Origin of the sequence: Microbacterium plantarum, from assembly GCF_035231185.1 — a bacterium.
GTDB classification, from domain to species: Bacteria; Actinomycetota; Actinomycetes; order Actinomycetales; family Microbacteriaceae; genus Microbacterium; species Microbacterium plantarum.
The window spans coordinates 967734-1024504 of the sequence record NZ_CP141117.1 but is presented as its reverse complement, the minus strand read 5'-3'; the positions used below and the strand labels follow the sequence as shown (position 1 = coordinate 1024504).

Below are 56771 nucleotides of genomic sequence, written 5' to 3'. Positions count from 1 at the left end.
CTCGCGGGCGTCGACCCTCCGCACGTTGTCATAGCGCTTGAACCACGAGACCTGCCGGCGCGCATAGCGCCGCGTGAGGGCCTGCGTCTCGGCGATGGCCTCGTCCTCGCTCAGGTCGCCGCGCAGCTGCGCGAGTGCCTGCGCGTAGCCGATCGCCCGACCCGCCGTCACACCGCGTTCGAGGCCCTGCCGACGCAGCGCCTCGACCTCGTCGAGCAGCCCGGCAGCCCACATCCGTTCCACGCGCACGTCGAGCAACGGGACGAGCTCGTCCCGCGGTACCGTCGTGCCGATGATCCGCGTCCGCGGCATCCAGAGCACCGGCGCCTCGGGCAGGGCTCCGCCGTGCGTCCGTCCACCCGATGCCAGCACCTCGAGCGCGCGCACGATGCGGCGGCCGTTCCGCGAGTCGATGCGTTCGGCCGCCTCCGGGTCGGCCGCGCGCAGGCGCGCGAACAGATGTCCGGCACCGTGTCGCTCGAGTTCGTCCTCGAGAGCCGCGCGCAACCGCTCGTCGCGCGGCGGGAAGCGGAAGTCGAACAGGACGCTCGACGCATACAGCCCGGAACCGCCGACGAGGATCGCGTCGGCTCCTCGGCCGTGGATCGCCGCGATCGTGTGGCGCGCGACTTCCTGGTACCACGCGACCGCGGCCTCCTCGGTGACGGCGAGCGCATCGAACAGGTGGTGCGGGATGCCGCGGCGCTCGGTCTCGGGGAGCTTCGCCGTCCCGATGTCCATGCCGCGGTACAGCTGCATCGCGTCGACGTTGACGACCTCGGCCGGGCGGCCGCGTGCGGCGAGCGCTGCGGCGAGGTCGAGGGAGAGACCCGTTTTGCCGGTGCCCGTCGCCCCGACGACGGCCCACAGGATCGGCGCTTCGGCAGGCTCGCTGCCGCCGGTGCCCGGGCCCGAACCCGTCGTCACACGCCGACGCGCAGGGACGGCAGCCCCAGCGAGACGGAGCGCGGACCGCCATCCGACGAGGCCGGAGCCGGCACGCCGCACGACTCGGCCAGCGAACGGTCCCACGCGTCGCCGGCTCGGGTACGGCGCACGCGCAGCGGCGAGCCGTCCGTGCTGTCGGCCAGCAGGTGGAAGGGGGCTGCGTGCGTCACCGTCACCGTCACGACATCCCCCGGTCGCGGGGTATCGGAGCCCGCCGGCACCTCGAAGTGCACGAGGCGGTTGTCTTCTGCGCGCCCCGTGAGCCGGTGCGTCTCGGCACCCTTCTTGCCTTCGGCCGACGAGACCAGCACCTGGACCTCGCGGCCGAGCTGCTTCTGGTTCTCCTCCAGCGCGATACGGTCCTGCAGCGCGACGAGGCGCTCGTAGCGCTCCTGCACGACGGCCTTGGGCACCTGGTCGGGCATCGTCGCGGCGGGTGTGCCCTCGCGGATCGAGTACTGGAAGGTGAATGCGCTCGCGAACCGGGACTGCTCGACCACCCGCAGGGTGTCTTCGAAATCGGCGTCGGTCTCGCCGGGGAACCCGACGATGATGTCGGTCGAGATCGCCGCGTGCGGGATGCGCTCGCGGACGCGGTCGAGGATGCCGAGGAACTTCGAGCTGCGGTACGACCGGCGCATCGCCTTCAGGATGCTGTCGGAGCCCGATTGCAGCGGCATGTGCAGCTGCGGCATGACCGCCGGCGTCTCGGCCATGGCGTCGATGACGTCGTCGGTGAACGCCGCCGGATGCGGACTCGTGAAACGGATGCGCTCGAGGCCGGGGATCTCCCCCGCTGCGCGCAGGAGCTTGCCGAACGCCTGTCGGTCGCCGAACTCGACACCGTAGCTGTTCACGTTCTGGCCGAGGAGGGTGACCTCGATCGCCCCGTCGTCGACCAGCAGACGGATCTCGTTCAGGATGTCGCCGGGACGGCGGTCCTTCTCCTTGCCGCGAAGGTGCGGCACGATGCAGAACGTGCACGTGTTGTTGCATCCGACCGAGATCGACACCCAGCCGCTGTAGACCGAGTCGCGCTTCGTCGGGAGAGTCGAGGGGAAGGTCTCGAGCGATTCGAGGATCTCGAGCTCGGCCTCGCCGTTGTGCCGCGCTCGCTCGAGCAGGCCCGGGAGGGCCCCCATGTTGTGCGTCCCGAAGACGACGTCGACCCACGGCGCCTTCTGCTGGACGGCCGCCTGGTCCATCTGCGCGAGGCATCCGCCGACGGCGATCTGCATACCGTCGTGCTTGTCTTTGCGCGACTTCAGGTGCCCGAGGGTGCCGTAGAGCTTGCCGGCCGCGTTGTCGCGCACCGCGCAGGTGTTGATGACGATGACGTCGGCCTCGGTGCCGGGATCAGCCGGGAGGTATCCGGCGCTCTCGAGCGAACCCGACAGGCGCTCGGAGTCGTGGACGTTCATCTGGCAGCCGAAGGTGCGCACCTCGTACGTGCGCGGGCGGCCGTCGGCGGTGCGCGCCGCGAGCGACGGCGCGATGAGGGTGGGTGCGCTCGAGGGAGTCGACATGATTCCCTCATTCTACGAGCGTGCTCGTGGGGTCGACCCGCGAAGGCCGACCCCACGATCGGTGATGGGAACCGTCAGGGCGCGGTGACCGGACCCGCCGACGCCGTGGCGAACGTCGCGACCGCGATACCGCCGAGGCCGTCCGCCAGTCCGAGCCGCAGGGCAGCGACCTTGTACTCGGCGGTCGACTCACCCGACGCCGCCGTGAACGTCGCGTCCGGCGGCGCGTTCGGCTGATCGGGCTGGACATTGACCATCAGCGATACCACCGACGGCAGAGCGTCGACCACGGAGCCGAGCGCCGTGATGACTGCGGTCACCGCCGTCGCGAGCGTGCCGCCGAGGGTCGTGAGCGCCCCGGTGATCGTGGTCGTCAGCGTGTTCGCCAGGGTCGAGACCAGGCTGGAGCCCAGTTGCCTAACCGTGCTCAACAGCTGCGAAACGTTGGGCAGGCCCAGCGCTGTGAGCAGTGCGTCGACGGCGGCGCCCGTGCCGACGGCATTCGCGCCGATCGTCAGCACCGCGGTCCCGTCCAGCAGGGCTCCGAGCGGGCCGACGAACCCGATGTCAGCCGTGAGCACATTCAGGCCGGGAAGGATGCCGATGCCCGGCGCAGCCACGACGGCTTCGAGCGCGACCGTGACCGTCGCCTCACGGAGCTCCGCGGTGAGCGCAGCGACGATCTGCGACGACCAGTTGTCGAGCAGGACGCCGGCGCGATCCACGATCGGGTTCAGCACGGCGTCGTTGAGGACGATCTCGGTGTTCGGCGCCGCATTGTTGAGGGAGGGCAGAAGGGCGTCGAGGTCGACGTCGATCGTGCCCGCCTGCAGGTCGATCGTGACGACCCCGTCGGTGAGAGGCGTGTTCAGCAGCGTGGCGACCGACCCCAGGAGGTCGAGTCCGGTGATCGAAACGTTCCCACCGACCCTCGTGGTGAGGATGCCGGGCAGCCCGGCGTCGACCCCGGCGCCGATGGACGAGCCGATGAGCCCGCCCGGCCCGGTCAGCTGACCGACCACGCCGCCGAGCGTGTTCACGGCGGTGGTGGTCGTGCTCACGAGGCTCTGGACGACCGGGGCGTCGAGCTGCAGTCCGAGCCCGGCGATGCCGTAATCCCGCACGACGGCGCTCGCGGGCGCCGTCTCTCCCCACAGCTGATCGCGCAGCAACGCGCACCCGTCGACCTGCGAGCTGGCCGCGACCGCGCCGACCTCGAGGTTGGCGTCGGCGATCCCGGTGACGGCCGGGAGGATGCCGCTCAGCCCGACGCGCGCACGTGCGGGCAGGGATGCCGGGGGCGTCGTGTCCGACACGAGCACGGCCCCGGAGTCGTTGACGAGCCCGGACGCACCTGCCACCGAACCGTCGGCGGTCACCCTCGCATACTGGTTCACGGCGCCCAGCGCCGCTCCCGGCAGACCGACGGTGAAGCCGGTCAGGTCGACGTTGATCGCGCTGAGAGCCGTCACGTCGAACGGGTTGGCGTAGACGTACGATTCCGGCGGTGCCGAGCCGAGGTCGATCGCGTTGGACGGTGACACCGTGACGTCGCCCGCGCCGTCGAGGGCGAGGACCATCTGCTCGAGGTCGGCGAGGGGATCCAGGTCGAGCCCGAGGAGCGAACCGCTCAAGAAGCGGCCGGAGGCGACGGAGGCGAATCCTGTGCCGTCGGCGCAGTCGAGCGTGGAAGTGCCGACCTCTCCGTGTACCCACTCCGCCGTGTTCCAGGCGGCCGTCGTCGCCGTCACCGTCATCGGCACACCGACGACGGCCACCGCCGCGATAGCCACTACGGATCGGGTTCGAGTCTTCATGCGCGGGCCTCCCGGCGGTGCAGGCGCAGGGCGAGGCCCGCGGCGAGGAATCCTCCGGCGAGCGCCAGAACGGCGGCCAGAGCGGACAGGTCGCCACCGGTCGCCGGAAGCCCGGGCAGACCAGAGCCGGGGGTCGGTGCAGCCGGGGGCTGCTGTTGCGGCGGGACGGCGTCGTCGATGGCGACAGCCGTCAGCACGAGACCGACGTCACCGGTCAGCCCCATCAGGGTCGTGTCGGCGCGGGCTTCGTCGCTGTCCTCGACCCCGATCGTGACCAGAAGGCTCACCGGCTCCCCCGCAGCGAGGTCGGGCAGGTCGAAGGTCGGGCTGGAGAACCGGTAGTCGTCCGTAGGAGACGCCACTGTCACGGGCGCAGCACCCGATGCGCAGACCGGCGCATCGGGCAGCCCCGTCCACTCCTCGGCGCAGGACTGCACGCCGATCTCGAGGCCCCGCGGGTGCGCGACGAGGTCGCCGTCCTTCCGCAGCTCGAGCGCGAGAGTCGCGGTCGACGCATCCTCCAGTCGTGCCTGCACCTGCCACGCTCGCGTCTCGCCAGGGCTCACATCGCGGAACTCCGCGGGATAGGGGTCGGCGGCGAGCACGAGGCGTCCGGGGGCGCCCGTTTCGGGCACCTCCACGAGGGCCGCATTCGCGGCTCCCGCCAGCAGGACCGTCCCCGTCATCAGGAGCGCGACGGAGCCCGCGGCAGCCGAGACGACGGCGACGCGATGACCGTGCGACGATGCACGTTTCATGGGTGGTTCTCCTTGTTCACATCTGGTGAGCGTCGGGGACGGCGCGCGTCGGCGTGGGCCAGAGTGCCCAGGCGATCGCCAGGGCGATGGCGACGCTGGCCACGATCATCACGGCCGGTGTCTGCGCCCACAGCACGATCGAGCCGAGCACCGGCACACTGACGAGCACACGAGGGGCCTCATCGATGACATAGGTCTGACTGTCGGCGAAGTCGTTGTCATCGCCCTGCAGCGTCAGCTCGCGTTCGCCCGGTGCCGTCGCGCCCTCGTCGATGGCGACGATCCGGTGCGTCACCGGCTGTCCGGTGTCGGGGCGCGGCACCGTGACGACGTCGCCGATGCGCAGGTCGGCGGCATCCGTCAGCTGTGAGATCGCGGCCGTTCCGACGGGCATGGTCGGCGACATCGAGCCGGTGACGAAGACGACGATCGAGAGGCCCCACAGCCAGGCGGCGAGAAGCCACGCGATCGTGACGATGCCGATCACGCCGATCAGCGTGATCACGACATCGCGGATCCGGCCGAGCCGGGGAGAACCGACGGGCTGGGCTCCCCCCGACTCGGCCATGTCGCCGCCGTCCCGTGCCGCCGCAGCGTCGTCGGTGGTGACGTGCGTCGGCATCGGGATCAGGACTCCGCCTGGAACTCCCACGCGGGAGCGACGGTCAGCCCCATGTAGTCATCGATCGTCGTGCCCGGTGCGAGCGTCAGGGGATCGGGAAGCGAGATCTCGAAGCAGTACACCTGGGTGCTGCCGGCGTCTGCGACGAGCGACTGGCTGGCGCTGCCGCCGGTCGTCGCGAGCGGGCCATCGGCGATGAGGGTCGCCGTCGCCCCCGCGGCGAAGGCGGTGGCATCGCACGTGAAGGCGACGGTGTCGGTGGCGACGCGCACGTTCAGCGCGTCGAAGAGCAGACCCGACGCGTCGTTCGTCGTGATCCCCGCACCCGGCACCGCGGCCTGAAGCTCGACATCGCCGGCGATCGAGTCCGGTGCTGTGCGCAGCGCGACGGCCGCGTACACCGTGTCGCCCGGAGTCAGATCGAGGGCATCCGGCCCGAAGACGATTTCCCCGCCGGGGTTGGCGGGCTCGTTCACCCAGTCTCCCGCCGTGGTGAAGGGAGCGACGGTGTTCTGCTCGACCGAGAACGTCGACGTGCCGACGCCGGGTCCGCCGGCGCCGTTGCCGCCGAAGACCCATTCGGTGTCGGTCCAGGCAGCCAGTGTGGCGGTGACGCCCAGCCCCAGCGCTGCCCCGCCGGCGGCGATGGCGAAGACCTTGCGGCGGGTCGTCCCCGGTGTGGTCGCAGTGTTCATGTTCGGAATTCCCCCTCGTGTCGCCCGGCCTCGTGTCGGCCGGATCCGGTGTGGTTCGAGGCGACGCTAGGGGTGGCGGAAGCGACGCGACAGCGATCGATCAGCGCTCCAGTGGTGAAATGCGTAGCGTCGGCCCCGTTGACCGACGACGATGAGCCATGAGGTCCGCGAATCAGTAGACACTCAGCGAAACCTCAGTAGTCCGGACCGTGCCTACCGATAGCCCCGTTCGAGTCGCCTGGGTAGGTTGTGACCGGAAGCCAGATCTCGCTGGGGAGAGGAGCTGGGCATGGCACGGTGGGAGAACCCGGAGCAATCGCGACGCGCACATGACCAGGGGTACGACGTCGTCGGAGACGAGACTTTGCCGGATGCCGTCGCCGATGCGCTCATCGATGGCCGGTCGGTCGTCATGGGCGGGCCACTCGGGTCCGGCAAGAGCTTCCTCCGGTCGCGCGTCGTCGACGCGCTCCGGCACCGGGGCGAAGATCCGATCGTCGTCCGAGCCTCAGCAGTGCTCCGTCGGACCTACGCCAATGTCCTCGAGGCAGTGTCCGACCCCCGCGCCCTCGCGCTTCTGGGCGGCGGGTCGCCCACAACACCCCCGATCGTCGTGGTCGACGACGCGCAGGAGCTCGACGCGGTGTCTCTCGCCGCGCTGTTCCGAGCGGTTCATTCGGGGCGAGCGACCGTGCTCATGGCGGTGACCGAGCCTCGCCTGCCCACGAGCAGCACGGACGAGGTCGTCGACGTCATCCATGACCTGTGGCTGTCGGGGTCGGCCGATCGGATCGAGCTCCCCCGGCTCTCCCCCCGCGACGCTGACCGACTGCTCTCCGTCTTCGCGCCGGACGACCCGTTCGACAGCGTGACGCGTGCCACGATCCTCTGGTCCGCCGACGGCTCACGGCTGCTGCTCCGGGCGCTCGTCGACGCCAGTCTCGCCGCGCTGGCGGAGGGCCGCGACCCGCTCGTCGCTATCGCCGACGGCGCGTCTCACGGCTCACTCGCAGCCGTCCTCCACGCCCACGTCCGAGATCTCGACGACGACCAGCTGCGGGCGCTCATCCTCATCGACCGAGCCCCGGGCATCTCGCGCGCCGACGCAACGCGGCTCGTGCCCGCCGCCGTCGTGAACGAGCTGCGCGCGTGCGGATTGGTGTACGACGACGGCAGCGCCTGCCATCGGCTCAGCGCAAACCGAGTGCTGGCGCGCGCCGCGGAGCGCGTGTGCGGCAGGGAGCGCTCGGAGGCGGTGATCTCCGACGCGCTGGATCGGCTGCACCGAGACGACGGGCGCTGGTGGAGCACCCCGCTCGCTCGGCTGCTCGCGGACCGCTGGGTGCGTACCGTCGCGCGTCCCTCCGACCTCGACGACGTCTCGCTGGGGTTCGTCGAGCGGGTGATCCTCAGCGCGGCGCAGGACGCGAACGACACCGGCGACGCAGCCGACGCCGGCGCTTACACCGCCTGGATCACGAGCGACGTCGATGCACCCGCGATCAGGCGCGAGCACCATCTGGCGGCGGCCGGCCTCGGTGGCGGGCACGCGGTGCTGCCGGTGCTCGACCTCGCCGAGAACGAACGGCGGCGTGCGCAGACGCTCGTCACGGCGCGCCCCACCGATGGTGCGCGGGCGGCGGACGTCCGCCACATCGTCGCAGACGACGCCCTCGTGCGATCACGCGAGGCTGTCGCCGACCTGCGGCTGCGCGATGCCGTGGTCCTGACCGAGCACGTCCGTCGCGATCCGACCACGTCTCTCTTCCGCGACCGCGTCGATGTCGAGCTCCTCGCCGGCATGGCGCGCGCCTATCTCGGCGAGACCGCGGCGATGCGAGAGGCCCTGGACCGCGCGACGCGCCTGTTCACCTCAGGGGCCAGCTTCGAGGACACCCTCGATCGGCTCGCGGCGCGGTCGTACGATCTCGCGTGCCACACCGTCGCGGGAACGGATGACCGGGAGACGGTCGAGCGTCTGGCTTTCGAACGCGACATGGCCGTGCGAGCGGGCGGCCCCGCGCTCGCGGCGGCATCACTCGCGGCGGTCCTGGTGGAGGTCAGAAACGGCCGAGCTCTCGCCGCGCGACGTGAGCTGCGGGCGGCCGCTGAGCGGGCCCCTCACCTCGGCAGCGAATCGCTCGCGATGATCGAGCTCGAGACGGCGTACGCCCTGGCGCTGTTCGATCATCCGCGGGAGGCCCGGCAGTTGCTCGGCTCCGTCGACGTGACGTCCGCCGCGAGCCGGATGCTGCGGCATTCCTTCGCGGCGACCTCGTCGGTCGTCGCCGCAGCGGAGGGGCGGATCAGCGAGGCGCATGCTCAAGCCGCAGATGCCTGGGCGCTCAGCAGCGTCACGGATGCCGTCATGCTCCAGATCCGCGACGTGCATCGTCTCGCGGTCCTCGGTCACCCCCACGTGGAGCAGACGCTGGAGGTGGTGCGCGGAATCATCGGGCGTGTCGAGGCCCCCTGTGGGCACGCACTCATGCGCGATGCGGAGTCAGCCGCTGCGGACGGTGAGCGCGCCGTCGAGCTGTCTGCCGGAGTGCTGCGGCGACTCCGCGCGGCTCTTTCTCTTCGCGAGGGGCGCGACGTCACCCCGGAGGCTTCGCAACCCGCATCGTCCGCGCTGCTGACAGCACGCGAGCGCGAAATCGCTCACCTGGTCGCGGACGGCCTGTCGAACCGCAGGATCGCCGAGGTCCTCTTCGTGTCCGTGCGGACGGTGGAGTCGCACATGTACCAGGCGCGGGCGAAAGTCGGTGCCTCGACACGACGAGAACTCGGCGCAGCCGTCGCGGGCGAAGCGAGGCCCGAGAAGAGGCCGACGTCACCGCCCTCGCAAATGAACGCGCGGCGGTGATCGTTCGGATCCGTCAGCCGTCTTGGTCCGAGAGCGCCTGACGTGCTGCATCCAGCGCGACGGACCCGCGGAAGCCCCGGCGCGCGAGTTGCCCGTGCAACCGCCGAAGTGCGACGTCGTGATCGAGCCCCGACATCCCGCGCGCGCGCTGCCGAGCGAACTCGAGCGCGCGCTCGCCCTCGTCGTCGGGTAGTGAGGCCATGGCGATATCGATGACCTCACGGTCGAGGCCGCGACGAGACAGCGTCTGCGCGATCGCGGTGGCGCCCTGCGCCTTGCGCCCGAGCGCCCCGTCGAGCAGTTGCTCCGCCAGCCGACTGTCATCGAGATAGCCGTTGTCGAGGAAAGCGGCGATGACGGCATCGGCGTCAGCCTCGGCGAGTTCCGCCTCGCGCAGGACGTCGCGAGCCTCGCGCACGGACAGCGACCTGCCGCGCAGGCGTTTGAGCAGCGTGCGCTCGGCACGCGCGCGCACGGCGGCATCGTCCGCGGGGGCTTCGTCAGCGGACCTCACCGCTGCCGGCTCGACGGGAGCCGGTCGAACCGCGGGCGACGGACGGGAAGCAGCTGTTCGCGGTTCGGTGGTCCAGGTGGTGTGCCACTTCTGGCCGTCATCCGGGACGCGCGCGCTTCGCGGGCGAGGCGCCGACGGGGCGGCATCCGCTTGCCCGAAGAGCGGGATGACGGGGGCGAGGCGCTCGGCCTCGCCCCCGTCGTGATCCGTAGCGCTCACGCCGGGCGGCGCGCCGCGAGGTCGTCGCCCTGGACCGGAGCAGGGGCAGCGGGCTGACCGATATCGAGCTTCTGCTTGATCTTGTTCTCGATGTCGGCGGCGATGTCGGCGTTCTTGATCAGGAAGTTGCGGGCGTTCTCCTTGCCCTGACCGAGCTGCTCACCGTCGTACGTGTACCAGGCGCCCGACTTCTTGACGATGCCGTGCTCGACACCGAAGTCGATCAGGCTGCCCTCGCGAGAGATCCCGACGCCGTAGAGGATGTCGAACTCGGCCTGCTTGAACGGCGGCGCCATCTTGTTCTTGACGACCTTGACGCGCGTGCGGTTGCCGACCGCTTCGGTACCGTCCTTCAGCGTCTCGATACGGCGGATGTCGAGGCGAACCGACGCGTAGAACTTCAACGCCTTACCGCCGGCGGTCGTCTCGGGCGAGCCGAAGAAGACACCGATCTTCTCGCGCAGCTGGTTGATGAAGATGGCCGTCGTCTTGGTCTGGTTCAGGCCACCGGTCAGCTTGCGGAGCGCCTGCGACATGAGGCGTGCCTGCAGACCGACGTGAGAGTCGCCCATCTCGCCCTTGATCTCGGCCTCGGGAACGAGCGCAGCGACGGAGTCGATGACGACGAGGTCGATCGCCCCGGAGCGGATCAGCATGTCGGCGATCTCGAGCGCCTGTTCACCTGTGTCGGGCTGCGAGACCAGCAACGCGTCGATGTCGACGCCCAGCTTCTGAGCGTAAGACGGGTCGAGCGCGTGCTCGGCGTCGATGAACGCGGCAATACCGCCCGCACGCTGCGCGTTGGCGATGGCGTGCAGGGTCAGCGTCGTCTTACCCGATGACTCGGGTCCGTAGATCTCGATGATGCGGCCACGCGGGAGACCTCCGATGCCGAGAGCGACGTCGAGGGCGATCGACCCCGTCGGCACGACCTCGACGGGCGCGCGCTCGTCGGAGCCGAGGCGCATGACCGATCCCTTTCCGAACTGACGGTCGATCTGGGCGAGGGCCGATTCGAGGGCCTTCTCGCGGTCAGCGGGTGATGGCATGGCGTGCTCCTTATGCTCGCGTTTCCGACGCCTGTAGGCTGTCGCGCTCCCGGCTCGGTGCCGGGATGCTGCGACAAGGCATGGTGTGTCTCTCGACGCTGTCCACGGTACGGAGGGCCTCCGACATTCGTCGGCTACCGGGCCGTATCCGGGGATCCTCGACGGGATGAACCACCTGTGCAGGACACTACGCCCGTTTCGAACGAATATTCGACGACACGCCGCAACATCCGGTTCAGCATCGAACACGCACGGCGTCGGCGACCGCACGTGGGACCGTCAGCGTTCCCGCGGATCCAGCCGCCCGACCCCGTAACGTCGGGGCTCGGGTACGTCGGCCTCGACGCACAACGCGAGCCATACGGCGCGAGGCGGCTCGCCGTCGGCCAATGCCTGGCGCGCGGTGCGGTCGCCCAGCGGCCCCAGCGCGAGATCGTCGATCAGAGCAGGACCGCGGCCGGCGAACTCCGCCTCGACGGCGCGATCGAATTCACTGCGACGCATCGGACCGCGCGAAGCTCAGTGCAGCGAGAGCTCGGGTGCGATGAGGTCGTTGTCGAGACCCGCGATGTCGTCGGGCACGACATCCGAGAGCACCGGCAGCCCCTCCAGCACGGAGATGCGGTCGCCGACTTCGCGCATGATGCTCGAGATCGGCACGTCGAGGGCTTCGGCCACCGCGGCGAGGATCTCGCTCGATGCTTCCTTCTGACCGCGCTCGACCTCGCTCAGATAGCCGAGCGCGACGCTGGCGCGGCTGGCCACCTGCCGGAGCGTGCGACCCTTCTGCAGGCGGAGGTCACGCAGAACATCGCCGATCTCCTGTCGAACCAAGATCATCTCGGACCCCCTCCTTCGTCGTGGTGCTGGCTTGTCCCGGGTGGACAACGGTATCTCATCAGCACGCCACCCTAGCCCGCACCTGCTGTGGGTCGGATGAGAGTTGACATGCGCTGCTCACGATGACAAGAACCGCGATCGCCGCTCGTCTATTCCGTCACAGCGCGTCGAGCGCCAACCGGATCGCCCGGGCGGTGGCCTCCGCGCGGATCTGCGCACGGTCGCCCCCGAGGTGCAGGCTCTCGACCCGCACACCGAGCGCCGTCGCCACCGCGATGTGCACCGTTCCGACGGGCTGTCCATCAGGTGAGCCCGGTCCCGCAATACCGGTCGTGGCGATGCCGACATCCGCCACTGCATCGCCCGGCCCGAGCGCGGCGCGCGCACCCTCGGCCATCTGACGCGCGACCCGCGGGTGCACCGCCCCATGCGCCTCGAGCAGTGCGCCATCGACGTGGAGCAACCGCTGCTTCAGCTCGGTCGCATAGGCGACGACTCCGCCGCGCACCACCGACGACGCTCCCGAGACCGCGACGAGCTCGGCGACCACGAGTCCGCCTGTCAGCGACTCGGCCACGGCGAGCGTCCACCCCAGCTCGCCGAGTCGCTCGATGAGGCGCTCAGCGTCGGTGCGCCGACCCGGCGAGACGAGTGTCGCCTCGACATCATCCGGGAGGTCGTGGACATGCTCGCGCGCCGTCACGATCCCACTCCGCTCCGTCGCGCGCCGCGGACGGCGGTGATGACGTAATCGATGCCGCTCGCGACGGTCAGCAGCACGGCGATCCACATCGCGATGCCGTTGACCACGTGGATCCAGTCGCCGACGATCGTCCACAGCGGCAGGAGGGCCAGTGACAGTGCGATCGCCTGTGCGACGGTCTTGAGCTTGCCCATCCACGCCGCGGCGACGACGTGATCGCCCGCGACGATGAGCCGATGCACGGTGATGCCCAGCTCGCGCACGAGCACAACGATGGTGACCGCCCAGGGAAGCTCGCCGAGCATCGAGAGCCCGACGAAGGCCAGGCCGGTCAGAACCTTGTCGGCGATCGGATCGAGCAGCTTTCCGAGATCCGTGACGATGCGGTACTTGCGGGCGAGGTACCCATCGATGCCGTCCGTCGCGATCGCGACGATGAAGAGCACGCCGGCCCACCAGCGCAAAGCGCCGTCCGCTCCCCCGTCGACCAGCAGCAGCCAGAGGAAGACGGGGGCGCACAGGATGCGCGCGATCGTGATCGCGTTGGGCAGTTGCCGAGGGATCGCCACGGAGCCGAGCCTATCCGTCAGTCGCGTCCGGTGAGGCCCCAGGCGTCTTCGGAGGCGTCGTCACCGTCGACGACCTTCAGCCCCTCGAACTGCGCTTCGACGGGGTCGACGGCGCCGCCGGCGGGAGCGGCAGCCGCGGGAGCCGGCGGGTCCTCTCCCCGCAGCCGTGCCAGGACGGCCGGCAGCTGGTCGGGGGTGACGAGGACGTCACGCGCCTTCGAACCCTCCGAGGGCCCGACGATCTCGCGAGATTCGAGGAGGTCCATGAGGCGTCCGGCCTTGGCGAACCCGACGCGCAGCTTGCGCTGCAGCATCGACGTCGACCCGAACTGGGTCGACACGATCTGCTCGGCGGCGGCGAGCAGCAGCTCGAGGTCGTCACCGATGTCGGCGTCGATCTCCTTCTTCTCGGCGACCGCGGCCACGTCGGAGCGGTACTCCGGCTGGGCCTGGCCCTTCACGTGTGCGACGACCTTCTCGATCTCCGACTCCGCCACCCACGCGCCCTGCACACGGATGGCCTTCGACGTGCCCATCGGCAGGAAGAGGGCGTCGCCCTGACCGATGAGCCGGTCGGCGCCGGGCTGGTCGAGGATGACGCGGGAGTCCGTGACGCTCGTGACGGCGAACGCGAGCCGTGACGGCACGTTGGCCTTGATGAGGCCCGTCACGACGTCGACCGACGGTCGCTGGGTCGCGAGCACGAGGTGGATGCCGCTGGCGCGTGCGAGCTGGGTGATGCGGACGATCGAGTCCTCGACGTCGCGCGGAGCGACCATCATGAGGTCGGCGAGCTCGTCGACGACGACCAGGAGGTAGGGGTACGGCTTGAGCACGCGCTCACTGCCCGCCGGGAGCTGGATCTCACCGGCCACGACGGCCTTGTTGAAGTCGTCGATGTGACGGAAGCCGAACGACGCGAGATCGTCGTACCGCATGTCCATCTCTTTCACGACCCACTGCAGCGCCTCGGCCGCCTTCTTCGGGTTCGTGATGATGGGGGTGATCAGGTGCGGCACGCCGGCGTAGCTCGTGAGCTCGACGCGCTTGGGGTCGATGAGGACCATCCGGACGTCGGTGGGCTTCGCCCGCATCAGCAGGCTCGTGATCATCGAGTTCACGAAGCTCGACTTACCCGATCCGGTCGAACCGGCGACGAGCAGGTGAGGCATCTTCGCGAGGTTCGCGACGACGAATCCGCCGCCGACATCCTTGCCGACGCCGATCGTCATCGGGTGGGTCGACGAGGTCGCGGCGTTCGAGCGCAGCACGTCTCCGAGCGTGACGATCTCGCGGTCGGTGTTGGGGATCTCGACGCCGATCGCGCTCTTCCCGGGGATGGGCGCGAGGATGCGAACCTCGTTCGAGGCGACGGCGTAGGCGATGTTGTTCGTCAGGGCCGTGATCTTCTCGACCTTGGTGCCGGGCCCGACCTCGATCTCGTACTGCGTGACTGTCGGCCCACGCGAGAACCCGGTGACCTTGGCGTCGATCGAGAACTGCTCGAAGACACCGGTGATGGCCCGCACGATCGCGTCGTTCGCCTCGGACCGCGTCTTGGCGGGGGTGCCGGCGCCGAGCGCCGCGACGGCGGGCAGGCGGTACGGCGTCGCCGGGGGCTGACCGTGGAAGTCGCCGCCGAGGCCGGTGAGCCCGGGCAGCTCTTCGATCTCACCGGTGTCGTGGTCATCGCGCACGGCGGTGTCGGCCGGTCGGCCGGAACGCGCGGCCGTGGCCGCCCGCTCGATGACGGAGGGGTCGATGATCTCGGTCGGCGCGTCGGGAAGCGGGGGCGGCGTGGCGACGGCCTGCTCGAATCCGCCGGCGACGGAACCGGCGACGGAGGGGCCGAGAAGCTCGGTGAGGTCCTGCGACGCACTGCCGTCGTCGGGATCCTCCTCGCGGCCGCTCTTGTTGCGACGCCACCACGGCAGCGCGTCTTCGTCCTCGTCGTCCACTTCCGCGGGCGCCGCCTTCTTGCCCTTCTTCGGCGAGAAGGCGACGGTCGGAGCGTCGCCATCGGGGTCGGCGGCCGGACGCTCGGCGCCGAACATCCAGGCGTACAGGTCGCCGAGGCGGCTGCCGATACGGTTCGGCGGCGTCTTGGTGAGGATGAGGATGCTGAGGACCGTGACGAGACCCAGGACGGCCGCAGCCCCGTAGACGGTGAGGATGGTCAGCGGCTCCCCCACGGCCCATCCGAACAACCCGCCCGACGCGCTCAGCTCGAGCGCACCGGCCTTGGGCTCGGGGCGCGTGCCGAAGACATGGCAGAACCCCGCCACAGAGAGGATGAACAGGCCGAAACCGATGCCGATACGCCCGTTGTCGTTGACCGACGCGGGATGCCGGAACAGCCAGCCCGCGAGGAAGAGCAGCAGCACCGGCATGATGAACGCCTCACGACCGATGAGGAAGCCCACCGTGTAGGCGCTCACGAGCGTGCCGGCCTCGGTTCCGATCATGAACCATTCGACCGCCGCGCCCGCGATCGCGAGCAGCACGAGGAGGAAGGGCAGCCCGTCGCGACGCTGGTCCTTCTCGAGCGTCTCGGGTCCGAATGCACGGAACATTCCGCCCGTGGCGTGGGCGAGCCCCATCCAGGCGCGCGCGATCACCGGAGGCCGGTCGGCCTCGTCGACGTATCGCTTGGGTGTCGGTTCGCTCTTGCGGGCGCGCGAGGTCGAGGTCTTCGCCGGTGCGCGGCGTCCGGAGGGCGCGTTCGTGCTCCTGGCCATTCCTCCACGGTACGCGGGGGTTCCCCCATTACCGCGGAACGACGCGGGTCAGGCCTCGATGACGACCGGGACGATCATCGGGCGACGTCGGAGCGACTGGTTCACCCAGCGGCCGATCGTGCGGCGGACGACCTGTGAGAGCGCGTGGTTGTCTCGCGTCCCCGATTGCACGGCCTCCGCGAGCGCAGCCGCGATCTTCGGCTTGACGCCCTCGAACACCGCGTCGTCCTCGGCGACACCACGCGCGTGGATGTCCGGGCCGCTCACGACTCGTCCCGTCTTGCCGTCCACGACGACGATGACCGAGATGAAGCCTTCCTCGCCCAAAATCCGACGGTCCTTGAGATCGGCGTCGGTGATCTCGCCCACGGTCGAGCCGTCGACGTACACGAAGCCGATGTCGAGCTGGCCGACGACCTCCGCGACGCCGTCCTTGAGGTCGACGACGGTACCGTTCTCGGCCAGGATCGTGCGATCCTCCGGAACGCCGGTGTCCTGCGCGAGTTTCGCGTTCGCCATCAGGTGACGGTACTCCCCGTGCACCGGGAGCACGTTGCGCGGCTTGAGGATGTTGTAGCAGTACAGCAGCTCGCCCGCGGCGGCGTGTCCCGACACGTGCACCTTGGCGTTGCCCTTGTGCACGACGTTCGCGCCGAGCTTGGTCAGCCCGTCGATGACGCGGTAGATCGCGTTCTCGTTGCCCGGGATCTGGCTCGACGCCAGGATGACGGTGTCTCCCGGCCCGGGCTCGATCGCGTGCTCGAGGTTGGCCATGCGCGAGAGCACGGCCATCGGCTCGCCCTGGGAGCCCGTCGACATGTAGACGATGCGATCGTCGGGCAGGTCCTTGGCCTTCTTGTAGTCGATGAGCACGCCGTCGGGGACGTTGAGGTACCCCAGGTTCTCGGCGATGGTCATGTTGCGGACCATGCTGCGGCCGAGGAAGGCGACGCGGCGACCGTTCGCGGCCGCGGCATCCACGACCTGCTGCACGCGGTGCACATGGCTCGAGAAGCTCGCGACGATGACACGGCGCGGCGACTTGCTGATGACCTGGTCGAGAACGGGACCGATGCCGCGCTCGGTCGGCGTGAAGCCGGGGACGTCCGCGTTGGTGGAGTCGACGAGGAACAGGTCGACGCCCTCCTCGCCCAGTCGCGCGAAGGCACGCAGGTCGGTGATGCGGCCGTCGAGCGGGAGCTGATCCATCTTGAAGTCACCCGTCGCGAGGACGAGCCCCGCGGGGGTACGGACGGCGACCGCGAGCGCGTCGGGGATCGAGTGGTTGACCGCGATGAACTCGAGGTCGAACGGACCGACCTGCTCCTCCTGCCCCTCGGTGACCGTCAGGGTGTAGGGGCGGATGCGGTGCTCCTTGAGCTTCGCCTCGATGAGGGCGAGCGTGAGTCCCGAGCCGATGAGGGGGATGTCACCCTTGAGCTTGAGCAGGTAGGGAACCGCCCCGATGTGGTCCTCGTGGCCGTGGGTCAGGACGACACCGACGATGTCGTCGAGGCGATGCTTGATCGGCTCGAAGTCGGGCAGGATCAGGTCGACGCCCGGCTGGTGCTCCTCGGGGAAGAGCACGCCGCAGTCGACGACGAGGAGCTTGCCCTCGTACTCGAAGACGGTCATGTTCCGGCCGACCTCGCCGAGGCCTCCGAGCGGGTACACCCGCAGCGTTCCGGGTTCGAGAGCGGGCGGGCTGAAGACGTTCGTGGGCATTGGCACGCTTCCTCGGGACGCCGACCTATGCGGCATCCTCATTTGTTTTCGTCTAGCGGGTCGTCCCGTGCACCTTGGGCAGGGCACCGCCGGCGGCGGCGTTACGGTCGGGACGGAAGTTGGAGAAATCGGCGCCCGGGACGCCCGAGACGAGGGCGAGCTCGTCCTCGATGATGGCGGCCTCCCACTCTTCGGGGCCGACGAGGGGCAGCCGCACGCGTGGGCTCGAGATGCGGCCCAGGCCGTGCAGGATGTACTTCGCACTCACGGTGCCCGGGACGTGCGTCATGACGGCGCGCACGAGGGGCTCGAGGCTCTTGTGCGCCGCGGTCGCCGCGGCGAGGTCGCCCCGGTTCACCGCGTCGACGATCGTGCGGTACGGGGTCGCGGTGATGTTCGCCGTGACGCCGATGAGGCCGCTCGCGCCGATGGAGAGGTGCGGCAGCACGTTGGCGTCGTCACCGGAGAAGTACATGAGGTCGGTCTGGTTCAGCACGCGGCTGACCTCGCTGAAGTCGCCCTTCGCGTCCTTGACCGCCAGGATGTTGGGGTGCTTGGCGAGGCGCAGGATCGTCTCGTACTTGATCGGAACACCCGTGCGTCCGGGGATGTCGTAGAGGATGACCGGCAGGTCGGTCGCATCGGCGACGAGGCGGAAGTGCGTCAGGATGCCGGCCTGCGTGGGCTTGTTGTAGTACGGCGTGACGATCATGATGCCGTCGGCGCCGGCCTTCTCGCTGGCCTTGTACAGCTCGATTGCGTGCGCGGTCTCGTTCGAGCCACCGCCCGTGATGATCTTCGCGCGACCGGCGGAGACCGACTTGCCGACCTCGACGAGGCGGAGCTTCTCGGGGTCGGTGAGCGTGCTCGTCTCGCCCGTCGTACCGGTGACGACGATGCCGTCGGCGCCGGCGGTGATGACGTCGTCGATGTGCTTCTCGACGGCGGGCCAGTCGACCTCACCGTCGGCGGTCATGGGAGTGACCAGCGCGACGAGGACCTGTCCGAAGGGATTGCCCGAGTGCGTCATGGTCTCAGGGTATCGGTTCCGCCTTTGCATCGCGTATGACCGACGGGCTGACTCCTGGTCGCCGATACGTTCGCAGGACCGGAGGTGCTGGTGGCGGCATGGCAGCGCCGCGAGGCGACATCCGCCCCGCCGGTCCGACGGATGTATCGCGACTGCGTCAGCGGCGTCGGCGGATCGCGTCGAGACGCGCGAGGACGGCTCGCTCGACGCGGGGCCAGTCGAAGACGACGAGGGCATAGTCGAAGCGCAGAGTCTCGTAGCCGATCGCCGCCGCTTCGGCGTCGCGCACGAGATCCTTGTGCCGCAGCGACGTGCCCTCGTGGTTGAGACGGCCGTCCACCTCTATGATGAGGCACCCCGCGACGAGGAAGTCGACCCGCCCCACGCCCGGGATGAGCACCTGACTCTCGACGGAGATGCCCAGCCGCGAGAGGCGCAGCCGCAGGAGGGACTCGAGCCCGCTGTCGGCATCGGGACGAGCGAGATCGACGAGGTATCGGAAGCGGGCCGGGAGCGCCAGGCGCACCTCCGCCCGGTCTGCGCGCGTGAGCAGGCCGAGCCGCCACGCCGACTCGAACGCCACGAAGAACACCTCCGCACCGAGGCATGAGGCCGCCTGCACGAGCGCGTGGACGAGCGAGACGGCACCGAATGCCGCTGGGTCCCCGTCGTGATGCGTGACGCAGCGGCATCCCGGGTGCGCGTGCACCCGCCCTGCACGCCCGACCCGCACGTGCAGGCGTCCCTGCGGCTCGAGCACCCACACGCCGCGCCGTCGCAACGCCGAAGCGCAGCACACCTCGCCGCCGTGGGCAGCGGCTTCGAGGACAGCCGGCTCGGCATCCGGAACCGCGTAGACACCGTGCCGGACCCTGATGAGCGCGCCCCTCTCGACCGCCCGCGCCAGCTGCAAACGAGTGACGCCTCGCGAGGTCAACCAGCGCGACCGCACGCACCCGCCCATCGCACGGATTCTCGTGGCCAGTTCGTATCCGGTCATTCACCGACGTTCGCCGCGAACGCGATCTCGTCGCTCCGGACATCGGCCGTCTGTGGAGGGAGCGGACCCGCTGCGGACTGGGGAGGAGCGCCGAGCGACCTCGAGTCGGATACAACCGTCGGACTCGCGGTGCAGGATGCGCCTCAGGGGCCGGCCGACGCGACACCAGCCCCGCCGGTCCGACAGATGTATCGCGGGGCGAGGGGCCCCCTAGGGTAGCGGCATGGCGTGGACGACGCGAAGCACCCGCACGACGTACGAGAACCGGTGGATCTCCGTTCGCGAGGACGAGGTGACCGGGCCGGCGGGAGACGGAATCTACGGCGTCGTCGAGATGCGGCATCCGGCCGTCTTCGTCGTGGCCGTCGACGAGCAGGACCGAGTCTGCTTCGTGGAGGTCGACCGCTACACGACGGGGCGTTCGCTCGAGGTGCCGGCGGGCGGGATCGACGGCGAGGAACCGCTCGTGGCTGCGAAGCGCGAACTGCTCGAGGAGACGGGCCTCGTAGCCGCCTCGTGGGAGGCCATCGGCCGGATGAATGCGCTCAACGGCATCGCGGTCGCCCCGGAACACGTCTTTCTCGCGCGCGGCCTCGCCGAGGCGGAGGACGCGGCGTCATCCCAGCGGGAAGAAGGCATCGAGCGCGTCGTGTGGATCCCGTTCGCCGAGGCCGTGCGTCAGGTCGCCGAGGGACGGATCGACGACGGCGAGACGGTCGCGGCGCTCGCGTACGCGGGCATCAGCCTGGGCCGATTCGTCTGAGTCGGTCCCGCGACGTCGCCCTCCGACCCGTCAGGGAGCGACGCGGCCGTTGGCGTTGAATGCCGCATGCGTGAGCGGCATGAGCTCGCGCCAGAAGGTCTCCATCTTCTCGGCGCACATCTCGATCTCGCGCTGCGGGAACGACGGGAAATGCGTTCCCTCGACCTTGGTCCGCAGCGACAGGAAGTTCATCAGCGAACGGGCGTTGACCGTCACGTACATCGACGAGTAGATGTTCAGCGGCAGCACGATGCGTGCGACCTCGCGGGCGACGCCGGCATCCAGCATCCGCCGGTAGGCCTCGTACGCCTGGATCGACGCCTGGCGCGTGCTCTCGTCGACGACGGCGAACTGCTCGTCGGTGCCGGGCAGGAACTCGTACGCGCCCGGCTTGCCGACCTGGTTGAGATTGCGCTCCCGGGCGGGGACGTAGAACACCGGGCGCAGCTCGCGGTAGCGGCCGGACTCCTCGTTGTACGAGGCCATGCGGTGCCGCATGAACTCGCGGAACACGAAGATGGGCGCCTGCACGTAGAAGGTCATCGAGTTGTGTTCGAAGGGCGAGCCGTGGCGGTCGCGCATGAGGTAGTTGATGAGGCCGCGATCGCGACCGGAGGCCTCGGTGCCGGCGGCCGCGGCATCCAGGGTCTGCTCCCCCTGCGTCGACACGCGAGCCGCGAACAGGACGTCCGAGTCGGCGGCACTCGAGCGGATGAGCTCGACCGTCACATCGCTGCGGAACTCGATCTCGGGGCTGGTCGGGGTCTGCTCGGCGTCGCTCACACTCTCAGATTACCCCCGGCGCCCGAGTGCTTCCGGCTCCCCCCGAAGGTCTACTCTGGGCTGTTGTGGAACTCATGGCGGTGGCGGTCGTCCTGGCCTGTCTGTTAGCGGTAACAGGCGGGATCGGAGTCTTCCTGCGGTGGCGCGCCTCACGGCCCTATCCCATCCCGCGTTTTGATGTCGTCGACCCGCGTCGACTCGGCGCCGACCCCGATGCCCTCGGTCGAACGGCGACGCTCCTGCAATTCAGCAGGGAGACCTGCCACCGGTGCCCCGCGGTGCATCGCACGCTCTCGGAGATGGCCCGGGAGACCGACGACGTCGTCCACCTCGACATCGACGTGACCGACCGCCCCGACATCGCGCGTCGATTCCAGATCGCGCAGACGCCCACCACGCTCGTCCTCGACGGACGGGGGGTCGTGCGGACCAGATTCGGCGGCGCACCGCGACGGGATGTCGTGCACCTCGAGATCCTGCGACTGCGGGCCGACTCCGCCTCGGTCTGAGCCCGCCGACGGACCCTGTCAAGACGTTCCGACGGGCGGCCGACCGACTTAGGCTCGACGCGAGCGCACACCGCGCCGTCTCGATACGGCACCCGAGGTGCCATCTGCGAACAGGAGAGTCATGAGCGTCACGAGCGAAGCAACCACCAGCTGGAAGGGCAGCCTCACGGAGGGGTCGGGACAGATCGCCCTCGAGAGCTCGAACCAGGGCCCGTTCGAGGTCAACTGGAAGGCGCGCAGCGAAGGCTCCAGCGCGGTGACCACCCCCGAGGAGCTGATCGCCGCCGCCCACTCCTCCTGCTTCTCGATGGCTCTCTCCCACGCTCTGGCCGAGAACGGCACGCCGCCCGAGTCCGTTGAGACGACGGCATCGGTCACCTTCATCCCGGGCACCGGCATCACCGGCTCGCACCTGAACGTCAACGCCGTGGTCCCGGGCCTGTCGGCCGAGGACTTCGACCGGCTGGCCCAGGAGGCCAAGAGCGGATGCCCCGTCTCAGCCGCCCTCGCGGGCATCGAGATCACCCTCGAGGCGACGCTTGGCTGATCAGGGCTCGGCGGGCCGTGTCGTCGTCGCGGGTGCGTCCGGTCTGATCGGACGCGCCCTCGTCGACGCGCTGCGCGGTGACGGGATCGAGGTCACGCGTCTCGTCCGCCGCTCCCCTGTCGCCGCCGACGAGGTTCAATGGTTCCCCGGAGAGCGCCCGCTCGACCCCGCGGTGCTCGACGGGGCCCGCGCCGTGGTGGGGCTCAACGGCGCGAGCATCGGTCGCTTCCCGTGGACCCGTTCGTACAAGCACGAGCTCGTGTGGTCGCGGCTGCTCCCGACCGAGACGCTCGCAACAGCCGTCCGCGCGCTCGGATCGGATGCGCCGGTGTTCTTGTCGTCATCGGCCGTCGGCTACTACCCGACCCGGCCCGGCGTCCGCATGACCGAGACCGCGCCGCGCGGCGACTCGTTCCTCGCCGATCTGTGCGGGGAGTGGGAGGCGGCTGCACTGACCGCTCGTGAGCACGCGCGCGTGGTCCTCCTGCGGACGGCGCCGGTCGTGCATCCCGAAGGCGTGCTGAAGCCGCTCATGCTGCTGACCCGAGCGGGTCTGTCGGGACCGATCGGTCGAGGCACGCAGGTATGGCCCTGGATCTCGCTCGTCGACGAGGTCTCAGCCATCCGTCACCTCATCGACGCCGACGTCGCCGGTCCGGTCAACCTCACCGGGCCGACGCGCGCGACGGCCAACGACCTGGGCTTCGCTCTGGCCATGAGGATGAACCGCCCATACCTGGTCCGCGCTCCCGAGTGGGGGCTCCGCCTCGTCCTCAGACGCGATGCGACCGAGGCGCTGCTGACCAACGACACCGACGTGGCTCCGGCGGTCCTGCAGAAGTCGGGCTTCGTCTTCACGCACGAGCGCGTGGAGGACGCCATCCGCGCCGTCGTCCCGCCGCGCTGAATCAGGCGTTCCGCTCGGCTCGCTCGAGGGCGATCGCCGTGCGGACCGCCTGTCGTGCGCGCCGGCGGTCGCCGGCGCCGTCGTAGGCGAGGCCCAGCCGGAACCACGCTCGCCAGTCCTCGGGCGCCTGCTCGACCGCTTCTCGGTAGCGCGGGAAGAGGGCGTCGGCCTCGGCGCGGTCCGGTCGGCCGCTCGGAGCGAGATCGATGGTCTCCACGGGAAGCGCCGCCTCCTGCTCGAGCCGCTTGCCGAGCCGCGACGCGCTCGCGCCGAACGCCAGCTCGCGCCATAGCGCCCATGCGGCGATGACCGGAAGGACGATCAGCGCGACGCCCATCGCGATGCCCACGGGCTCGCCGGACATCACGAGAAGCACGGCGCGTTGGGCGACGAAGAAGATGTAGATGGCGAGCAGTGCCGCCATGATCAACGCCAGGATGCGGGCGCTCATGCTCCGGTGGCTCGCGCGACCTGACCCGGGACGTCGCCCTCGTCGGTCGGCGCGTTCTCGTTCGTCGCGGCGGGCGGCCGGATCCCGATGTCGATGAAGCTGTCGAGCCCGACGGTGATGCCGCGCGCGTCTCGGGCGGCGTCGAGCGCGATTCGGATGCCGGGCTCATAGGCTCGCGCGGGCTCGATCGTGTCGTGCACGATCGATAAGGCCTCGCCCGGGCCCGAGAGGATCGTCTCCTGGCGGGCGATGACGCCGGGCCGGCGCAGCGAATGGATCGGGACGCTGGCGACCTTCTGTCCGCGGGCGCGCTGGTCCGCGTGGGGCGACTCGACCGGACCGACGCCGGTGCGGGCAGCGGCGATGAGCTCGGCCGTGCGGACTGCGGTGCCGCTCGGAGAGTCGACCTTGGTGTCGCGGTGCGCCTCGATGATCTCGATCGAGGGGAAGAGCGAGGCGGCTGCAGCGGCGAGGGCGCTGCCGACGACCGAGCCGAGCGAGAAGTTGGGGATGAAGACGACTCCGACGCCCGCAGCATCCGCAGCGGGGCGGATCTGCGCGATCCGCTCCTGCGACCAGCCCGACGTGCCGACGAGCACATTGAGGCCGCGCTGGATGGCTGCACGCACGACATCCGTCGACACGGCCGGGGTCGAGGCGTCGACGACGAGGTCGGCGCCGTCGAGCTCGTCGAGGCTGCTGCGGCTCGTCAGGACCGCCGAGATCTCGAAGCCCTCCGACGCCTCGATGACGTCTCGGATGATGCCGCCGAGCTTTCCGGTGCCGCCCACGAGGGCCACGCGCGTGGTCATGACCACCAGCCTACGCGGGCGCGAACTGCATGAACGTGTCCCAAGCGAGCTTCACGACGAGGATCGACAGCACGACGAGGAACACGATCCGCACGAAGCCGCTGCCGTTCTTCGTCGCCATGCGCGCGCCGATGAACCCGCCCGTCATGTTCGCCGCCGCCATGACGACGGCGAGCAGCAGGAGGATCTCGCCGTGCACCCCGTAGACGAGGAGCGCTGCGAGATTCGTGGTGAGATTGGCGATCTTGGCGTTGACGCTCGCCTGGAGGAAGCCGTATCCGAGCACGGCGACGAGCAGGATGACGAAGAACGAACCGGTGCCGGGACCGAGGATGCCGTCGTAGAAGCCGACGACGATTCCGATGAGCGCCGAGCGCCACACGATGGCCGCACGCGACTCGTGGCGCGGCTCGTGGTTCAAGCCCATCTTGGGTTTCAGCAGCGTGTAGATCGCGACCGCCACGACCGCGACCAGCACGATCGGCGTCAGCAGTTCCCGCGGGACGTAGCGCGACAGCGCGGCGCCCACGGCCGACCCCCCGAATGCGCCGGCCACAAGCGGCACGAGGAGGACCAGTTGCACGCGGATGCGGCGCAGATAGACCCAGCTGGCCGAGAGCGTGCCCGCGAAGGACGACAGCTTGTTCGTCCCGAGGATGAAGGGCGTCGCGACATCCTTGGGCACGCCGATGACGAGGGCGGGGAGCTGGATCAGCCCTCCCCCGCCGACGACCGCGTCGACCCAGCCGGCCACCCCGGCCGCGACGATGAGGAAGATCAGCGCGGAGACGGAGACGGGAAGCCAGTCGGCGAGCAGAGGACCATCGAGCACCGATCGATTCTCCGGTTCGGTGTGCGCCGCGTCCAATCGGCAGGAGCCGGGCTCGCGCCGCGGATCAGCCGTGCATGTCGCTGAAGAACGCCGTCTTCGCTCGGGTGTAGTCGTCGTAATCGGCCTTGCCCGCGTTCGCAGCCGACAGTCGGCGCTTGAGGTCCTGATAGTGAGCGCTGAGCACGGGGTCGGCACAGAGGGCGTCGCGGAATCGCACCGTCTCGCGCGCCCATGGCGAATCGGAGCGGCGCACGTGCAGGATCACGTCGGCGCCGCGCGCGACGAACAGCCGCTTCTCCCAGACCTCATCGGGAACGTCCTCGGCACCACGCGGGATGTCGCGGCTGACACCGGGAGAATCAGGCCGAGACCCCCACTCGCGACGGAAGCCCACAGGTCCCAGTCGCGCGCTGAGCTCGTCCTCGGCCGGCAGGGGAAGGATGCTGACCTGGAGATCGATGATCGGCTTGGCGTCGAGTCCCGGTACCGCGGTCGACCCGATGTGGTCGAAGCGGGCGGCGTCGACTCCCGGCAGCCCGACGAGAGCGTTGTGGACGCGATCGAGGATCGCCCGCGCCTCGACGGCCCACGCGGGATCATGCGGCTGAAGCTGCGCGGGGTTACGGGGCTCTTCGGCGGGCGCCTCGGCCATCGGCTCAGACGGGAAGGATGTCGGGAAGGCCGGTGCGCAGCTCGACAGGGAGGTGCGAGAGGTCGTTGTGCGAGACCATCGTCCAGGGGCGGCCGGGGCGCTGCGCGAGCACGGTCAGCCCGCAGTGAGCCTGGTTGATCGTCAACCACCGCCAGTCGGGCGCCTGCAGCACCTCGCGCACGAACCAGGCGATGACGAAGTTGTGGGTGATCAGCAGTTCGTGGGCGTCGGGCTTGCGAGCGAGGAACTCCCCCACCGCATCCGCCATCTGCGCTGCGCCCGCCTCGGTCTCGGCCTCGGTGTACGACCCGAAGAAGGGCTCGTAGGCGGCGGGCGTATCGGGCGTCATACCGGTCGGGACGCAGTCGAACAGCAGAGACGACGCCTGCGGAGCCAGGGCCGGCAGGCGCTTGGCGACGGCGCGCGCCGTCTCTTGGGCGCGCTCGAGCGGCGAGTGCCAGACGGCGTCGAGGGGAACGCCGGAGATGCGATCGGCCAGCAGCTCGGCTTGACGGCGTCCACGCGGCGAGAGCGGGCCGTCTTCGAGACCGTGCTCGGCGTCCTGATGCTCTCCGTGGCGCACGAGGTAGAGATACTGCGTCACAGAAGCTCGATTCGAAACGATGAACAGGGCGCCATCCACCCTACGTCACCCCTCCGACAGGCGCTCCGCGGGATCACAGATCGGCTCACTCCACGGCGCGCGCGATCTCCGCGAGGTGCGAGCGACCGAGCCGGGCGCCGACACCCTGCACGAGCTGGTCGACGTGCGCGGGCCGGCTCGCATTGACGATCGGCGCCGTGACGACGCGCTGCGCGAGGAGCCAGGAGACCGCGATCGCTGCCGTCGAGACCGACAGCTCCTCCGAGATGCGGTCGAGCGCCTTCAGCGTCCGGGCGCCGCGACGGTTCATCCATGCGGCGAGCTGCGAGCCGCGCACCGATGACGACAGACCGGAACGATCGCGATGGCTCCCGGTGAGGTAGCCGTGCTCGAGAGCCTGCGAGGGCGTCACCGCGAGGCCCTGGGCGCCGGCGATGAGACGCAGGTCACCGTCGAACTCCGACCGGTGCAGCAGGTTGTAGGGAACATCCAGTGCGGCGAAACGCGGGTACCCCGCGGAGGACAGGATGCGGGCCTCGACGAGCTGCATCGCGGTGTATCCGGCCGCTCCCAGCGCTCCGACCTTCCCGCTCTCGACGAGCCATTCCGCCGTCGCGAGAGTGTCTTCGAGCGCCGTGACGCCGTCGGTCGCGGCATCCAGGTACAGCAGGTCGATGCGATCGATGCCCAGCCGGCCGAGCGACGCCTCCACCGACCGTACGAGATTCACCGAGCCGAGCCCAGGATTGTCGGGGTTGCCCCCCACCCGCACCGTGACGACGATGTCGTCGCGGTTTCCCCGACTGGAGAGCCAGCGGCCGATGATGTGCTCGCTGCGACCCGAGGCGTAGCCGTCGGAGGTGTGCAGGGCGTTGCCGCCGCGCTGCACATAAGCGTCGAGGACGGCGTGGCTCGCTGCGAGATCGATGGTCCACCCGAACTCGGAGCCGCCGAGGATGAGGGGGAAGATCCGCTTGCCGGTCTCGGCCAGGTCGACGCGGATGTCGGCGCCCACGGGCTTGCCGTGTACCGGGATCGGGCTGGAGGGATGCACGGCCGCGGCGGGCGCACCAGCGGCTGCGACCTGAGCCACCCGGTCCCCCGACATCACACACCTCCGTCGACACCGAGGAATCGCGGGGCGCGGCTCCTCGGCGCGCACTTCGAGAGTAGGACACCCCGCACCGGTGGGCGCGTATTGTCGCGAACGGGCCGTGAATTCCAGATAACTGTTTCATCACGGCCGCTCTGGGAACGACGGATGCCCGCCCCCGAGACGGGGACGGGCATCCGGGTGATCAGGAGATTCAGCCTTCGGCGGGAGCCTCGGGGCCCTCGCTCGCAGCGGCGGAGCCGTCCTGGTCAGCGGTCTCTTCGAGAACCGGCTCGAGGGAGAGCTTGCCGCGGTCGTCGATCTTCGTGATGCGCACGAGGATCTTCTGGCCGACGCCCAGGACGTCCTCGACGTTCTCCACGCGCTTGCCGCCGGCGAGCTTGCGGACCTCGCTGACGTGCAGCAGTCCGTCCTTGCCGGGCAGGAGCGAGATGAACGCGCCGAACGTCGCGATCTTCACGACGGTGCCCAGGAACTGCTCGCCGACCTCGGGGTTGGTGGGGTTGGCGATCGCGTTCACGCGGGCACGAGCGGCCTCTGCCGAGGGGCCGTCGGTCGCGCCGATGTAGACGGTGCCGTCCTCCTCGATCGAGATGTCGGCGCCGGTCTCGTCCTGGATCGAGTTGATCGTCTTGCCCTTGGGGCCGATCAGCTCACCAATCTTGTCGACCGGGATCTGGACGCTGATGACGCGGGGCGCGGTCGGCGCCATCTCGTCGGGGCTGTCGATCGCGGCGTTGAGGACGCCGAGGATCGTCAGGCGAGCCTCCTTGGCCTGGGTCAGCGCGGCCGAGAGCACCGACGACGGGATGCCGTCGAGCTTCGTGTCGAGCTGGATCGCCGTGACGAACTCGCTCGTGCCGGCGACCTTGAAGTCCATGTCGCCGAGGGCGTCCTCGGCGCCGAGGATGTCGGTCAGCGCCGCGTAGCGGGTCTCGCCGTCGACCTGGTCGGAGACGAGGCCCATCGCGATACCGGCGACCGGGGCGCGCAGCGGCACACCGGCGTTCAGCAGCGACAGGGTCGAGGCGCACACCGAGCCCATCGAGGTCGAGCCGTTCGACCCGAGGGCCTCGGAGACCTGACGGATCGCGTACGGGAACTCCTCGCGGCTGGGCAGCACCGGCACGAGCGCGCGCTCGGCGAGGAAGCCGTGCCCGATCTCGCGACGCTTCGGGCTGCCGACGCGGCCGGTCTCACCGGTCGAGTAGGGCGGGAAGTTGTAGTGGTGCAGGTAGCGCTTGCTCGTCGTGGGCGACAGCGAGTCGATCTGCTGCTCCATCTTCAGCATGTTCAGCGTGGTGACGCCCAGGATCTGGGTCTCACCGCGCTGGAAGATCGCCGAGCCGTGGACGCGCGGGATGACCTGCACCTCGGCGTCGAGCGGACGGATGTCGGCCAGGCCGCGACCGTCGATGCGGACGCCCTCGCTGAGGATCCGGCCGCGGACGATCTTCTTGGTGACCGACTTGTAGGCGGCGGAGAACTCCGCGAGCGCGGACGCCGGGAGCTGCTCGGCCTCGACGGCAGCGGCGACCTCACCCTTGACGCGGTCCTTGATCGCGTCGTCGGCGTTCTGGCGCTCCTGCTTGTCGGCGATCTGGTAGACGCTCGTCAGCTCGCCGTAGGCGCGCTCGGCGACGAAGTCGTAGACCTCGGGGGCGTACGGCGGGAAGACGGGGTAGACGCCCGGCTCACGCGACGCGGATGCCGCCATCGACGCCTGCGCGTCGACGAGCTGCTTGATGAAGGGCTTCGCGGCCTCGAGGCCCTGTGCGACGACCTCTTCGCTCGGCTTGACGGCGCCGCCCTTGATGAGGTTCCAGCTGCCCTCGGTTGCCTCGGCCTCGACCATCATGATGGCCACTTCGCCGTCGGGGAGCACCCGGCCGGCGACGGTGAGGTCGAAGACGGCCTCTTCGACGACCTTCTGGTTCGGGAAGACGACCCACTGGTCCTCGTGCTCGCCGTGACCGGGGACGAGCGCCAGGCGCACGCCGGCGATCGGGCCGGAGAACGGCAGACCCGAGATCTGGGTCGACGCGGAGGCCGCGTTGATCGCGAGGGCGTCGTAGTACTCGCCGGGTGCGATCGAGAGGACCGTGATGACGATCTGGACCTCGTTGCGCAGGCCGTCGACGAACGACGGGCGCAGCGGGCGGTCGATCAGACGGCAGACGAGGATCGCCTCGGTCGAGGGGCGTCCCTCGCGGCGGAAGAACGAGCCGGGAATCTTGCCGGCGGCGTACGAGCGCTCTTCGACGTCGACGGTGAGCGGGAAGAAGTCGAAGCCTTCGCGCGGGTGCTTGCCGGCGCTGGTGGCCGAGAGGAGCATCGTCTCCTCATCGAGGTAGGCGGCAACGGCGCCCTGCGCCTGCTGTGCCAGGCGTCCGGTCTCGAACCGGACGGTGCGGGTGCCGAAGCGGCCGTTGTCGAGGACGGCTTCGGCTGCGGTGATTTCTGGACCTTCCAAGAGGTCCCTCCTTCTTTGTTTAGACTCGCACGCGCGTTTCGCGCACGAGATCGTGCGAAGGAGCGGGGCAGATATGGGCGCGCGGACGAAACCGCGAGAACCGCCTGCGCTGGTCACCAGTCGAAGATCACCATCTCCGCGATCGGCATTCGATCGGGATGGGAACCCACCACAGGGGACCAGCTTCCTGCCGGATCCGCTCCATGAGCTCAGTGTTGAATTGAGCGGGTGCCGGACGGCAACCTGCCCCAGCCTACCAGCGAGACCCTCGCCTGCGTATCGTGGCCTCATGAGCGAAGCAGACAAGCCCGCGGGCGCGGCATCCGACGATGTGAAGCGCAAGTTCCGCGAGGCGCTCGAAAAGAAGAACGCCCAGCACCGCACCGGAGAGGCACACCTCGACGGCGATTCGTCGGTGCACGCGTCGCACGGTGCCATGACGAAGCGGGAGTTCCGCCGCAAGAGCGGGTGACGCCGAACGGCCGCCCGCGAACGGGGCTCGGATGCTGACGCGTCCGGGCCCCGCCTGTATTTCTCGGGCGCTTCGGGGTGTGTGCAGAGTGGCGGGGCGATGTCGGAGGTTCGTGACAGTATTCGAACATGCATTCGAACGACGGGATCGGTAGCCGGGCAGGCTGCGGGATGGGCAGCGACGGCGACGTCGACGTCCTCGCTCAGCTGGTCGCGGATGCCGAGGGCGTTTCGGATGCCGCGCGAGCCGTGCAGATTCGTGAGGTTCGGGTGCTCGCGGCGGCTGGGCTGCTGGCCGAGAAGCAGGCCGCTGGGGCGTCGGAGAAGGTCAAGGCGCGCGAGATGGCGTTGCGGGGCATCGCCGCGGAACTTGCCGGAGTGTTCGTCACGACCGACCGCACTTTGCAACGGCGGATCGACGAGGCGCGCGATCTGGTTGAGAACTACCCGGTGACGATGGCGGCCTGGGAAGCCGGGCGCATCGTCCGCGGGCATGTCCGGGTGATTCAGGAGACGGGATGCCTCGTGCCCGCAGAGGGCCGGGCGGAGTTCGAGCGGGTCGCGATCGAGCGGTGCGAGGGCGAGAGGCCCAACCGGGTGCTGGAGACATTGCGGATGCTGGCGGAGCAGATGCACCCGCGGTCGTTCACCGAGCGGCACGAGGAGGCCGCGGCGGGGCGGTGCGTGCGAGTGCAGGTCGGGGCGGATGGGATGTCGGACCTGATCGCGACCTTGCCGACCGTGATCGCCGACGGGATCGTGGACCGGCTCACGCGGCAGGCGCGGGAGATCATCAACGCGCGGGCCCAGGCTGACGGGGCGGGTGGCGGCGCTGACGCTCGAGCCGACGCCCCTGACGCTCGAGCCGAGGCGCCTGGCGTTCGAGCCGACGCGAACGGCGGCTCACCCGGCGCCGACACGACGATTCGCGACGGGTCGTCGTTCGTCGACGATGCCCGCACGATCGATCAGGTCCGCGCCGACGTGTTCAGCGACCTCCTCCTGACTGGATCGCCGGCGCTCGACCCGACTGGCACCGGTGACGGCGACGGAACGCTCGGGGCGATCCGGGCACACGTGCAAGTCGCCGTGTCCGCACTGACGCTCATGGGACAGGACGAGGGCCCGGCTGATCTGGCCGGCCGCTCCCCCATCGATGCCGCCACAGCACGGGAACTGGCCGGCAACGCCACTTCGTGGGATCGGTTGCTGACCCACCCGGTCACCGGGACCGTGCTGGAATGCGATGCATACCGGCCCACCGCTGCGATGGTACGGCTGCTGCGGGCGAGGGACCGGCACTGCCGGTTCCCCGGATGCCGACAACCAGCCATCCGGTGCGAGTTGGACCATACGATCGCCGCATCCGACGGCGGGCCAACTCATGTGTGCAACTTGGCGAACCTCTGCAAGAGACACCACGACGTCAAACACCACACCCGATGGCACGTCCGACAACTCGCGGGCGGGCGGCTCGTGTGGACATCACCCACCGGACGGGTCTACCGCGAAGACGCACCACCGCCGCTCGTCGCCTTCACGACCACGGCTCCACCCGGCCCCGGGGCCCCGCCATTCTGAGCGGTCGCGTTCCACCTTCTCCTCGCGGGGCCCGCCGCCCTGCGCGCCGACGAGCCGGTTTCGCCTGCCGTCGAGAATGCCGGTGTCCACGGCATCCGATTTCTCGGATCCGCGGCCACCGGAGATCGGGAACTGTCAGCGCGTCGCGGCCTCGCGGCGGAGGCGAGCGCGCTCCTCCTTCGCCGCGGCCTCCTCGAGGGCGGCGTCACCGAGTCCCTGCGTGTTGACGGCGCCGGTGTCGTTCGACATCCCGTCGTGACCGTGACCGGTGAGCATCGCCTCGTCGAAGGGGCGCTCGCCGCTGAGCACGGCGCGGGCCTGATCGCGGTCGAACTCGCGGGTCCAGGTTCCGATGAGGATCGTCGCGACCGCGTTCCCGGTGAAGTTGGTCAGCGCGCGACCCTCCGACATGAACCGGTCGATGCCGACGATCACGCCGACGCCGTTGACGAGGTCGGGCCGGTACGCCTGCAGACCGCCGGCGAGGGTCGCGAGGCCGGCGCCGGTGACTCCGGCCGCGCCCTTCGAGGCGATGATCATGAAGACCAGCAGTCCGATCTGCTCGGGGATCGACATCGGAGCGCCCATCCCGGCGGCGATGAACAGCGACGCCATCGTGAGGTAGATGGCCGTCCCATCGAGGTTGAACGAGTATCCCGTGGGGACCGTGATACCCACGACCGGCTTCGAGACGCCGACGTGTTCCATCTTGGCGATCAGGCGGGGCAGCGCGGACTCGCTCGACGAGGTCCCGACGATCAGCAGGTACTCGCGGGCGAGGTACTTCATCAGGCTGAAGATGTTGATCCGCGCCACGGCGTAGAGCAGCGTGCCGAGCACCGCGACGATGAAGACGATGCACGTGATGTAGAACGCGATCATCAGCACACCGAGGCTCACGATGGCGGCGACACCGGTCTTGCCGACCACCGCGGCGATCGCACCGAAGGCGCCGATCGGAGCAAGCCACAGGATCATGCCGAGGATGCGGAAGACCAGCGTCTGCAGGTTCTTCACGGCGCTCATGATCGGGGCGCCCTTCTCGCCGAGTCCCTGCAACGCGAAGCCGACCAACAGCGCGATGAACAGCACCTGGAGCACGCTCTCACCGGTGAACGCCGAGAAGAACGTGGTCGGGATGATGCCGAGCAGGAAGTCGGTCGTCGACTTCGCCTCGGCCGCCGCCCCGGCGTCGTAGACCGCGCTCTGCATGTTGAGCCCCTCACCCGGGTGGATGATGTTGCCCACGATGAGTCCGATCGCCAAGGCGAAGGTCGACATCACCATGAAGTAGAGCAGCGCGAGACCGCCGATGCGCCCGACCGTCGCGGCCTTCGCGATCGAGCCGACCCCCACGACGATCGTGCAGAAGATGATCGGCGCGATCATCATCTTGATGAGGTTGACGAAGCCCTTGCCGAGCGGCTCGAGACCGACGGCGAAGGAAGGCCATACGAGGCCGACGACCGCGCCCAGCACGACCGCCAGGATGACCGAGACGTAGAGCCACGTGTGCTTGTCCCAGGCCTGCTTGCCTTTCCGGGCGTTGTACCCCGGCAGGCGGAAAGATGATGTGAGAGCCATGGTCTCCTCCAGCTGAACAGTCGTTGTCCGATGCCGACGTCTCTGTCGGTGCGCTCTCAGCGTCCGGCTGTTCCGCGCGGACGCCGATTTATGGTCGTATTGGTCACGGCCTGCGACGTGGCAGCACCCGACGACGACGACGAGAGCGAGAGCGGCATGACAACGCGCACCCGCAGCGCCGCTTCGCTCGTGTTCGTCGCGGTCGCGGTGGCCGTGGCGCTCCTCACCCTGGCGATCGCCGGCATCCTCATCGCCGACGGCCAGCGGTCCGCGCGGTCCGAGGCCGAGCGCGTCACCCAGGCCGTCGCGCAGACCGTCGCCGACTCGGCGCAGGTCGCCGACCTCCTCGCCGCCGGCGACCGCGACCTCGCATCCGCGGAGCTGCAGCCCCAGGTCGAACAGGTGATCGTCGATGCCCGCGTCGACTTCGTCACGATCATGGACCCGAGCGGCGTCCGGATCACGCACCGCGACGCCGAGCGGATCGGCGAGCGCTACCTGGGTTCGATCCCCACCACGTCACGCGCGTTGACGGAGGAGTTCACGGGCACCCTCGGCCCCTCGATCCGCACCATCGTGCCCGTGGAGAGCGGCGGCGCCGTCGTCGGGTGGGTCTCTGTCGGCGTGACCATCGGCAGCATCGCGGCGACTCTGGGGCCCCGCATCCTCGTCGTCGTCGGCATCGCGGCCGCGCTCCTGGCGGCTGGTCTCGTCGGAGCCGTCGTCGCGCGTCGGGCGACGCGGCAGGTCACCGGAGACCTGCCCGCCGGCGCCGTCCGCGACGCCGTCTCGTCGTTCGAGTCGCTCCGTACCCTCGGCGAAGCCCTGCGGGCGCAGACTCACGAGCACGGCAACCGTATGCACACCGCCATCGCCCTGCTCGAGCTGGGTCGCACCCCCGAGGCGATCGAGATCCTCGCCGAGACCTCGCGGCAGAGCCAGGTGCTGGTCGACGAGGTCGCCGCCCGCCGCGAGGGCGACCCGACCGTCGGGGCACTGCTGCTCGGCAAGGCCTCGCAGGCCAAGGAACGCGGCATCCGGTGGCGCTCCCGCATCGAGCCCGACGCGCCGCGCTCGGTGCTCTCGCCGGTCGACGCCGTCTCGGTCGTCGGTAATCTCATCGACAATGCGCTCGACGCCGCCGCCGGCGGGCCCGAACCGCGCTGGGTGGAGATCACGATGACGCGCACCGAGGAGGACGAGCTCGAGATCGCCGTCTCCGACTCGGGAAGCGGCGTTCCTCCCGAGCTCCGGCGCCGGATCTTCGAGCACGGCTTCTCCACGAAACCCGCCGGCGCCGAAGGACGTGGTGTGGGTCTCGCCCTCGTCGCAGCGATCGTCGACGACGCCGGCGGTAGCCTCACCCTCGATCACGACCCGACGACGTTCCGCGTCATCCTGCCGAGGAGGGAAACATGATCGGCGTGCTGCTGGTCGACGACGAAGCCCTCACCCTCGACCTCCACCGCCACTACATCGAGCGGCTGGACGGATTCCGGGTCGTCGCCGAGTGCAGCGGCGCACGTGCCGCCCTGCGAGCCCTCCTCGACAGCCCGGCCACGGACGAGATCGACCTCGTGCTGCTGGACATGACGATGCCCGACGGATCGGGACTCGACGTCCTGCGCCATGTGCGCGCGCGAGCCCGGGATGTCGACGTCATCGCGATCACCTCGGTGCGGGATGCCGACGTGGTGCGACAGGTCGTCGGCCTCGGCGCGGTGCAATATCTCGTGAAGCCCTTCACCTTCGCCGACTTCCAGGAACGGATGTCGCAGTACGCGCGCTACCGCGAGCGCGCGAGCGAGACCACGGGCGCGGCGACCCAGGCTGAGATCGACGCGATGCTGGGGGCGCTGCGCCCGGTCACGGCGCCCGTCCCCAAGGGGCTCTCTCCCGAGACGCTCGAGCGCGTGTCGAACCGGCTCCGCGAGGCCGGAGCCCTGTCCGCCCGCGAGGCCGCGGAGGCGCTCGGGATGTCGCGCGTCGCGGCGCGACGATACCTCGAGCACCTCGCCGACGCCGGCCGTGCCGAACGGGCCCAGCGCTACGGGGCCCCCGGCCGGCCCGAGGCCGAGTACCGCTGGCGCCCCTGACCGCGCGTCGCTCTCGGCGGGCGGGGCGGGGCGGGCTACTGCTGCGGGAGGGACGAGCGGCGCGGGCCCGTGGGGCCGATGCGCACGTAGGCGGGGAGCTTGGGGGCGACGCCGTCGCCGGCCGTGCGGCCGCGCAGGCGCCGCCACATCCACGGGAGTGCATCGCGACGCAGCCACGTTCCCGGCACGACGGGATCGTCGTCGAGATGGAAGGCCTCGTCGAGCTCGGCGAGCGCCTCGGCGTGCGGCACCCCGAGCGCTTCCGCCGCGCGATAGGCCACGAGCCGATGCCCGCGCGAGCGCAGATGCACCTTGTCGTCGGCCCACAGCTCGAGGCGGGCGAGTTCCGGCACAGCCTCGAGGTCGACCAGGATGGCGCCCGTCCTCGACGCGATCGTTCGCAGCCGGGCGTTGTAGGCGGCGAAGCGCCACGCGAAGATGCTCGCCGCGGCCCGCCCCGGAAGGAACACCGTGGCGAGCAGCACGTCCGCCCCGGATTCCCGCAACCGCCGGACCGCGATCTCGACCTCGTCGGCGACGCTCGCGACGTCCACCCGGGCCTGCACGAGGTCGTTGGCACCGATGAGCACCGAGACGAGTTCGGGCCGCAGCGCCAGGCACGCCGGAACCTGCTCGTCGACGAGGTGCCGTACCCGTTTGCTGCGCACCGCGAGGTTCGCGTACTGGAAGGCTGCGGTTCCCCCACCGGCTCGCGGCGCCGCCGAGGCGAGCAGCTGAGCGAGACGATCGGCCCATCCCCGGTGCATCCCCGCCGGCATGCGCGACGTGTCGCAGAGCCCCTCGGTGATCGAGTCGCCCAGCGCGACGTAGCGCCGCCACAGCGGGGGTCCGTCGCCCGCGACGGGCAGCTCGGCGCGCGGCCACACGCGAGCCCGCCGGGCACGGTCGATCGCATGCAGCTCGCCCGCACGCTCGTAGTGGCCGAGCAGGGCATCGCCGAGGCTCTCCCAGGTGCGCCCGGCGACGGCCTCCCGGGCCGCCGCGCCGAACGCGCGCCGCTTCGCCGCGTCCCCCGCCAGGTCGGCGACCCGGCTGCGGAGGTCGTCGGCATCGCCGGGCCGGTAGAGCCACCCGTCGACACTGCTGCGCACCAGGTCGAGCGGGCCGCCGCGACCCGTCGCGACCACCGGTACACCGCTCGCCTGCGCCTCCTGGATGGTCTGGCCGAACGTCTCGCTCTCGCCCGGGTGCACGAAAACGTCGAAGCTGGCCATCACGGTGGCGAGCTCGTCCCCGTGCAGATGGCCGAGGAAGACGGCATCCGGCAAGAGGCTCTCCAGACTCGTCCGCGAGGGCCCGTCGCCCACGATGACCAGTCGCACGCCGGGCAGCGAGCTGAGCGCCGCCAGATCCTCGATCTGCTTCTCGGGGGCGAGCCGCCCGACATATCCGACCATGACGTCGCCGTCGGCCGTTTCCGGAACGACCCGCGCGCGCCACGCCTCGTCGCGGCGGTGGGGCGCGAAGCGGATGCCGTCGACCCCGCGGCCCCAGATCGCGACGCGATCGACACCGAGGTCCTGCAGCTGCAGCCGTGCCGCGTCGGCGGGGGCGAGCGTCAGCGTCGCGCGGCGATGCAGCCGCCGCACGTGAGCAGCCGTGAGCGCCGTGGCGTGCGGCACACCGTAGCGCTCGGTGTAGGCGATGACATCGGTCTGATAGACGGCGACGCTCGGCAGCCCGAGGCCCTCGGCGGCGAGAAGCCCCTGCCAGCCGAGAAGGAACGGTGATGCGAGGTGCACGACGTCTGGGCGGAACTCTCGCAGCGCCCGCGCGACCGAGACCACGGGCGGGGCCGCCACGCGCACGGCGGGATACCGGGGCATCGGGATCGACCGCACCGCTCGACCCGGAACGGCGAGCGGATGCCGTCGCCCCGCGCCCGGCGCGACGACGAAGGCCTCGTGCCCGCGATGCTCGAGATGCTCGAGCACCCGCAGGACCGAACCGGTCACGCCGTTCATGTGGGGAAGGAAGGACTCGGTGACCACCGCGACTCTCACAAGACCAGGGTGTCGCCGACGGCGCGCCACTGTCTGCTGAACCAGCCGGAATCGCGCACTGTTCACACGATCCTCCGCGCTCGGTCACCTCGCGGACGCCTGACCGTCGCCGTTCCCGCTCCGTTCATCCACGGCTGATAGGGATGCCGCGTGCTCGACGACCTGCTGACCGCGATGTCCGGCGGCCCCTGGCTCCTCGTCGCCGTCTTCGCGCTCGTCCTCCTCGACTCCGTCCTGGTCGTCGTCCCCGGCGAGATCGCGGTGACGGCGGCGGGAGCGCTCGCCGCGTCGACCGGCGATCCCCCGCTGGCGGCCGTCGTCGGTGTCGCCGCATCCGCTGCGTTCTGCGGGGATGCGCTCTGCTACGCCGTGGGGCGTCGGATCGGCCTCCGCCGGTGGCGGTGGATGCGGCACCGGCGCGTGCAGCGCGCGTTCGCGTGGGCGGGGGCTCGGCTGCAGCGGGGAACCGCGACGGTCGTCTTCACCGCCCGCTTCATCCCCTTCGCGCGCCTCGCGGTCAATCTCACCGCGGGCGCCACGCGAGTATCGGCCGTGCGCTTCCTCGCCATCGCCGGAGTCGCGGCGACGGCCTGGGCCACCTATCAGAGCGTCATCGGCGCGGCGATCGGCGCGCTCCTGCCCGATGCCCCGCTGCTTGCGGTGCTCCTGTCGGTGGTCGCGGCGCTCGCGCTGGGCGCCGCGACCGATGTGATCACGGCCGCCCTCACGCGGCGCCGCGAGCGGGTCACTCCCCGGCGAGACCGCCGAGCAGGTGACCGAACGACTTGCCCTCGCCCAGGTACGAGGCGGGGTCGAACGGATCCGCGTCCGTGACGGGCGTGCGTGCCACGACGGCCGCAGCGAGCTCCCGTGCGCCGCGCTCGACCCGCGCGCTCAGCGGAGCGACCTCGTCGGCCTTGCTCCCCCAGTCGCTCGACGCCGCGAAGACGCCGGTCGAGACCGGGGCCGCGTGCAGGTACGCGAACAGCGGCCGGATGGCATAGTCGATCGCGAGCGAGTGACGAGCCGTGCCCGCGTTCGCCCCGATGAGCACGGGCTTCCCGGTGAGCGAGTCGGGGTCGAGCACGTCGATGAACGACTTGAACAGCCCGGAGTAGCTCGTCGAGAAGATCGGCGTCACAGCGATGAGCGCGTCGGCCGAGACGACCGAGTTGATCGCCGACTCGAGGGCGGGCGGGGCGAAACCCGTCAGCAGGTTGTTCGTGATGTCGTGCGCGAGATCGCGCAGCTCGATGACGTCCGCTGTCGCGGTGATGTCGGATGCCGTGAGCTCGGCGATCGTCGCCGTCGCGAGCCGGTCGGCGAGCATGCGGGTCGACGACGGGTTCGACAGGCCGGCCGAGACGACCGCGATACGCCGCGCGCTCATCGTGCCGCCGCCACACCGAAGGCCGAACCTGCGGGCGCGGGAGCGTCCTGGTAGGGCGAGGGGCCGCTGAGGTTGTCTCCGCGATTGGCGCGGGGCCGCGCTTCGCGCGCCGGGCCGTCGCCGTACACCTCACGGACGCGCGCGTCGTGCGTCGGGGCGTCGGGCACTGCCGCGCCACGACCCTGCGCGAGCTCCTTCCGAAGGACCGGGACGACCTCGCCGCCCAGAATGTCGAGCTGCTCGAGCACGGTCTTCAGCGGCAGGCCCGCGTGGTCGATGAGGAACAGCTGACGCTGGTAGTCGCCGAACGTCTCGCGCATCGCCGCGTACCGGTCGATGACCTGCTGCGGCGACCCGACGGTGAGGGGCGTCATCTCGCTGAAGTCCTCGAGCGAGGGGCCGTGACCGTAGACGGGGGCGTTGTCGAAGTACGGGCGGAACTGCCGGACGGCATCCTGCGAGTTGGCGCTCATGAACACCTGGCCGCCGAGACCGACGATCGCCTGCTCGGGCGTGCCGTGGCCGTAGTGCGCGAAGCGCTGACGGTACAGGTCGATGAGGCGCTGGTAGTGCTCCTTGGGCCAGAAGATGTTGTTCGCGAAGAAGCCGTCGCCGTAGTAGGCGGCCTGCTCGGCGATCTCGGGGGTGCGGATCGAGCCGTGCCAGACGAACGGAGCGACGCCGTCGAGCGGACGGGGCGTCGAGGTGAAGCCCTGCAGCGGAGTGCGGAACTTGCCCTCCCAGTCGACGACGTCCTCACGCCACAGCTTGTGTAGCAGGGCGTAGTTCTCGATCGCGAGCGGCAGGCCCTGACGGATGTCCTTGCCGAACCACGGGTAGACCGGGCCGGTGTTGCCGCGCCCCATGATGAGGTCGACGCGGCCGCCCGACAGGTGCTGAAGCATCGCGTAGTCCTCGGCGATCTTCACCGGGTCGTTCGTCGTGATGAGCGTCGTGGCCGTGGAGAGGATGAGGCGTTCGGTCTGCGCCGCGATGTAGGCGAGCGTCGTGGTGGGCGACGACGACCAGAACGGCGGGTTGTGGTGCTCGCCGATCGCGTAGACGTCGAGCCCGACATCCTCGGCATGCTTGGCGATGGTCACGGCGGCGCGGATCTTCTCCGCTTCGCTCGGGGTGTGGCCGCTCGTCGGGTCTGCCGTGATGTCGCTCACGGAGAAGATGCCGAACTGCATCCCCGACCAGCCGGTGTTATCGCTCGTGTGCGTGTTCACGTCGGTCCGCCTTCCCGGATGCCGCGGCATCCGTTTCATGCAAATGAATATAAACCATGCAACGCGGTCGCGCTCGGACTATTCCCCCGGGATAGTGTTTCATCCACGATGACGCATCCCGCCACCGGCACGACCGGAACGCGCCCGAAGCGGCGCGTGCCCTTCTGGGACAACGCCCGCTTCGCCTGCATCGTGCTGGTGGTGCTGGGTCACGCGATCCAGCGCCTGACGTACGACTCCGACATCGCGATGGCGATGTACCTCGTGATCTACGCGTTCCACATGCCCGCGTTCGCGATCATCTCGGGCTACTTCTCCAAGTCCGACCCGCAATCGCGGCGGCAGATGGCCCGCGTCATCACCGACATCCTCGTGCCGTACGTGATCTTCGAGGGACTCTGGACGCTCACGAAGTTCCTCGTCGAGGGCCACGCGAACCCCAACCCGACCCAGCCCTCGTGGACGCTGTGGTTCCTGCTGGCGCTCGGGATCTTCCGCCTGGTCCTGCCCTACCTCGCGCTCCTGCGGTGGCCGCTCCCGTGGGCCTTCGCGATCTCGGTGATCTCGGGGTACCTCCCGAACATCGATTCGACGCTCTCGCTGTCGCGAACGCTCGGCTTCCTGCCCTTCTTCGTGCTCGGCTGGTGGCTGCGCGACCGCGACGTCGTCGACCGGTTCGACCTGCTGCGGCGCACCCCGACGACCGTGACCGCGGCCGTCGGGACGCTCGGGCTCGCGGGATGGGCGGCCTGGGCATTCATCGGAACATGGCGCGACATCAACCTCGGAAAGTGGATGTTCTACGACGCGAGCTACTCGGATGCGGGCAGCTCCGAATGGTGGGCGGGAGCCGTGCGGGTCGCCCTGCTGCTCGTGGCGCTCGCCCTCACGGCATCCTTCCTGGCCCTCGTCCCCCGCGGTTCGCACCGCTGGACCCGGCTCGGGCAGTACACGATGTACATCTACCTGCTGCACTCGTTCGTGCTGTACCCGTTCCGGGAGTCGGGCGTGCTGCGAGACGCCGAGCCCACGTGGGTGTGGCTGCCGCTCGTCGTGGTCGCGTCGATCCTCATCGCTCTGGGTCTGGCCACGGCGCCGGTTCGACGAGTGTTCCGGCCGCTCGTCGAGCCCCGCCCGGCGTGGCTCTTCCGCGACCCGCAGCTCGCGGGCCGCGAGGGCCGGCGCAGCGACCCGACGGGGTCGCGTCGTCCGCGCGAGGCCGGCGAGGTCATCCCGCGCAACAAACGAGCGGATGCCGCAGAGGGCTCGTAGCCTCACTGCATGAGCGAGCTCTCCCTTCCCGTTCTCGACTTCTCCCAGCTCGACGGCGACGCCGCCGATGTCGCCCGCTTCCGCGACGAGCTGCGCGCCGCGACGCACGACGTCGGCTTCTTCTACCTCACCGGCACCGGCATCCCCGCCGGTCTCGAGGACCGGCTCCACCGCGTCGCGCGCGAGTTCTTCGACCTGCCCGAGGCCGACAAGCTCGCGATCGAGAACGTCAACAGCCCGCACTTCCGCGGCTACACGCGCGTCGGCGGCGAGCTCACGCAGGGCCGGGTCGACTGGCGCGAGCAGATCGACATCGGTCCCGAACGGTCCGCGGTCGACGACCCCGACGCGCCCGACTACGCCCGGCTCATCGGCCCCAACCTGTGGCCGGCCGCGCAGCCCGAGCTGCGCGAGGTCGCCGACGCGTGGGTCGCGCACCTCTCCGAGGTCGCGCGGCGTCTGCTCCGCGCCTGGGCCGAGGCCCTCGGCGCCCCCGCGACGTATTTCGACGACCACTTCGGCGAGCCCCAGACCCTGCTGAAGATCGTCCGCTACCCCGGCAAGGACGACCCCACCCCGCAGCAGGGGGTCGGCGCGCACAAGGACTCGGGCGCCCTGACCCTCCTATGGGTCGAGCCCGGCAAGGGCGGCCTGCAGGTCGAGCGGGATGGCGAATGGGTCGACGCTCCGCCGGTGCCCGGGGCCTTCGTCGTCAACATCGGCGAGCTGCTCGAGTACGCGACCGACGGCTATCTCATCGCGACGAACCACCGCGTCGTGTCGCCGCGGTACCCGGACGACCGCATCTCGGTCCCGTTCTTCTTCAACCCCGCGCTCGACGCCCGGTTCCCGCTCATCGACCTGCCCGCCGAACTCGCCGCCGAGGCGAGAGGCGTCACGAAGGACCCGAGCAACCCCATCCACGGGGTGCACGGCGAGAACGCACTGAAGTCGCGCCTGCGGGCCCACCCCGACGTCGCCGAGCGCTGGCACGCCGATCTGCTCGCCGCGGCCCGCCGCTGAGCACACACCACCGAACACCCGCCGCCGAACACGCACCGTCTCCGCGACAACGCACCAGACGGCGTACGTTCTCGCGGTGAAGGTACGTTCTCGCGGCGCGGGCTCGGGAAAAGCCGAAGGCCGCCCCACACCTGGGACGGCCTTCGCAAGAATGTTTTGCGCGATTGTGCGCGGAGTCGCTCTCCTTAGCGGCGGAGACCGAGGCGCTCGATCAGCGTACGGTAACGCTGGATGTCGAGCTCCTGGAGGTAGCCGAGCAGTCGACGGCGCTGACCGACGAGCAGGAAGAGCCCACGGCGCGAGTGGTGGTCGTGCTTGTGGGTCTTGAGGTGCTCGGTGAGGTCCTTGATGCGCTGCGACATGAGCGCGACCTGCACCTCGGGGGATCCGGTGTCACCGGGGTGCGTCGCGTACTCTTCGATGATCGCCTTCTTGACGTCTGCTTCGAGTGCCATAGATGGGATCCCCTTCCTTCTCATTGCGCGGCGCCCGTCACCCGATGTGCGAGCTCTCTTTATCCGCGGCCGATCGAACGGCAACCGCTCTACTGTACCAGTCATCTAGGCTCGCATGATGCGCCTGCGTCGGGATCACCTCATCGATCTGCGGCCGTTGACCACCTCCCCCGCCTTCGCGCGCATGTGGGTCGGCTCGACCCTCGCCGGCCTCGGCGGGCAGCTGACCATCGTCGCGATCATGCTCCACATGTACGACCTGACGGCGTCGACGTTCGCCGTCGCGATGATCGCGGTCGCCGGGCTCGTGCCAATGATCATCGCCGGCCTCTACGGGGGCATGCTCGCCGACGCGTTCGACCGGCGCCGGGTCGCCATCATCGCGGCATCCGTGACCTTCGTCTCGACGGCCGTCCTGATGGTGCTGACCTGGAGCGGCGGCGAGACGGTCGCGTGGCTCTACGCCATCGCGGTCGTGAACTCTGCTGCCAATTCGGTCGTCATGGCGGCACGGCAGGCGATCGTGCCGCGGCTGATCCCCCGCGAGCTGCTGCCCGCAGCCTCGGCGCTCGGCGGCATCACCATGGGCATCATGGTCTCGGTCGGGCCGGCCGCGGCCGGGCTGCTCGTGGCCTTCACCGGCTACGGCTGGACCTACACGATCGACCTCGTGCTCATGAGCGCCCTCTTCCTCGGCCTCTGGTCGTTGCCCAGCATCCGCCCGGAGGGCGCCGTCGTCCGCCCGGGCCTGCGATCGCTCGCCGACGGCTGGCGCTTCATCAAGCGCGCGAAGAACATCCGGCTGCAGTTCATCCTCGACATCATCGCGATGACGTTCGGTCAGCCCACCGCACTCTTCCCCGCCATCGGCGCAGTGCTGCTCGGCGGCGGCGCGATCACGACGGGGCTGCTGACAGCCGCCATCGCCGTCGGCGCGTTCTTCTCGAGCCTGTTCTCGGGACCGATCGCGCGCTATCCCTTGCACGGCCGTGGCATCGAGAGGGCGATCATCGCCTACGGCGTCACGATCGCCCTGTTCGGCGCCGTCCTGCTCGCGGGGTCGTTCGGTGTACTCGCCCCGGGGACCGTAGGCGAGGAGTCCGCGAACGTCGCCCTGATCGCCCTCGCCGGCCTCGCGCTGGCCGGTTCCGGCGCGGCCGACAACGTCAGCTCGATCTACCGCAACACGATGGTGCAGGCCGCCGTCCCCGATGCGATCCGAGGCCGACTGCAGGGCCTGTTCATCGTGGTGGTCGCCGGCGGTCCGAGGCTGGGCGCGCTGTACGCCGGGACGCTCGCGACCGTCACGGCGCTGTGGTTCCCGCCACTGTTGGGCGGCTTCATCATCGTCGGTCTGGTGGCGCTCCTCGTGCGCCTCGCCCCCGCGTTCCGCGCCTACGACGCGGCCCACCCGACCCCGTGAGCCGGCCGACGCGCCCCCGGAGACACGACGAGGGGCGGATGCCGCAGCATCCGCCCCTCGGAGAGAACCGGGCGATCAGGCCTGGATGGAGCCCTGCAGGTCGAGCTCGATGGTGACGTCCTTGCCGACGAGCACGCCGCCGGTCTCGAGCGCGGCGTTCCAGGTGAGGCCGAAGTCCTCGCGGTTGATGACGGTCTTGGCCGTCGCGCCGGCCTTGTAGTTGCCCCACGGGTCGGTGCCGAAGCCGCCGAACTCGACCTCGAAGGTCACCGGCTTGGTGACATCCTTGATGGTGAGGTCGCCGTCGACGAGGAAGTCGCCGCCCTGCTGACGCACGCCGGTCGAGACGAACGTGATGTTGGGGTAGTTCTCGACGTCGAAGAAGTCGGCACTGCGGAGGTGGTTGTCGCGCCCCTCGTCCTTGGTGTTGATCGAGGCGACGTCGACCTTGGCGTCGAGCGTCAGCTCGAGCGGGTTCTCGGGGGCGACGATGGTCGCCTCGGCGACGGCGAAGGTGCCGCGCACCTTCGAGATCATCATGTGGCGGACGCTGAAGCCCACCTCGCTGTGGGAGGCGTCGAGCACCCAGGTGCCAGCCTTGTAACCGGGGATGTCGGTGGTCGTGGTCATGATCGTCCTTCGTCGTAGGTGTCCGGGAGGGCTCCGGCGTACAAGGGGTCGGCAACGCGGCCCGCGCACAGCCTATTCCCGCGAATGTAAATTTCCGGTTGCCGAATGGCGACGGGCGGATGCCGCGCTGTGCAGCATCCGCCCGTCGAGCGGTGTCCGTCGGGTCAGCCGACCGCGAGCAGGTCGATGATGAAGATCAGGGTCTTGCCGCCGAGGAAGTGACCGCCGGCGGGGCCGTAGGCCAGGTGCGGCGGGATCACGAGCTCGCGGCGTCCGCCGACCTTCATGCCCGGGATGCCGTCCTGCCACCCCTGGATGAGACCGCGGAGCGGGAACTGGATGCTCTCACCGCGGTTCCACGACGAGTCGAACTCCTCGCCGGAGGTGTACTCGACGCCGACGTAGTGAACGGTGACGGTGTCGCCGGGCTTGGCCTCGGCGCCGTCGCCGACGATCAGGTCGCGAACGACGAGGTCATCGGGCGCGGGCCCCTCGGGGGCGTCGATCTCGGGCTTGGTGCGGTCGTCAGTCATGGTGTCCATCCAACCCGAGGGCGAGGACGGGTGCAACGCGGCGCCCACCCGAGCGCACCTCTTGACGCGGCGCGGCGGCGGGAGGATCATGAGGGCAGGCCAACTCAGCGCCCGGGAGACATGCAGGCATCGCCGCAGCACCGGGCGCTGAGTCTTTCCCGGGCGGTGTCGTCCCGGTCGAGGGTCACGGTCGCAGCAGGGCCTGTCGCAGGCGCGTGGCCCGGGCGAGATGCTCGCGCTCGTCGGAGAGCGCCCGATCGTCGCGGCCGGTCAGCGCCCGTTGGCGTGCGGCAGCGAGACGCGTCGCCTCGGCGATGAATGCCCGCATCGTCTCGGTGCGGTCGCCGGGAAGTGTCCGCGCCCAGGCCAGCGCGCGCCTTCGGCCTCCCCCGGTGGCGAGCAGGTCGACCTCGACGGGGGTGAACCAGCCCGCCGCGGCGTAGTCGTCGAGCCGTTCGCGGGTGAGGCGCGCCTCCTCGCGGCGCAGCAGCAGCACGCCGATCACGAAGCCGATGAACAGAGGCACCTGGAGCGTCACGTAGAGGGCGAAGAAGTCGGCGAAAGCCGCCGAGCCGTTCCAGAGCGCGTGCAGCAGGATCGCGACGGCGAGGCCGGTCGCCCAGGGCCCGAACACGGCGGCGCCCCGTGCTCCGCGCCGCACGGCGAGTCCGACCGCGAAGCCGGTCGCAGCCGTGAACATGACGTGGGCGAAGGGCGAGAGGATGCCGCGCAGCACGAACGTGACCGACACCTGAGCAAGACCGCCGGTGATCAGGCTGTCGGCGAAGTAGAGGATGTTCTCGGTGAAGGCGAACCCCGCCCCGACCATCGCCCCGTAGACGACGCCGTCGACGGGTCCGTCGAAGTAGCGGCGCCCGAGACGGAGCATGAGGAGGATGCCGAGCCCCTTCGCGATCTCCTCCACGATGGGCGCCTGCACGACGCTCTTCATCGCCTCGAGGAGCGGGTCACGCGCCGGACCGGTGGCGATGGTCACGAGAAGGTCGACGCCGAGCGCGATGACCACCGACGCGACGGCGCCCCACAGCAGCGCGATCCACAGCAGCCGTGGCGGCTCGGGCTCCCAGCGATCGACGATGCGGACGACCCACAGCACTCCCAGCAGCGGCAGCAGCGCGAGCACGGCTCCCACGATCGAGGCGAACCAGCCGAGGAACGACACGAGGTAGGCCGCCAGTCCGAGGAGCAGCACCACGAGGACCGCGCCGACCCAGAGCGCCGCCCAGCCGCCGGGACGCGCCCGGACGGGGACGACGGGCGGCGAGGTCGGCGCGGCCGGGATGGGACCGGGGTGACCGGGCTGCGGCTGCGAGAGAGGCGACGGGAACGACACGCCCCCACCCTAGAGCGCGGGCGGCGTCCGCCCTATGGCGAGGACGTCGCGCCGCGACCGAGTCGTGAGCCGGGTAGCCTGAGAGCATGCGCTTTGCCCACGTGATGACCGCGGGGGCCGACGATCCCCGCCTCGTGCTCGTCGAAGACGACCGGGCCACGTTCGTCGGCGACCTGTTCGCCGGCGCACCCGAACGACTGCAGCAGCTCATCGAGCTCGGCGACGACGGGCTTGCGCGCGTCGCGGACGCGTCGACGAGCGAGGGCGTGGCGTGGCACGACGTCACCGGCTCGGCGTTCGCATCGGCCGTTCTGGCCCCGCCGATCGTGCTGGCCGTCGGGCTGAACTACGCGGCGCACTCGAGCGAGCTGGGCCTGAAGGCCGACACCGCGCCCACCGTGTTCACCCTGTGGCCGAACTCGCTCACCGCGCACGACGCAATCACGTCGTGGCCGCGGAGCCTCAGCGAGTCGGTCGACTACGAGGCCGAGCTCGGCGTCATCATCGGCACGGCGGCCAAGGACGTCCCTGCAGACACGGCTCTCGACCACGTCTGGGGCTACACGGTGGTCAACGACATCACCGCGCGCGACATCCAGTTCTCCGAGGCGCAGTGGTCGCGCTGCAAGTCCTTCGACGGGTTCACGCCGACGGGACCCTACGTGGTGACCGCCGACGAGGTCCCCGACCCGCAAGACCTTCACATCTGGGCCGTCGTCGACGGCCAGACGGTGCAGGACGCCTCGACGGGACAGATGATCCGCTCGGTCGCGACGCTTGTCGCGCACCTCTCGACGGCGGCCACGCTCCTGCCCGGCACGCTCATCTCGACCGGCAGCCCGGGCGGCGCCGGCTACTCGCGCGACCCGCAGATCTTCCTGCGCGACCGCTCCGTCGTCACCGTCGGGATCGACGGGATCGGTGAGCTGCGGACGCACTGCCGCATCACGGACTGACCGGGCACCCGCAGCTTCCGCCGACCCGGAGCCCCACCTCGACGCGCACGCTGCGCCGCGCCGAGCCGTCTCCCGGATCGGTCAGCAGCAGGTGGGCGGCGATGCGCCCCATGAGCTCCATCGGCTGGCGCACGGTCGTCAGCGGCGGCGACGACATCCCGGCCGCCTGGATGCCGTCGAAGCCGGCGAGCCGCACGTCGCGGGGCACGACGATGCCCCGGGCGTGCAGCACGTCGAGCGCGGCGAGCGCGATCTGATCGGTCGCGCACAGCACCGCTTCGGGGAGCGTGCTCTCGCGTGCTCGTGAGCTCAGCCCCGGGAACACCGGTGCGCGCTCGAGCTCGACGGTGTCGATGACCTCGGCGCGCGCGCCGGGGTGAGAGGCGACAGCATCGAAGAAGGCGGCGCGGCGCTCGTCGGTGTCGAAACCGGCGGGTGCGTCGACCCACCCGAACGTGGAGACGCCGTGGACCTCGACGAAATGATCGACGAGCATCCGCTCACCACCAGCGTTGTCGGCGAGGACATGGTGCGCGTCACCCAGCGGCGAGCTCAGCACGGCGACCGGGAGCGTCGACGACACCGAGCCGAGAGACGCGGTCACCGTCGGGCCCGGCAGGATCGCGAGGCCGTCGACCTGCCCCGCCGTGTCGGCGATCTCGGACGCCCCCAGCCCCCCGGTGCTGAGCAGCACCGCGGTGCCGGCCCGCTTGCACTCGAGCACGAAGCCGCGCTGGATCTCATCGACGTAGAGCGGGAACGTCCGGGGAGCGCTCCGGCGGACGTCCTCGTCGGCGTCCCACGCGATCAGGTCGACGTCGAGGTCGAGCTCGGCGAGATCGGTGAGCCCGGGCGGCGTCGGCCGCTCGGGAGCCGCACCCGAGGTCAACCCCGTCTCGACGGGCGGCGCCGATTCGACCAGCAGATCGAACAGATGCAGCCCGAGCACCCCGGTGCGGCCGCGCGCGAGGTTCCGGGCCGAGCCGCTGGGGACGTACCCCAGCTCGCGTGCGACCCGCAGCACCATGTCGCGGGTCTCGGTGCGCACCTTGTCGGGGCGCCGGAACGCGAACGAGACCGTCGCGATCGACACCCCGGCTCGTTCCGCGACGTCGTAGACCGTGGGTCGTCCGACCACCATGACTACCTCGATTCCCCGGGGAGTCTACCGACGCACCTCACGCCGGCACGATCGACAGTCCGGTCCCCCGCGGGAAGATCGGCTCGTCCGTGTCGCCCGGGACGTCGGTCCGGGAACGGCGCACGGCGTCCATGGATCGCGGGATCTCGACGGGCAGCGTGCCACGTGGCGGCACCGCGCCGGTGAGCGCGGCGAGCACCGCGGCATCCGAGCTGCCGTAGTCGGCGACGATCGCCGAAGCGACGGGAACGAAGGGGGTGAGGACCGCGGGCCGGTCGAGGCCGACGACCAGCACGAGAGGGGCGTGCGTCGCGACACGACCCAGTCGCGACACCAGCCCGGGGCCGAAGTCGAGGGAACCCTGGTGGAACCACTTCTCGAGGAACAGGTCGTCGCGAGGCTCGAAGGGCGCTCCGACACGGACGATCGCGACGTCGGCGTCCTCAGGCCGCTCGACGCGGTCGCCGTACGGGGCGATCGCGGCGTCGCCGACGTTCTCGGCGTAGATCTTCGGACGCGGCGCCGAACGGATCGGCAGCACCTCGTCGCGGTTCTGCAGAACGGTCAGCGACTCCGCCTGCGCGCGGGTGCCGAGCGCGCGGAAATCGGCGTTGCCGACGATGCGCTCGGCCTCGTCCTCGTCGACGTACGGGTCGTCGAAGAGGCCGAGCCGGAATTTCACGAGCAGGATGCGCCGGGCCGACACGTCGATGCGCTCGAGCGGCACGGTGCCGGATTCGACGAGGCCGACGAGCAGCTCCGTGCACTCCTCGCCGCCGAACTGGTCGACACCGGCCTCCAGCAGCCGCAGCATCCGCTCCGTCGGGTCGAGCTCCTCGACGCCCCACGCGCGAGCGGGCAGCACCTGGTCGCCGACGTGGTTGTCGTTGACGAGCTCCCAGTCGGTGACGACGACGCCGTCGTAGCCGAGCTCGTCGCGCAGGAGGTCCGTCACGATCTGACGGTTGTAGGCGAACCCGACCTCGGCGATCGGCACGCCGTTCCGTTCGAGTCCGACCGGCATGCCGTAGTACGGCATCATGCCGGCCGTGCCGCGCCGGATCGCCTCGCGGAAGGGCTCGAGGTGGTATTCGAACATGCCGCCCGGGTAGACCTGCTCGCGTCCGTACGGGAAGTGCGCGTCTTCACCGTCGAGCTGCGGTCCGCCGCCCGGGAAGTGCTTCGTCGTGCACGCGACGCTCTCAGCGCCGAGCACGTCGCCCTGGAAGCCGCGCAGGTAGGCGGCGGTGATCTGCGAGACCCGCTCGGCATCGAAGCCGAACGTCTGGGCCTGACGACCCCAGCGAGCTTCGGTGGGGAGGTCGATCTGCGGGTGCAGCGCCGCCCGGATACCGACCGCGCAGTACTCGCGACGGGCGACGTCGGCGAACTGCTCGATGACCTCGAGGTCGTCGAGCGCGGCGAGCCCCAGCGGCTCCGGCCACTGCGAGAAGGGACCCGCGGAGAAGGCGACGCCGGTGTTCTCGACGAACGCGTGCCGCGGATCGGTGCTGATCGTCACCGGGACGCCGTGCGGCGTGCTCTCGGCGAGTCTCTGCAGGTTGTTGTTCCAGCGAGCGCCCTCACGAGCCGTGCGGATGGCGTGCACGTTGAAGTGCGTCATGTTCTTGCCGACCACGACGTCGGTCGTCGGCGACTTCGAGATGGCGCCCGGTGTCTCGAGGAGCTCGCCATCGGGACCGATCTCGATGACGGTCTGGAACATGAGGCCGATCTTCTCGGCCGGCGACATCCGGCTGAGCAGATCGTCGGTGCGCTCCTCCGGGGTCAGGCGCGGGTCCTCGTAGGGGTCGAGGACGCCATTGCCGTTGAGGTCGCGGAAACGGGTTCCATCGGGCGCGGTGTGGAATTCGGGTCGCATGAGGTGCTTTCGCTTGTGGGGGGACGGATGCGGCGACGCGGAGGCCGGCGCGTAGGTCACTTCAGACCGGTGGTGGCGACGCCCCGGATGAACCAGCGCTGCAGGAAGACGAACAGCACGATGATGGGCGCGATGACGAGCACGGATCCGGCCAGGAGCAGTCCGTAGTTGGTCGCGTTCTGTCCCGTCGAGTAGAGCGAGAGCGCGACGGGAAGCGTGTACATCTCCTCGGTCTGGGCCGCCACCAGCGGCCAGAGGAAGTTGTTCCAGGAGGCGAGGAACGTCAGGATGCCGAGGGTCGCGAGCGGCGGCCCGCACAGCGGCATCACGATGCGCGAGAAGATGCGCCACTCCCCCGCCCCGTCGAGGCGGGCGGCCTCGAGCAGCGCGTCGGGGATGCCCATGATGAACTGCCGCATGAGGAACACGCCGATGGGGGCAGTGATGAAGGGGAGGATGAGCGCGGGGTAGGTGTTGACGAGCCCGAGCGAGGAGACCATCACGAACAGCGGCACGAAGGTGACGACCCCCGGCACCATGAGCGTCACCATCACGAGGAGGAAGAGCACCTTCTTGCCGGGGAAGTCCATCTTCGCCAGGGCGTAGCCCACCATCGAGCAGAACACGATGTTGCCGAGGACGGTGACCACCGCGACGATGAGGCTGTTGGCGAAGAAGTGTCCGAAGTCGAGAGGCCCGAACCACTGCGCGAAGTTCTCGCCCGTCGGGTTCTCCGGGAACCACGTCGGCGGGCGGCGCAGAATCTCCCCCTGCGTCTTGACCGATCCGAGCACCATCCACAGGAACGGGATGAGCCAGAGGGTGAGTCCGACGGCCAGGACGGTGTAGGTGATCGCACGCGGACCGAACCGACGGCGGCGGCGCCGCGGAGCGGGCGGCGGCGTGACGGTGTCCACCACGGGAGCGGGGATGGTTGTCATCGGGTCAGTCCTTCGAACGGGCGCAGTCGGAACTGGAGCAGGCTCAGCAGAGCGATGGCCAGGAACAGGACGTAGCTGGCGGCGGAGGCCAGTCCGTACTCGCCGAAGCCGAACTGCTGGAAGGTGTAGTACGCCACGGACAGGGTCGAGTCGAGCGGCCCGCCCTTGGTCATGACGAACGCCTCCTCGAAGAACTGCAGGTAGCCGACGGAGATGAGGACCGCCCCGAGGAGGATCGTGGGGCGCAGCAGCGGCAGGGTGACCGAGATCAGGCGCCGCCACGATGACGCGCCATCCATCGTCGCCGCCTCGTTGACGTCCTGCGGAACGGCCTGCAGGCCCGCGAGGAAGATCACCATGAGCGTGCCGACGTTGCGCCACACCGCCATCATGATGAGCGAGGGCAGGGCGAAGGCGGGGTCGTTGAGCCAGTTCGGGCCGTCGATGCCGACGAGCGCGAGGGCCGAGTTGAGGAGGCCGTCCGGCTGGAGGATGTAGCGCCAGACGACCGCGACCGCGACGATGCTCGTGACGACCGGCGCGTAGAAACCCACCCGGAAGAACGCGACGATGCGGCCGCCGCCGCTGTTGAGGGCGAGCGCGAGGGCGAGCGCCAGCACCATCGTCACGGGGATGCCGACCACGACGAAGACCGCGGTGACCCCGAGGGACGTGATGAAGCGCGGGTCCCCGAAGAGCGTCGCGAACTGGTCGAGCCAGACGAAGTTCACCGCGAACGGAGAGGTGATGTCGCGAGCGGTGAAGTCGGTGAACGACATCGCGAACGACCCGACGATCGGGAAGAGCATGAAGACGGCGAACACGGCGACGAAGGGCAGGCAGAACGCCCAGGCGATGAGTGCCTGACGCTTGCGCAGCCGTGCGTGCAGCCCGTCGGGGCGGGAGGCCCCGCGGCCGGAGTCGGCTCCGGCCGCGGGGAGGGTGGTGGTGGACATCGAGGTCACTCGAGTCCGATCGCGTCGGCGTCGGCCTGCAGCTTCTGCAGCACCGCGGGAACATCCGCTCCGCCGCGACGCAGCTGCTCGAGGGCCTGGTCGCCCTTGGCGGCCACCTGCACCCAGCTGGTCGTCACGGGCGGGGCCTTGGCGGTCTGCAGCTGCTCACCGAAGGTCGTCAGGCTCGCGTCGTCGGCAAGGGCGGGCGCATCCCACGCGGCCTGGAGAGCGGGCAGGTCACCCGTCGTCTCGTAGAACGCCGCCTGAGTCTCCGGCTCGCTCAGCCAGCGGACGAGCTTCCACGCCGACTCGGCGTTCTTGCTCTGGTTGAACACGACGAGGTTCGCGCCGCCGCTGAAGGACACCGACCCGGTGTCGGCGGGCAGGACGGCCGTCGCGTACTTCGAGGCGAAGTCCGCACCTCCGAGCAGCTCGAGCTGACCGCGCAGGAACGGCCCCTCGACGACCATCGGCGTGGTTCCGGCCACGAACTCGGCCTCGGTCGCGCCGGCGGAGATGTCGGCGTTCGCGTCGGCGAGCCCCTTGTCGAAGAAGCTCTTGTAGTACTCCAGCCCCTTCGTCATCTCGGGGGTGTCGAGGGTCCAGGCGTCACCGTCGGTGAGCTCCGCACCGGCGGACCACGGCATCCACATCGCCCCCTGGAACGAGTCGTTGCCGCCGGGCATCCGGATGCCGTACTCGGCGCCCGCCTTCTCCTTCATGTCGGCGGCGAGCTGCTGCAGCTCGTCCCACGTCGTCGGAGCCTGGGACCAGCCGGCCTGCTGCGCGAGGTCGGTGCGGTAGTACAGCACGCGCGTGTCGACGTACCACGGCACACCGGCGGCGCGGTCGTCGAACTCCGTCGTGCTGAGGGCGCCGGGGAAGAAGCCGTCGGTCGCGATCTCGGCCGGGACGGTGGCGAACGCGTCGCCGAAATCCGCCATCCACGTCGAGCCCACCATGGCGACGTCGGGGGTGTTCCCACCCGCGATCGCCGTCTGGAACTTGTTGTGCGCCGCGTCCCACGGAATGGCGGTGACGTCGATCTTCACGTCGGGGTTGGCTTCCTGGAACTCCTTGACGAACTCCGGCAGGGCCTCGCCCTCCGCACCCATCGCCCATACGCTGATCGTGCCCGTGGCCGGGCTGTCATCGATCGTCGTGACCTCTGCGGGCCCGGCCGCCGACTCGTCTGCACGGCCGCAGCCGGTCAGGATGAGCGACACCGCAGCGAGGGTGGCGATGCCGCCTGCCACTGTCTTGAACTTCACGTCTTCCTCCTTGAATCGCGGGATCGCCGCGGCGATCAAAGCGCTTAACCGTTGCGCTGGCGTCGAGTTTAAGCGCTTTGACTGCGCGGACGCAAACGTCCCGAGCGACTCCTGAGGTGGGCAGACGAAGAGCCCCCGCGGACGATGTCCGCGGGGGCTCTTCGGGACGCGAACTACCGCGCGGAGGAGCAGGACTGCGTCTGGCCCCACACCGTCACGGTGTCGGCGCCCTCGACCACGCAGGTCTGGTAGATCTCGTTCGCCGCGTTACCGAAGACCGAGAACAGGACGATCGCGACGACCACACCGATCACCATGAAGACGGCGCTGATGATGATCGCGGCGAGAGCGAGGCCGTTCTTACGGCCCGCCTTCTTGCTCTGGACGAGCGCCACGATTCCGAGGATGAGACCGACGAGCTGCAGCCCGACGGGAACCAGCGCGAGGATGAACGCGACGATGCCGAGGGTCTTTCCCGGCACCGGGGCGTTCGGGTTCTGGTACGACGCGTCGGAAGACGACGTCGGGTACGCCGGCGGCTGGTAGGCCGGAGGCTGCGGCGCGGACGGGTTGTTCGGGTCGGTCATGGGATCCCCCGGTCGGTCGGAAAGCGATGAACAGCCTCGACGTTATCGACAGCGGGCCCCGCGGCACAAAGCCTTGTCAGCCCGAGACGCTCTCCTCGGCGTCGGCGAGGACGATCGGGATGGCCGCTGTCACGGCCTGCAGACCCGACAGGCGCGCGGGCGAGAGCTGCTTGTCGACCTCTTCGCGCGACATCAGCCCCGCCTCGACGACGAGATCGCCCACGTTGCGGTGCGTCAGCAGCGCGGTCTTGGCCAGGGCCGCTGCCGCGGCGTAGCCGATGAAAGGCGTCAGAGCCGTCACGACACCGACCGAGGACCCGACCATGGCCCCGAGGCGCTCACGGTTCGCCGTGATGCCGTCGACGCAGTTGACGCGGAGCGTCCGCATCGCCCGCCGCATCCAGGTGATCGACTGGAAGATGGAGTGCGCGATGATCGGCTCGAAGGCGTTGAGCTGCAGCTGACCGCCCTCGACCGCCATCGTCACGGTCAGGTCGGCGCCGGCCACCGCGAAGGCGACCTGGTTGACGACCTCGGGGATCACCGGGTTGACCTTGCCGGGCATGATGCTCGACCCCGCCTGCCGGGCCGGCAGATTGATCTCACCGAAGCCAGCCTGGGGTCCGCTCGAGAGCAGCCGCAGGTCGTTGCTGATCTTCGACAGCTTGATCGCGTTGCGCTTCAGCGACGACGAGAACGACATGAACGAGCCGGTGTCGCTGGTCGACTCGACGAGGTCGACGGCGCTCGACAGATCGAGGCCGGTGATCTCGCGCAGATGGCGGACGACAGCGGGGCGGTACTCGGGATGGGTCGTGATGCCGGTGCCGATGGCGGTCGCGCCCATGTTGATCTCGTAGAGCAGCGAGGCGTTCTCGCCGAGGCGGGAGTGATCCTCCCCCAGCGTCGTCGCGAAGCCGTGGAACTCCTGCCCGAGCGTCATCGGGACGGCGTCCTGGAGCTGCGTGCGACCGACCTTGAGGACGTCGTGGAACTCGACGGCCTTCGTGAGGAACGATTCGCGCAGCAGCGCCAGCTCGTCGAGCAGCCCCTCCAGGTCGAGGGCGAGACCGACCTTGATCGCCGTCGGGTAGACGTCGTTCGTGGACTGGCTGCGGTTCGTGTGGTCGATCGGCGACAGGAACGCGTAGTCGCCCTTGGGACGCCCCGCGAGCTCGAGGGCGATGTTGGTGATGACCTCGTTCGCGTTCATGTTCGTCGAGGTGCCGGCACCGCCCTGAACGACGCCGACGACGAACTGGTCGTGGTACTCGCCGTCGATGACGAGCTGAGCGGCACGGTCGATCAGGTCCGCGCGCTCGGCATCGAGCACCCCGATCTCGCGGTTCGCGCGCGCCGACGCCTGCTTGACCATCGCCAGGGCCCGGACGAGGTCGCGATAGACGGAGATCGGCCGCTGCGAGATCGGGAAGTTCTCGAGTGCACGAGCGGTGTGCACGCCCCAGTAGGCGTCGGCGGGAATCTCGAGCGAGCCGAGCGAATCGGTCTCGGTGCGGGTGGCGGGAGTGGACGACATCATGCGCTGGTCCTTGTGGGTCTCACGGCGATGGGAGGGACGGTCCCAGCCTAGTCAGCGCTTGCGCGAAAACGCCTCGAGACGCTCCTGCGGCGACAACCGCGCCATGTCGGCGACCCATTCGGCGGAGAAGTACTCGCCGGTCGGAGCCTCGACGACGGGCACGACGGTGTGGGTGATCACCTCGTCGTAGACGTGCACGAGCTGGAACGCCTGGCCGGCGTCCATGCCGTTGACCGCCTGCGGCGGGCGCTGGAGGTTCATCGTGTAACACGTGGCGGAGGCGACGGAGACGGGAATCCCCGCGAAGGTGCCGGACGTGGAGTAATGCAGGTGACCCGCGAGGATGCCGCGCACGTCCGTTCC

The 56771-nt window shown here is 69.8% G+C and carries 54 protein-coding genes (2 of these 54 cut by a window edge); 14 read left to right on the top strand and 40 right to left on the bottom strand.

Features of this window, described 5'->3' with window-relative positions:
* The 6 genes from miaA to VC184_RS04810 all read right to left on the bottom strand — a co-directional run.
* Nucleotides 1-927 carry the 5' portion of a tRNA (adenosine(37)-N6)-dimethylallyltransferase MiaA gene (gene miaA, locus VC184_RS04835; protein WP_323987439.1) on the bottom strand. It extends 78 nt beyond the left edge of the window, so only the first 927 of its 1005 coding nucleotides appear in the window; its start codon is at nucleotides 925-927; the stop codon falls past the left edge of the window.
* Nucleotides 924-2474, bottom strand: coding sequence for a tRNA (N6-isopentenyl adenosine(37)-C2)-methylthiotransferase MiaB (gene miaB, locus VC184_RS04830; protein ID WP_323987438.1), 1551 nt, complete (start codon nucleotides 2472-2474; stop codon nucleotides 924-926). Before miaB ends, miaA begins: the two co-directional genes overlap by 4 nt.
* 74 nt (nucleotides 2475-2548) lie before the next feature.
* Entirely contained in the window at nucleotides 2549-4291 is a 1743-nt protein-coding gene (locus VC184_RS04825) for a choice-of-anchor G family protein (protein ID WP_323987437.1), read from the bottom strand.
* Complete coding sequence (locus VC184_RS04820; RefSeq protein WP_323987436.1) at nucleotides 4288-5049, bottom strand: hypothetical protein; 762 nt, start codon at nucleotides 5047-5049, stop codon at nucleotides 4288-4290. The genes VC184_RS04825 and VC184_RS04820 overlap by 4 nt, the downstream gene beginning before the upstream one ends.
* A 16-nt stretch (nucleotides 5050-5065) precedes the next feature.
* On the bottom strand, nucleotides 5066-5671 hold the full coding sequence (locus tag VC184_RS04815; RefSeq protein WP_323987434.1) for a signal peptidase I: 606 nt from the start codon (nucleotides 5669-5671) through the stop codon (nucleotides 5066-5068).
* A 5-nt stretch (nucleotides 5672-5676) separates the two neighbouring features.
* On the bottom strand, nucleotides 5677-6366 hold the full coding sequence (locus tag VC184_RS04810; protein WP_323987433.1) for a SipW-dependent-type signal peptide-containing protein: 690 nt from the start codon (nucleotides 6364-6366) through the stop codon (nucleotides 5677-5679).
* Between the two features lie 289 nt (nucleotides 6367-6655).
* Between VC184_RS04810 and VC184_RS04805 the strand changes: the two genes are divergently transcribed.
* Complete coding sequence (locus tag VC184_RS04805; RefSeq protein WP_323987432.1) at nucleotides 6656-9232, top strand: LuxR C-terminal-related transcriptional regulator; 2577 nt, start codon at nucleotides 6656-6658, stop codon at nucleotides 9230-9232.
* Between the two features lie 13 nt (nucleotides 9233-9245).
* On the opposite strand, the gene VC184_RS04800 is transcribed toward VC184_RS04805, so the two are convergent.
* From VC184_RS04800 to VC184_RS04755, 10 genes are all read right to left on the bottom strand, one after another.
* Entirely contained in the window at nucleotides 9246-9746 is a 501-nt protein-coding gene (locus VC184_RS04800; protein ID WP_323987431.1) for a regulatory protein RecX, read from the bottom strand.
* Between the two features lie 215 nt (nucleotides 9747-9961).
* Nucleotides 9962-11014: a recombinase RecA gene (gene recA, locus VC184_RS04795; protein WP_274177548.1), complete on the bottom strand. Its 1053-nt coding sequence runs from the start codon at nucleotides 11012-11014 to the stop codon at nucleotides 9962-9964.
* 279 nt (nucleotides 11015-11293) lie between these two features.
* Nucleotides 11294-11518 carry a DUF3046 domain-containing protein gene (locus VC184_RS04790; RefSeq protein ID WP_112613755.1) on the bottom strand — a complete coding sequence of 75 codons (225 nt, stop codon included), beginning with the start codon at nucleotides 11516-11518 and terminating at the stop codon, nucleotides 11294-11296.
* A gap of 15 nt (nucleotides 11519-11533) precedes the next feature.
* A complete protein-coding gene (locus VC184_RS04785; protein WP_112613753.1) occupies nucleotides 11534-11854 on the bottom strand; it encodes a helix-turn-helix domain-containing protein in 321 nt (106 codons plus the stop codon).
* 157 nt (nucleotides 11855-12011) lie between these two features.
* The gene (locus VC184_RS04780; RefSeq protein ID WP_114587978.1) at nucleotides 12012-12557 is read right to left on the bottom strand and encodes a CinA family protein; all 546 of its coding nucleotides are present in this window, start codon (nucleotides 12555-12557) and stop codon (nucleotides 12012-12014) included.
* Nucleotides 12554-13126, bottom strand: a complete 573-nt coding sequence (pgsA, locus tag VC184_RS04775) for a CDP-diacylglycerol--glycerol-3-phosphate 3-phosphatidyltransferase (RefSeq protein WP_112613749.1) — start codon at nucleotides 13124-13126, stop codon at nucleotides 12554-12556. The genes VC184_RS04780 and pgsA overlap by 4 nt, the downstream gene beginning before the upstream one ends.
* 17 nt (nucleotides 13127-13143) lie before the next feature.
* Entirely contained in the window at nucleotides 13144-15864 is a 2721-nt protein-coding gene (locus VC184_RS04770; protein WP_323987430.1) for an FtsK/SpoIIIE family DNA translocase, read from the bottom strand.
* 48 nt (nucleotides 15865-15912) lie between these two features.
* Entirely contained in the window at nucleotides 15913-17589 is a 1677-nt protein-coding gene (locus tag VC184_RS04765) for a ribonuclease J (RefSeq protein WP_269266686.1), read from the bottom strand.
* Nucleotides 17590-17641: 52 nt separating this feature from the next.
* A complete protein-coding gene (gene dapA / locus VC184_RS04760; RefSeq protein WP_112613743.1) occupies nucleotides 17642-18619 on the bottom strand; it encodes a 4-hydroxy-tetrahydrodipicolinate synthase in 978 nt (325 codons plus the stop codon).
* 157 nt (nucleotides 18620-18776) lie between these two features.
* Entirely contained in the window at nucleotides 18777-19619 is an 843-nt protein-coding gene (locus VC184_RS04755) for a type IV toxin-antitoxin system AbiEi family antitoxin domain-containing protein (protein WP_282502284.1), read from the bottom strand.
* Between the two features lie 223 nt (nucleotides 19620-19842).
* On the opposite strand from VC184_RS04755, the gene VC184_RS04750 reads away from it, so the two are divergent.
* Nucleotides 19843-20382 (top strand): NUDIX hydrolase, encoded by a 540-nt coding sequence (locus tag VC184_RS04750; protein ID WP_323987429.1) that lies wholly within the window; start codon nucleotides 19843-19845, stop codon nucleotides 20380-20382.
* Between the two features lie 30 nt (nucleotides 20383-20412).
* Here VC184_RS04750 and thyX read toward each other — a convergent pair whose 3' ends face one another.
* Nucleotides 20413-21165 carry an FAD-dependent thymidylate synthase gene (gene thyX, locus VC184_RS04745; protein WP_112613737.1) on the bottom strand — a complete coding sequence of 251 codons (753 nt, stop codon included), beginning with the start codon at nucleotides 21163-21165 and terminating at the stop codon, nucleotides 20413-20415.
* A gap of 74 nt (nucleotides 21166-21239) precedes the next feature.
* Between thyX and VC184_RS04740 the strand changes: the two genes are divergently transcribed.
* From VC184_RS04740 to VC184_RS04730, 3 genes are all read left to right on the top strand, one after another.
* Nucleotides 21240-21674, top strand: coding sequence for a TlpA family protein disulfide reductase (locus tag VC184_RS04740; protein WP_181574138.1), 435 nt, complete (start codon nucleotides 21240-21242; stop codon nucleotides 21672-21674).
* 121 nt (nucleotides 21675-21795) lie between these two features.
* Nucleotides 21796-22221 carry an OsmC family peroxiredoxin gene (locus VC184_RS04735; RefSeq protein WP_023951786.1) on the top strand — a complete coding sequence of 142 codons (426 nt, stop codon included), beginning with the start codon at nucleotides 21796-21798 and terminating at the stop codon, nucleotides 22219-22221.
* Entirely contained in the window at nucleotides 22214-23128 is a 915-nt protein-coding gene (locus VC184_RS04730; protein WP_323987428.1) for a TIGR01777 family oxidoreductase, read from the top strand. The genes VC184_RS04735 and VC184_RS04730 overlap by 8 nt, the downstream gene beginning before the upstream one ends.
* 1 nt (nucleotide 23129) lies before the next feature.
* Here the strand turns inward: VC184_RS04730 and VC184_RS04725 are convergent, their stop codons facing one another.
* From VC184_RS04725 to VC184_RS04695, 7 genes are all read right to left on the bottom strand, one after another.
* The gene (locus VC184_RS04725; protein WP_274177542.1) at nucleotides 23130-23579 is read right to left on the bottom strand and encodes a tetratricopeptide repeat protein; all 450 of its coding nucleotides are present in this window, start codon (nucleotides 23577-23579) and stop codon (nucleotides 23130-23132) included.
* Entirely contained in the window at nucleotides 23576-24391 is an 816-nt protein-coding gene (gene dapB / locus VC184_RS04720; RefSeq protein ID WP_282502279.1) for a 4-hydroxy-tetrahydrodipicolinate reductase, read from the bottom strand. Before dapB ends, VC184_RS04725 begins: the two co-directional genes overlap by 4 nt.
* Nucleotides 24392-24401: 10 nt before the next feature.
* On the bottom strand, nucleotides 24402-25223 hold the full coding sequence (locus tag VC184_RS04715; protein WP_112615043.1) for a sulfite exporter TauE/SafE family protein: 822 nt from the start codon (nucleotides 25221-25223) through the stop codon (nucleotides 24402-24404).
* A gap of 64 nt (nucleotides 25224-25287) precedes the next feature.
* Nucleotides 25288-25875, bottom strand: a complete 588-nt coding sequence (locus VC184_RS04710) for a GrpB family protein (RefSeq protein WP_323987427.1) — start codon at nucleotides 25873-25875, stop codon at nucleotides 25288-25290.
* Between the two features lie 4 nt (nucleotides 25876-25879).
* Nucleotides 25880-26479, bottom strand: coding sequence for a histidine phosphatase family protein (locus VC184_RS04705; RefSeq protein WP_112613727.1), 600 nt, complete (start codon nucleotides 26477-26479; stop codon nucleotides 25880-25882).
* A gap of 85 nt (nucleotides 26480-26564) precedes the next feature.
* Complete coding sequence (locus VC184_RS04700; protein WP_112613725.1) at nucleotides 26565-27587, bottom strand: aldo/keto reductase; 1023 nt, start codon at nucleotides 27585-27587, stop codon at nucleotides 26565-26567.
* A gap of 199 nt (nucleotides 27588-27786) precedes the next feature.
* Complete coding sequence (locus tag VC184_RS04695; RefSeq protein ID WP_274177540.1) at nucleotides 27787-30066, bottom strand: polyribonucleotide nucleotidyltransferase; 2280 nt, start codon at nucleotides 30064-30066, stop codon at nucleotides 27787-27789.
* 289 nt (nucleotides 30067-30355) lie between these two features.
* On the opposite strand from VC184_RS04695, the gene VC184_RS04690 reads away from it, so the two are divergent.
* Both VC184_RS04690 and VC184_RS04685 read left to right on the top strand, forming a co-directional pair.
* Complete coding sequence (locus VC184_RS04690; protein ID WP_036304634.1) at nucleotides 30356-30538, top strand: DUF5302 domain-containing protein; 183 nt, start codon at nucleotides 30356-30358, stop codon at nucleotides 30536-30538.
* Nucleotides 30539-30666: 128 nt separating this feature from the next.
* Nucleotides 30667-32118: an HNH endonuclease signature motif containing protein gene (locus VC184_RS04685; RefSeq protein WP_407667130.1), complete on the top strand. Its 1452-nt coding sequence runs from the start codon at nucleotides 30667-30669 to the stop codon at nucleotides 32116-32118.
* Between the two features lie 135 nt (nucleotides 32119-32253).
* On the opposite strand, the gene VC184_RS04680 is transcribed toward VC184_RS04685, so the two are convergent.
* A complete protein-coding gene (locus VC184_RS04680) occupies nucleotides 32254-33702 on the bottom strand; it encodes a cation:dicarboxylate symporter family transporter (protein ID WP_112613717.1) in 1449 nt (482 codons plus the stop codon).
* A gap of 117 nt (nucleotides 33703-33819) precedes the next feature.
* Here VC184_RS04680 and VC184_RS04675 point away from each other — a divergent pair, with 117 nt between their 5' ends.
* Together VC184_RS04675 and VC184_RS04670 are read left to right on the top strand one after the other, a co-directional pair.
* Nucleotides 33820-35121, top strand: a complete 1302-nt coding sequence (locus VC184_RS04675) for a sensor histidine kinase (protein ID WP_323987426.1) — start codon at nucleotides 33820-33822, stop codon at nucleotides 35119-35121.
* Nucleotides 35118-35798, top strand: a complete 681-nt coding sequence (locus tag VC184_RS04670) for a response regulator (RefSeq protein WP_282502275.1) — start codon at nucleotides 35118-35120, stop codon at nucleotides 35796-35798. Before VC184_RS04675 ends, VC184_RS04670 begins: the two co-directional genes overlap by 4 nt.
* A gap of 35 nt (nucleotides 35799-35833) precedes the next feature.
* Here VC184_RS04670 and VC184_RS04665 read toward each other — a convergent pair whose 3' ends face one another.
* Nucleotides 35834-37810, bottom strand: a complete 1977-nt coding sequence (locus VC184_RS04665) for a glycosyltransferase (RefSeq protein ID WP_323987425.1) — start codon at nucleotides 37808-37810, stop codon at nucleotides 35834-35836.
* A 162-nt stretch (nucleotides 37811-37972) separates the two neighbouring features.
* Here VC184_RS04665 and VC184_RS04660 point away from each other — a divergent pair, with 162 nt between their 5' ends.
* Nucleotides 37973-38656, top strand: coding sequence for a DedA family protein (locus tag VC184_RS04660; protein WP_323987424.1), 684 nt, complete (start codon nucleotides 37973-37975; stop codon nucleotides 38654-38656).
* Here the strand turns inward: VC184_RS04660 and VC184_RS04655 are convergent.
* Both VC184_RS04655 and VC184_RS04650 read right to left on the bottom strand, forming a co-directional pair.
* Nucleotides 38568-39212, bottom strand: a complete 645-nt coding sequence (locus VC184_RS04655) for an FMN reductase (protein WP_112613709.1) — start codon at nucleotides 39210-39212, stop codon at nucleotides 38568-38570. The genes VC184_RS04660 and VC184_RS04655 overlap by 89 nt on opposite strands.
* Nucleotides 39209-40405: an LLM class flavin-dependent oxidoreductase gene (locus VC184_RS04650; RefSeq protein ID WP_323987711.1), complete on the bottom strand. Its 1197-nt coding sequence runs from the start codon at nucleotides 40403-40405 to the stop codon at nucleotides 39209-39211. The genes VC184_RS04655 and VC184_RS04650 overlap by 4 nt, the downstream gene beginning before the upstream one ends.
* 147 nt (nucleotides 40406-40552) lie before the next feature.
* On the opposite strand from VC184_RS04650, the gene VC184_RS04645 reads away from it, so the two are divergent.
* Together VC184_RS04645 and VC184_RS04640 are read left to right on the top strand one after the other, a co-directional pair.
* Complete coding sequence (locus VC184_RS04645; RefSeq protein ID WP_323987423.1) at nucleotides 40553-41716, top strand: acyltransferase family protein; 1164 nt, start codon at nucleotides 40553-40555, stop codon at nucleotides 41714-41716.
* A gap of 9 nt (nucleotides 41717-41725) precedes the next feature.
* Entirely contained in the window at nucleotides 41726-42739 is a 1014-nt protein-coding gene (locus VC184_RS04640) for an isopenicillin N synthase family dioxygenase (RefSeq protein WP_323987422.1), read from the top strand.
* A gap of 185 nt (nucleotides 42740-42924) precedes the next feature.
* On the opposite strand, the gene rpsO is transcribed toward VC184_RS04640, so the two are convergent.
* Nucleotides 42925-43194 (bottom strand): 30S ribosomal protein S15, encoded by a 270-nt coding sequence (gene rpsO, locus VC184_RS04635; protein WP_023951820.1) that lies wholly within the window; start codon nucleotides 43192-43194, stop codon nucleotides 42925-42927.
* 118 nt (nucleotides 43195-43312) lie between these two features.
* Here rpsO and VC184_RS04630 point away from each other — a divergent pair, with 118 nt between their 5' ends.
* Nucleotides 43313-44617 (top strand): MFS transporter, encoded by a 1305-nt coding sequence (locus VC184_RS04630; protein ID WP_323987420.1) that lies wholly within the window; start codon nucleotides 43313-43315, stop codon nucleotides 44615-44617.
* A gap of 75 nt (nucleotides 44618-44692) precedes the next feature.
* Here the strand turns inward: VC184_RS04630 and VC184_RS04625 are convergent, their stop codons facing one another.
* The 3 genes from VC184_RS04625 to VC184_RS04615 all read right to left on the bottom strand — a co-directional run bounded on the left by VC184_RS04625 (nucleotide 44693) and on the right by VC184_RS04615 (nucleotide 47134).
* Entirely contained in the window at nucleotides 44693-45247 is a 555-nt protein-coding gene (locus tag VC184_RS04625) for a YceI family protein (protein ID WP_323987419.1), read from the bottom strand.
* Nucleotides 45248-45411: 164 nt separating this feature from the next.
* Nucleotides 45412-45780, bottom strand: coding sequence for an FKBP-type peptidyl-prolyl cis-trans isomerase (locus VC184_RS04620; RefSeq protein WP_023951826.1), 369 nt, complete (start codon nucleotides 45778-45780; stop codon nucleotides 45412-45414).
* Between the two features lie 184 nt (nucleotides 45781-45964).
* Nucleotides 45965-47134, bottom strand: a complete 1170-nt coding sequence (locus tag VC184_RS04615) for a PrsW family intramembrane metalloprotease (RefSeq protein WP_114588022.1) — start codon at nucleotides 47132-47134, stop codon at nucleotides 45965-45967.
* 86 nt (nucleotides 47135-47220) lie between these two features.
* On the opposite strand from VC184_RS04615, the gene VC184_RS04610 reads away from it, so the two are divergent.
* Entirely contained in the window at nucleotides 47221-48090 is an 870-nt protein-coding gene (locus VC184_RS04610) for a fumarylacetoacetate hydrolase family protein (protein WP_323987416.1), read from the top strand.
* Here the strand turns inward: VC184_RS04610 and VC184_RS04605 are convergent.
* The 8 genes from VC184_RS04605 to VC184_RS04570 form a co-directional block, all read right to left on the bottom strand.
* A complete protein-coding gene (locus VC184_RS04605) occupies nucleotides 48080-49231 on the bottom strand; it encodes a LacI family DNA-binding transcriptional regulator (protein ID WP_323987415.1) in 1152 nt (383 codons plus the stop codon). The genes VC184_RS04610 and VC184_RS04605 overlap by 11 nt on opposite strands.
* A 37-nt stretch (nucleotides 49232-49268) precedes the next feature.
* Complete coding sequence (locus VC184_RS04600) at nucleotides 49269-51113, bottom strand: glycoside hydrolase family 3 protein (RefSeq protein ID WP_323987414.1); 1845 nt, start codon at nucleotides 51111-51113, stop codon at nucleotides 49269-49271.
* A gap of 56 nt (nucleotides 51114-51169) precedes the next feature.
* A complete protein-coding gene (locus VC184_RS04595; RefSeq protein ID WP_323987412.1) occupies nucleotides 51170-52054 on the bottom strand; it encodes a carbohydrate ABC transporter permease in 885 nt (294 codons plus the stop codon).
* Nucleotides 52051-53010: a carbohydrate ABC transporter permease gene (locus tag VC184_RS04590; RefSeq protein WP_323987410.1), complete on the bottom strand. Its 960-nt coding sequence runs from the start codon at nucleotides 53008-53010 to the stop codon at nucleotides 52051-52053. The genes VC184_RS04595 and VC184_RS04590 overlap by 4 nt, the downstream gene beginning before the upstream one ends.
* A gap of 5 nt (nucleotides 53011-53015) precedes the next feature.
* Entirely contained in the window at nucleotides 53016-54281 is a 1266-nt protein-coding gene (locus VC184_RS04585; protein ID WP_269266712.1) for a sugar ABC transporter substrate-binding protein, read from the bottom strand.
* A gap of 173 nt (nucleotides 54282-54454) precedes the next feature.
* On the bottom strand, nucleotides 54455-54868 hold the full coding sequence (locus VC184_RS04580) for a DUF4190 domain-containing protein (RefSeq protein ID WP_274177527.1): 414 nt from the start codon (nucleotides 54866-54868) through the stop codon (nucleotides 54455-54457).
* A 76-nt stretch (nucleotides 54869-54944) separates the two neighbouring features.
* Complete coding sequence (locus VC184_RS04575) at nucleotides 54945-56405, bottom strand: aspartate ammonia-lyase (protein ID WP_112615031.1); 1461 nt, start codon at nucleotides 56403-56405, stop codon at nucleotides 54945-54947.
* A gap of 54 nt (nucleotides 56406-56459) precedes the next feature.
* On the bottom strand, nucleotides 56460-56771 hold the 3' end of the coding sequence (locus VC184_RS04570) for a phosphodiesterase (RefSeq protein WP_323987408.1). Its footprint extends 636 nt past the window's final position; only the last 312 of its 948 coding nucleotides appear in the window; its start codon lies off the right edge, out of view — the gene reads right to left on this strand; its stop codon occupies nucleotides 56460-56462.

Coding starts and splice junctions, on each gene's coding strand:
- miaB (WP_323987438.1), bottom strand. CDS start 2,474: ATGTCGACTCCCTCGAGCGCACCCACCCTCATCGCGCCGTCGCTCGCG.
- VC184_RS04825 (WP_323987437.1), bottom strand. CDS start 4,291: ATGAAGACTCGAACCCGATCCGTAGTGGCTATCGCGGCGGTGGCCGTC.
- VC184_RS04820 (WP_323987436.1), bottom strand. CDS start 5,049: ATGAAACGTGCATCGTCGCACGGTCATCGCGTCGCCGTCGTCTCGGCT.
- VC184_RS04815 (WP_323987434.1), bottom strand. CDS start 5,671: ATGCCGACGCACGTCACCACCGACGACGCTGCGGCGGCACGGGACGGC.
- VC184_RS04810 (WP_323987433.1), bottom strand. CDS start 6,366: ATGAACACTGCGACCACACCGGGGACGACCCGCCGCAAGGTCTTCGCC.
- VC184_RS04805 (WP_323987432.1), top strand. CDS start 6,656: ATGGCACGGTGGGAGAACCCGGAGCAATCGCGACGCGCACATGACCAG.
- recA (WP_274177548.1), bottom strand. CDS start 11,014: ATGCCATCACCCGCTGACCGCGAGAAGGCCCTCGAATCGGCCCTCGCC.
- VC184_RS04790 (WP_112613755.1), bottom strand. CDS start 11,518: ATGCGTCGCAGTGAATTCGATCGCGCCGTCGAGGCGGAGTTCGCCGGC.
- VC184_RS04785 (WP_112613753.1), bottom strand. CDS start 11,854: ATGATCTTGGTTCGACAGGAGATCGGCGATGTTCTGCGTGACCTCCGC.
- VC184_RS04770 (WP_323987430.1), bottom strand. CDS start 15,864: ATGGCCAGGAGCACGAACGCGCCCTCCGGACGCCGCGCACCGGCGAAG.
- VC184_RS04765 (WP_269266686.1), bottom strand. CDS start 17,589: ATGCCCACGAACGTCTTCAGCCCGCCCGCTCTCGAACCCGGAACGCTG.
- dapA (WP_112613743.1), bottom strand. CDS start 18,619: ATGACGCACTCGGGCAATCCCTTCGGACAGGTCCTCGTCGCGCTGGTC.
- VC184_RS04755 (WP_282502284.1), bottom strand. CDS start 19,619: ATGACCGGATACGAACTGGCCACGAGAATCCGTGCGATGGGCGGGTGC.
- VC184_RS04750 (WP_323987429.1), top strand. CDS start 19,843: ATGGCGTGGACGACGCGAAGCACCCGCACGACGTACGAGAACCGGTGG.
- VC184_RS04740 (WP_181574138.1), top strand. CDS start 21,240: ATGGCGGTGGCGGTCGTCCTGGCCTGTCTGTTAGCGGTAACAGGCGGG.
- VC184_RS04735 (WP_023951786.1), top strand. CDS start 21,796: ATGAGCGTCACGAGCGAAGCAACCACCAGCTGGAAGGGCAGCCTCACG.
- VC184_RS04725 (WP_274177542.1), bottom strand. CDS start 23,579: ATGAGCGCCCGCATCCTGGCGTTGATCATGGCGGCACTGCTCGCCATC.
- dapB (WP_282502279.1), bottom strand. CDS start 24,391: ATGACCACGCGCGTGGCCCTCGTGGGCGGCACCGGAAAGCTCGGCGGC.
- VC184_RS04710 (WP_323987427.1), bottom strand. CDS start 25,875: ATGGCCGAGGCGCCCGCCGAAGAGCCCCGTAACCCCGCGCAGCTTCAG.
- VC184_RS04700 (WP_112613725.1), bottom strand. CDS start 27,587: ATGTCGGGGGACCGGGTGGCTCAGGTCGCAGCCGCTGGTGCGCCCGCC.
- VC184_RS04690 (WP_036304634.1), top strand. CDS start 30,356: ATGAGCGAAGCAGACAAGCCCGCGGGCGCGGCATCCGACGATGTGAAG.
- VC184_RS04685 (WP_407667130.1), top strand. CDS start 30,667: ATGCATTCGAACGACGGGATCGGTAGCCGGGCAGGCTGCGGGATGGGC.
- VC184_RS04680 (WP_112613717.1), bottom strand. CDS start 33,702: ATGGCTCTCACATCATCTTTCCGCCTGCCGGGGTACAACGCCCGGAAA.
- VC184_RS04670 (WP_282502275.1), top strand. CDS start 35,118: ATGATCGGCGTGCTGCTGGTCGACGACGAAGCCCTCACCCTCGACCTC.
- VC184_RS04655 (WP_112613709.1), bottom strand. CDS start 39,212: ATGAGCGCGCGGCGTATCGCGGTCGTCTCGGCCGGCCTGTCGAACCCG.
- VC184_RS04650 (WP_323987711.1), bottom strand. CDS start 40,405: ATGCAGTTCGGCATCTTCTCCGTGAGCGACATCACGGCAGACCCGACG.
- VC184_RS04645 (WP_323987423.1), top strand. CDS start 40,553: ATGACGCATCCCGCCACCGGCACGACCGGAACGCGCCCGAAGCGGCGC.
- VC184_RS04640 (WP_323987422.1), top strand. CDS start 41,726: ATGAGCGAGCTCTCCCTTCCCGTTCTCGACTTCTCCCAGCTCGACGGC.
- rpsO (WP_023951820.1), bottom strand. CDS start 43,194: ATGGCACTCGAAGCAGACGTCAAGAAGGCGATCATCGAAGAGTACGCG.
- VC184_RS04630 (WP_323987420.1), top strand. CDS start 43,313: ATGCGCCTGCGTCGGGATCACCTCATCGATCTGCGGCCGTTGACCACC.
- VC184_RS04625 (WP_323987419.1), bottom strand. CDS start 45,247: ATGACCACGACCACCGACATCCCCGGTTACAAGGCTGGCACCTGGGTG.
- VC184_RS04620 (WP_023951826.1), bottom strand. CDS start 45,780: ATGACTGACGACCGCACCAAGCCCGAGATCGACGCCCCCGAGGGGCCC.
- VC184_RS04610 (WP_323987416.1), top strand. CDS start 47,221: ATGCGCTTTGCCCACGTGATGACCGCGGGGGCCGACGATCCCCGCCTC.
- VC184_RS04605 (WP_323987415.1), bottom strand. CDS start 49,231: ATGGTGGTCGGACGACCCACGGTCTACGACGTCGCGGAACGAGCCGGG.
- VC184_RS04600 (WP_323987414.1), bottom strand. CDS start 51,113: ATGCGACCCGAATTCCACACCGCGCCCGATGGAACCCGTTTCCGCGAC.
- VC184_RS04595 (WP_323987412.1), bottom strand. CDS start 52,054: ATGACAACCATCCCCGCTCCCGTGGTGGACACCGTCACGCCGCCGCCC.
- VC184_RS04590 (WP_323987410.1), bottom strand. CDS start 53,010: ATGTCCACCACCACCCTCCCCGCGGCCGGAGCCGACTCCGGCCGCGGG.
- VC184_RS04580 (WP_274177527.1), bottom strand. CDS start 54,868: ATGACCGACCCGAACAACCCGTCCGCGCCGCAGCCTCCGGCCTACCAG.
- VC184_RS04575 (WP_112615031.1), bottom strand. CDS start 56,405: ATGTCGTCCACTCCCGCCACCCGCACCGAGACCGATTCGCTCGGCTCG.